This is a genomic window from Acinetobacter sp. A3 (genome assembly GCF_012371415.1).
GTDB lineage: Bacteria > Pseudomonadota > Gammaproteobacteria > Pseudomonadales > Moraxellaceae > Acinetobacter.
Genome location: NZ_JAAZQW010000015.1, coordinates 1 through 57671, shown reverse-complemented (window position 1 = coordinate 57671; position 57671 = coordinate 1). Strand labels below are relative to the sequence as shown.

Sequence of the window (57671 nt, the reverse complement as noted above, 5' to 3'; positions counted from 1 at the left end):
GATCAATACCCTAAATGCCCGCCATCACTTTTTACGCAGTTTGCTGGATGACTGGAATTTTCATACCTTGCAAGCCTTGGCGCATACCGATGAACTGACCCAACTCAATAACCGACGTCAGTTTGTACACATGGCAGAACACAAAATTCATGCATGGCCTAAATCTGAATCGGTCTGCTTGTTGATGTTTGATGTCGACTTTTTTAAACAAATTAACGATACCTATGGGCACGATATTGGAGATCGAGTCTTACAAAATATTGCAGACATTGCCCGTAAAGAAATGCGCCGCAAGGATATTTTGGCACGCTTTGGCGGTGAAGAGTTTATTGCACTGCTTAGTGAAACCAGCTTAGATGAAGCACTGATGATTTCAGAGCGCTTAAGACAAAAAATTGCTCAGCATGAAATGTGCATTGATAAAAAATGTTTTAATTTCACTGTCTCCATTGGCGTGTCGAGTTTAAAACCACAACAAACCGACTTGCAAACCCTGATTAAAGAAGCCGATTTGGCCTTATACCAAGCCAAACAACGTGGACGAAATTGTGTCATCAGCTTTGATGTGGGGATGCCTGAGCCCCCTAAATCTGCGGTAAAAAAAGAAATTAAATCTTGGATTGTTTAGCATACATAAAAAAAGAGCACATGGAGTGCTCTTTTTTATGTGTAAGAGGAAAACCTAGCTGCCGCAAGCATCTTGCACCTATCTTAAAGCTGTGCTTTAAAATGGGCTCATGTCGTAATTTAGGAACGAAGCAGTGCTGCTTGGAACCCCTAGCTGCCGCGCGCATAGCGCTTGGCGTAATTCAGGCACGAAGCAGTGCTTCGTGAAATCCCTGAATTACTCCCATTCAATGGTTGCAGGTGGTTTAGATGATACGTCATACACCACACGTGAAACTTCTGCAATTTCATTCATAATGCGTGTTGAAATACGATCCACCAAGTCATACGGCAAGTGTGCGAAACGTGCGGTCATAAAGTCCACTGTTTCTACGGCACGTAGTGCGATTACCCATGCATAACGACGACCATCACCGACTACACCAACAGATTTTACAGGTTGGAATACTGCAAATGCTTGAGCTGTTTTGTCATACCAGCCACTTGCACGTAATTCCTGCATGAAAATATCATCAGCTAGACGTAAAATGTCTGCATATTCTTTTTTCACTTCACCCAAAATACGCACGCCCAAACCTGGACCTGGGAATGGATGGCGGTAAATCATGCTGTGTGGCAAGCCTAAAGTGGTGCCAAGCTTACGAACTTCATCTTTAAACAAGTCACGTAATGGTTCAACCAATTCAAAAGCTAAATCTTCTGGTAAACCGCCCACGTTGTGGTGTGATTTAATCACATGCGCTTTGCCTTGTTTGCTGGCTGCAGATTCAATCACGTCTGGGTAAATCGTACCTTGTGCCAAGAATTTCACGCCATCCAGCTTACGTGCTTCTTCGGCAAAAACTTCAATAAATTCACGACCAATGATTTTACGTTTTTTCTCTGGATCAACTTCACCAGCCAATGCACCTAAGAAACGCTGTTCAGCGTCGGCACGAATTACGCGAATCCCCATGTTTTCTGCAAACATTTGCATCACTTGATCGCCTTCGTTCAAGCGCAACAAACCGTTGTCTACAAATACACACGTTAATTGATCGCCAATGGCACGGTGCAATAAGGCAGCAACTACAGATGAATCGACACCACCTGATAAGCCAAGTAATACTTTTTCATTGCCAATTTGCTGACGTAATTGTTCTACACGCAAGTCGATGATGTGTTCTGGTGTCCACAAACCACGGCAGCCACAAATTTGATGTACGAAGTTAGACAGTAATTCTGCACCTTTAGCCGTGTGCGTTACTTCTGGGTGGAATTGAATACCATAGAAACGGCGTGTTTCATCAGAAATCATCGCCACAGGGCAGCTTGGTGTGCTTGCCGTAATTTGGAAGCCTTCTGGAATACGTGCCACTTTATCGCCATGGCTCATCCAAACGTGCAATTGGTTTTCACGGTCTTGCAAGTTACCAATCAGTTTGTCACGTACCAAAATATCGACTTCGGCATAACCGAATTCATGCACTGAACCTGCTTCAACCTTACCGCCCAGTTGTTCTGACATGGTTTGTAGGCCATAGCAGATACCCAGTACAGGTACGCCTAAGTTAAATACAATTTCAGGTGCGCGTGGACTACCCTCTTGGTGAACACTTTCAGGTCCACCCGATAAGATAATACCGTTTGGATTAAATGCACGAATGTCTTCTTCCGACATATCGTAGGCATACATTTCAGAATATACACCCGCTTCACGAACACGACGTGCGATCAGCTGGCTATATTGCGAACCGAAATCCAGAATCAGGATACGATCTTCAGTAATTTGAGTATTGGTAGTCATGACAAACAACTATAGAAAGGCAAACGAATTAAGCGCGCTATTCTAGCATTTTTCCGCGCCTTGCGCACACTATTCAGACAATCCTAAAAATGGCTATTTTTCTTCGTGATATTGCAGTGACCACATACTCTAAGTTTTAAAAGACTATGCATTTTCTATGGCATAAAAAAAGCAACCTTCTTGAAGATTGCTTAAATTGTTGAGCTGATGTGGAAATCAATGACTTACTTTTTTGCTTCCAAAAGATGGTCTAGACTTATTTTGCCTGCACCGTAAAGCATGATGTAGAAGAAACTGCCAGCCAAACCAATATTTTTCATAAAGTTCAGCGCATCTTCTGGTGCAGCATGGAATAAAAATGCAGTTAAAAGACTAAAAACACCTAAACTCAGACCCACAACATGTGCTTGTAAACCGAATAGAATTGCCAAACCACCACCAAGTTCTAGCAAAATCACCAAAGGCAGTAGTGAACCTGAAACACCCATAGCTTGCATATAGCCCACTGTTGCATCATAGCCTGCTATTTTGCCCCAACCAGATACAATAAATAAATACGCTAAAAAAGCACGTGCAAATAAACTTACAATGGCTTGCACACTTGCTTTTTCGACCACACTTTTTAGCACAACATTTGGATTAAACATCAGATCACCTATATTTTTGATTCATTCTTGAAGACAAATACATCTTAGTTTTTTCAAAATTCAGGATAAATACGCATTTAAAAGACATGTTGTTGCATCTATGCAATGAAAAAGAACCGATGTGGCTGGTCTGGCATCCCTAAAATTACTGTGAAAATTATTTACCTTTTCATACTGACTTTCCGCTTGTGGACTGCTAGGATTTGAGCACACTTTCGCTTGTTTTTTCCCATGGAACTGATTGATTTTATATTACACGTCGATGAACATTTGCTCGAATTCATCACCCAATATGGGGTATGGATTTACGCCATTTTATTCCTGATTATTTTTGTAGAAACAGGCTTAGTGGTCATGCCGTTTTTACCAGGCGACAGTTTACTTTTTGCAGCAGGTGCACTCGCTGCTTCAACAGGTGTGATGAACCCTTGGTTACTCGGAGTTTTACTATTCATAGCCGCAGTGCTGGGCGATACCCTGAATTATCATATTGGTAAATATATTGGCCCACGGGTTTTCGAGCTTGAATCACGTTTTATTAATAAAAAGCATTTGATCGAAACTCAAAAGTTTTTTGAGCGTCATGGCGGTAAAACTATTATTTTTGCCCGCTTTGTGCCTTTTGCACGTACCTTTGCGCCCTTTGTGGCGGGTGCAGGCAGCATGAATTATAAATACTTTCTGACCTATAACGTGGTTGGGGCATTTTGTTGGATTGCTTCGTTTATTACCCTAGGCTACTTATTTGGAAATATGCCAATTGTGAAAGACAATTTCACCTATTTAATTTTCGGTATTATTATTCTGAGTGTTTTGCCAGGGGTGATTGGTTTTATTCGCCAAAAACTCAAGAAAAAGGCTGCTTAAGTGTACGCATATTGGAAAAATTCAAGCGTTGAATACTCTACCTACAAGGATGCACTACGCATCCTTGGTTTGATGATCTTTACTTCGATTCTATATTTGTGCCTTTAAAAAAACCGTGCTACCACAGGCAACATACATACCACTAAAAGTAAGGCCGAACCTTTATAGAGCAAATCGGCTGTGACTTTTTTAGTTTCTCTGGCCAAAATCACCCGTCCAAATGACATCCAAAATAATGCGGTAGGCAACAACACCAAACTAAATAGCACATAGACCACAGCTACATTGGTCGGGTTATTCCAAGTTTCTACAGGGAAAATACCTGCAGCAAATAACAAAGCCTTTGGATTTTTAAAAGTTGAGAAAAATAATTGCGCAGGGCGAATGGTTGGATGCTTCTGACTGTGCTGCTCTAAATGCGACTGCTTCCATAAATGAAAGGCCATCCAAAATACATAGCCCGCACTCAAAATATGCAAAATATCAATAAAATACGGCCATATCGGGGCGCTTAAATGAATCAGCAGAGCCCATAAGCTAATTGCATAAGCATAGCCAAATAATTCTGCAGGAATCAGCATACTGGTTTTCGCAATGCCCTGTTGATGCGCTGAACTTGCCAATAATGCATTGGTCGGTCCAGGAATCATCAAGACCGCGATCATGGCCAAGACAAACCACCAACTTTCAATCATAAACACCAAAGTACGCCAGTCAAACAGGAGCACACCTTATATGAAAGCCATAAAAAAAGACAAGTTTTTCTAATACGCCAATACTGACCAAAGCGTATAAATATAACGACAATTCAATCTAAGTTTTTGTTTTTATATGTTTCATTTTAGGGAAGCTCTGAAACATTTTGCTAAAAAATTTTCAGCTATGGCTGTGCCATATAGGCACAACCACAGTGTTTTTTCTTAAGATGTCGCAGGTTTAAGCTTCACAATAATCGGGCAGGCTTTAAATTTTGCAGCCTGCACAATCGCTTCTTGTTCACCCAGTAAACGTGCTAATTCGGTATTTTTGGTATTGGAAGACTGTCCCATATTCACCGAAACACTAGGTCCAATGCCCCAACCACCTCGGCTGCCCCAGCCACCACCTAAGCCCACGCCTACACCAACGCCTGTACGTTTTGGTGCCTGCACACCACTTTCAATATATTGTTGAATGCGGTTATATTCACTTTGTAATTGCTGGCAATTCAAGGCCTGATAATGCGTAGGTGACACATAAGTCGGCTTGACTGTAGTCGCACACGCACCTAACAACACACTACTGACCGCCAAAAGACCGATTGCAAATGTTTTCATGTTCACCTCTATGTATCACACTTGCTCAATTTCATTGAACAACGATTGATAGGCCTGCGTCAATTTATGATCTGTTGCCAAATGAATTAATGGCAAATTTTTATGATGTGATTCTTTCATCAACACTGAAGGCGGCAACATGCTGTTCAAGACAGGCAATCCCTCATCTTTAAGTTGCTGAACCACTTCACGCGGCAACTTGGCCTGCGCCTGAAACTGATTCACCACAATCCCTTCAATTTCCAGATGCGGATTATGATCATCCTGAGTTTCCAATACATTTTCAATCAAGCTTTGTAAGGCACGTTTAGAAAACACATCACAGTCAAAAGGAATGAGCACCCGATCTGCAGCAATTAAGGCAGAGAGCGTAAAAAAGTTAAACGCAGGTGGAGTATCAATAAATACACGGTCATATTGATCCGACAATTGCTGTAAGGCATCACGTAGTTTATAAATTTTATGTTTAGATTCTAAGGCATGTGCCAAACCACCCAATTGCGGGCTAGCAGGAATCACATCCAGATTCTTGAACGGTGACTGATGCACATAAGCTTCTAAACCTTTGCTGCGGTTTTTTAAAATAGAGCCTAGCGCATTGCCCAATAAACCTTTGGACTGATTACCCCCCAAAACCTCTTCAAAATAATTTTCAATATTGGGTTCAAGCGCAGGTTTATCGGCAGAATAGGTCGCATCATCGCCCAGTAAATATTGGCTGGAGTTGGCTTGCGGGTCGAGATCAATTACCAGTGTTTTTAGCCCTTGATGAGCACTGATTGCTGCCAAATTCACGGTAATACTGGACTTTCCAACACCACCTTTCTGATTAAACACCACACGTGTGCGCATTGTCGCCCCTCGTTGAATGACTTCAGTTCTTGTTATATGTTCAGTTTAACCGACCCGCTATGATTGTTGGCGCATAGTGTCTAACAATCCTTAAACTTGCCCTAGCCAAAACTTGGTTTAAGCATAACCAAACCTAAAATGGCAATGAAAGCAATCAGGGCCAGTCCCCAGCCAACACGGCGCTGCACCAGCAAAATACGCTCATCTTTTTTATACGCTTTAATCAAAGAAGAAAGCATCACAAAAAATAAAATAATTTTGGCATAAAACCAAGCTTCGACCTGAAAATCCTTCAGAAATAAGGCAATGACTCCTGTCACCACAATCAGCGTGAGTGCCGAATGCTGCAAAGCTACAAAGACTTTCCATGCTTTAGGGTTTGGAGAGTGGTTCAATGTACCTTTAAATAAAGTCATGGCACGCACCACAATCACCAACAGCAACAAAGCCACTGCAGCAACGTGAATATTGTTCAGCATTGATAAATTTTCCATCTATAGCCTTCCCTTACGCATCTTTTGGTGCATGTGCACATTCAGGGCTTGACGTATCTTGGCCTTGCCACTCAGAGGCAACAAAGGCATGAATCGCAAGCGCATGAATTTTATTTGGCGCGAGTAGATCACCCACAGCAGCATAAATTTTTTGATGACGTTGTACCGAACGTAAGCCCTGAAAAACATCACTGACCATCACCACTTTAAAATGGGATTCTTTTCCTGGGAAATAACCGCCATGCCCTGCAGATTCATTCACAACTTCTAAATGACTTGGATTTAAAGCAGCTAAGCGTTGCAACAATTGTTGTTCTAAACTCATGATTGTATTTCCCAAAATGGTTTAAAGGCTGCCTAGCAGTATAACTGCGTTCTATACAATTCTCAGCACTTTGGCAGAATCATTCGTGCTTCGTGCCGTTACAGCGTGTTTTTCTACTTAAATTTGGCGATCTCATCGCCAGTTGTTCTAAAAAATGTCGTTTATTTATGCAATTAAGCTAATTTTTTGCATAAATGGATTGACCCTATTTTTGCATAATGTATTATACACCGCATGCGGGAATAGCTCAGTTGGTAGAGCACAACCTTGCCAAGGTTGGGGTCGCGAGTTCGAGTCTCGTTTCCCGCTCCAGAATTTTAAAAGCCTCAGTCGAATGACTGGGGCTTTTTTGTTGTAAAAAATATTCAACCTCTCCTTCACCAACATCACCCGATAGGGTGAAAATATGTTGATCACGGAGTCTGAGGGCATGGTCTACCGACATAGATATTCCAAGCCCAAGCTTCGCTTTTGTCCAGACCCAAATCTCAGTATGTCTACATCATCACAGCATGCATTTCCCACACATATTGACTGCGCATCAATTGTTTTAATTGTTTAAGGTCTTGATATTTTTCCAGTATCTCTTGTGCTCGAGCTAATTTTTGTTGGGCATGCCGATAGTCTTGCTCATATTTTCGATACAAATCTTGCACTTTAATTTTACGGTTAGAATATAAAAACTGACTCCAATTAAAAGAGTAAATAATGTCATCTACTTGCATTTGTAAAGTTTCTAACTGTTCTTCTAAAAGCAGGTTATACGCTTTTAATTGTTGATTGGCGAAAGATAGATTGTGCTGCTGACCCAACTGAATTTGCAAATTTAGCAAGCTCAATAAATCATTGGCTTCATAAGCTTGATTGGCTTGCTGCATCAATGCGGTTTTTTCTTGTTTTTTCTGCTCATCTTGCTCACGATCTGGGTGAATCCACGCTGTAATTTTTAAGTAAATCGTTTTGATGGACTGATTTGCCAGTTTCTTTGCTTCTTCACGCTGTTGCTGTTTTTTTGCTGCTTTGGCTTTTTCACGGGCAATTTGCTGTTCGGCAAAAGCTTTTTGAGCACCACTCAACTGACTTAAAAAATCTAGCTCCTCTTGATCTTGCATTTTTTGTTCAAATTTTTCTATAAAATCATCTAAATCTAATGGATCATGCTGAAAATCAAAAAAATCTAGATCTAGGTCATATTCTTCACAGAGAAAATGTTTCAAACTGTCCAACTTGAGCTGTGCTAGTCGTTCTTGTTCAGAAGCATCATCTTCAAAGCCACCTTGCTCAAAGTTTTCTTCTGCGAACTCAGCCTCAGTTTTAGCCTCAAACATCTCATCTAGATCATCTAAGTCTGGCCGCTCAAAATCATAGCCATAATGATTCAGCAATTCTGTTAAAAACTGAACTTGTTCGGCAGACATCTGCTGCGATTCTAAAAGCTGCAAACTGAGTTGCTCAATTTTTTGAGCAAGTTTAGTTTGTTGGGCTGCCGTCATTTTTTGTTGTTTTTGCTGAAGCAATTGTTGAATTTGCTGAAATATAATTTCACGCAATTGCGTATAGGTTGGTAAAATTTCTCGGCTGGCCCGTGCCTGAATATCGGCTTGTGCGGTCTGCCATTCATTCAAACGTACTTGTTCCTGCTCAATTTTTTGACATAATTTCTGAAATTTTTTCTGTGGCGCAGAAAGTTTCTGCTCTGGCTCTAAAGTACTTTTCTGTAATTTCATCTTCAATCATATCGAACACATAAGTCTGAGCCGTATTTTAACCAACTTCACTCAATAAAAAACACCCTTGCCATCACAACACCTTTTCTCATCCATGGTCTTTGACCTGCTCCATCTTGCAACAGCCCCACACACGGTTAATGACCTGAAACATCTTCAAGCAATTGATCTTCTATTCTGTACAGCACATTGCACATAGTTCGATTATCATAGGCAGCAATACGACTTTTCCAAATATTCAGGATAATACATGAGCAAACTCACTTGTTTTAAAGCCTATGACATTCGCGGAAAATTGGGCACAGAACTCAATGAAGAGATTGCCTATAAAATTGGTCGTGCTTACGGACAAATTTACCAACCCAAAACCGTTGCAATTGGCTGCGATATCCGTCTCAGCAGCGAAAGCTTAAAGCAAGCCACCATTCGTGGGTTAAATGATGTAGGGGTCAATGTGCTAGATTTAGGCATGACAGGTACAGAAGAAGTCTATTTCGCAGCTTTCCATTTAGACGTGCAAGGTGGAATTGAAGTGACTGCTAGCCATAACCCCATGGACTACAACGGCATGAAACTGGTACGTGAAAATGCACGTCCGATTAGTGCCGATACAGGTTTAAAAGACATTCAGGCTTTGGCAGAATCAGGCGAATTTACCCCAGTTGAGCACAAAGGCAGCACTCAAAGCTACAATATTTTGCCTGAATTTATTGAACATTTAATGACTTATATCGAGCCTAGCAAAATTCGTCCTATGAAACTGGTCATGAATGCAGGCAATGGCGCTGCAGGGCATGTGGTCGATGCAATTGAGCAAAAATTCAAAGCCCTGAATATCCCCGTTGAATTGGTCAAAATTCACAATGATGCTGATGGTACTTTCCCCAATGGCATCCCAAACCCAATTTTAGTGGAAAACCGTGACAGCACCCGTAATGCTGTATTAGAGCATCAAGCGGACATGGGCATTGCATGGGATGGTGACTTTGACCGCTGTTTCTTGTTCGATGAAAAAGGCCAGTTTATTGAAGGTTATTATATTGTTGGCTTATTGGCACAGGCGTTTTTGCTCAAACAAGCAGGCGAAAAAATTGTGCATGACCCGCGTTTGGTCTGGAATACCTTTGATGTAGTCGCGCAATATCAGGGTGAAGCGATTCAATCTAAATCTGGACATGCCTTTATTAAAGATGTAATGCGTGAGCACAATGCCGTTTACGGCGGTGAAATGAGTGCACACCACTATTTCCGTGATTTCGCCTATTGTGACAGCGGCATGATTCCATGGTTATTGGTAGTTTCGGTATTGTCTGAAACAGGACAATCACTATCCAGTCTGGTCGAAGAAATGATTGCCAAGTTCCCATGTTCGGGCGAAATTAACTTTAAAGTGGCCGATACTCAAGCCACCATCCAAAAAATCTTTGAGCATTATGCCAGCCAAAACCCAACAATTGACCAAACCGATGGCGTGAGTCTTGACTTTGGGGCATGGCGTTTTAATGTGCGCGCTTCAAATACTGAGCCTTTATTGCGCTTAAATATTGAAAGCCGTCGTGATCAAAACCCACGTCCGATGCAGGACTATGTGGATGAGTTGACGCAATTGATTCAAGCTTAATCTGAAAAATCAAAGCAATATAAACAATGGGAGTCAAAACTGATTCCCATTGTTTATGCTCTAAACTTTGTGGCTGAGTGTATAGCTGGAATCATTCATCTTAACGATAACCATTCGGATTCTGCTTTTGCCAGTTCCAACTATCGGCCAACATATCTTCTAAGCCATATTGTGGACTCCAACCCAGTTCTTGCACGGCGCGGCTATTATCTGCAAAAGAGGTGGCCACATCGCCTTCACGACGTGGTGTAAACTCAAATGGAATCTGCACACCATTAACCTGTTCAAAAGTATTCTTCACTTGCAGCACCGAAATCCCATTGCCCGTACCAATATTCCAAGCACGGCAACCCTGTGCAGTCAAACGGTTATTCAAGGCACATAAATGCGCATTTGCCAAATCGACTACATGAATATAATCGCGCACCCCTGTACCATCTGGCGTAGCATAATCCTGCCCAAAAATAGACAGTTTTTCACGACGCCCTACTGCTACCTGAGTCACATAAGGCATTAAATTATTTGGAATACCTTGTGGGTCTTCTCCAATACGACCACTTTTATGCGCACCCACAGGGTTAAAATAACGCAATAAGGCAATCGACCAACGAGGATCTGCTGCGGCAGCTTTTTCTAAGAGCTGTTCCACAATCAGTTTGGTATAGCCATAATTATTGCTTGGCATTCCTGTTGGCATATCTTCATTCAGTGGTGAAATATTGGCTTCGTCATATACCGTGGCTGATGAGCTAAATACCAGTTTAAATACATTGGCACGTTGCATGGCCTGAATCAGGCTGATTGAACCTGCAATATTGTTGTCAAAATAATTGAGTGGAATTTGCTGGCTTTCTCCAACTGCTTTCAAACCTGCGAAATGAATCACCGCATCAATTTGATGTTGCGCAAACACAGCATCCAAAGCAGCAGTATCACGAATATCACCTTGAATAAACTGCAAGGTTTTGCCCGTCAGTTGCTGCACCCGCGCCAACGATTCTGCCGAGCTATTAGATAAATTATCTAGCACCACCACACTATGCCCTGCATTCAGCAATTCCACACAGGTATGTGAACCGATATAGCCCGCACCGCCTGTTACTAAAATATTAGCCATCTATTTTTCCTAATAAAATTTTTAATAAACCTTGGGTCGATGCATCGAGTGCAGATAAATCCTGTTGCTGCCCATTTAAAATCGGCAAGAGCTGATTGGCAATTTCCTTGCCTTTTTCTACGCCCCATTGGTCAAAGGGATTGATATTCCACAGCACCGATTGTACAAAGACTTTGTGTTCATACAAAGCAATCAACATGCCCAAGCTATACGGATTGAGTTCTTGCAATAAAATACTGGTACTTGGCTGATTACCACTGTACTGCTTATACGCCGCTAAGCCATCTAACTCCTGCTGATCTAAAGCCTGATTGCCAAAGGCCAAAAGCCGCGACTGCGCCAAGCAGTTGGACAAGGCCAAATGGTGCTGCTCTACTAAAGCCTCAGCATTTTCAGCATAGGTAAATTGATTGGCATTATAACGCTGCACAGGGGCAATAAAATCGCAGCTAACCGCATGCGTCCCTTGATGCAACAATTGATAGAACGCATGCTGTGCATTCGGCCCAACCTCACCCCAAACAATCGGACAGGTATCCAAGTTAACCGCCTCACCATTGCGCTGAATGGATTTACCATTAGATTCCATCTCCAACTGCTGTAAATAAGAGGCGAAGTATTTTAAGCGTCCATCATAAGGCAAGACCGCATGAGTCTGAATATTCAGGAAGTTATTATTCCACACCCCCAGCAAACCCATCAGCACCGGGATGTTCTGATCAAATGCAGCAGTTTGAAAATGCTGATCAACCGCATGTGCACCTGCTAAAAACCGTTGAAAACCCGCAACGCCAATGGTCAGGGCAATCGGTAAGCCAATACACGACCATAGCGAATAGCGACCACCCACCCAATCCCACAGCAAGAGCTGATTTTCAGGACAAATGCCCCAAGCGGTCATTTTATCAGCTTTGGTGGATACCCCAATAAAGTGATGTTTCAGAATTTGCGCATGTGTACCCAAGGCCTTTTCTAGCCATTGTTTCACGGTCTGTGCATTGGATAAGGTATCAATGGTGCCAAAAGACTTGGAGGAAATAATAAATAAAGTGGTTTCAGGACGCAGACGATGCAGCAATTCAGATAGCTGGCTGCCATCCATGGTAGACACAAAATGTACATTCAGTGGTTTTTCAGTTGCCACTTTAAAATCAGATAAGGCTTGGGTCACCATCAACGGGCCTAAATCTGAGCCGCCCACACCAATATTGACCACATCCTGAATCACTTCACCCGTGGCACCACGGTATTGGCCTGCATGGATTTTTCCCACCAAGGCATACATACGCTCAAGCTGGGTATGGACTAGATCAGTCAATGCAGCGTAAGCATCGGTCTGTTCGGAAGCGCATGCTGCTGTACTGGTCGCAGGCAAACGCAAGGCCCAATGCATCGCATCGCGCTGTTCGGTATAGTTGATTTTCTCTGAGCCCGTTGCCGTTGAAAATAAACGTCCAATCCACTCAGCAAGCTGACTCTGTTGTGCAAACTGAACCAGGGTCTGCAACACGTTGGCATCAATCCGATGCTTGCTATAATCAAACAGCACACTATCCAAAGCTACCGAGAAACGCTGAAAACGCTGTGGATCTTGAGCAAACAGCTGATTTAAATGCCGCTGCTGAAACTGTTGCTGCAATTGTTGTAATTGCTGCAAGGCGGTTTGCTGTGGCTGATTATTTGCCTGTGATGTTGTGGTACCCATCATTAGCGACCGACTCCCATATAAGCAAAACCTTGTGCCTTCACAAATTCAGGATCATAAATATTACGACCATCCAAAATCAGCGGATGCTGCATCTGCTGCAACAAAGTTGGATAAGCCAAACTCCAATATTGTTTCCACGCGGTCAGCACACATAATGCCGATGCACCTTCGACGGCTTGGTATTGGTCTGCACATAAAATTAGATCATCGCGCTGACCATACTGTGCCACAATTTCAGGCAAGGCTTGTGGGTCATGCAATTTGACCGTCACACCCTGCGCCCACAACGCAGGCAACATCACATGAATGGGAGAATGTTGCACCCTTGCGGTATTTTCTTTAAAGGCTGCACCCCAAATGGCCACAGTTTTGCCGTTTAAATCGCCCTGATAATAATTCCACAGCTTTCTAAACAAAAGTTCTTTTTGTTGTTCGTTAATATCCCAAACCTGCGCCAACAGCTGACTTTTTACCCCTGTGGTGGATACGGTACTGGCCAGAGTCTGAATATCATGGCTAAAGTTTTCGCCACCAAATCCCGCACCAGGATACATATACGATGCACCAATACGGCTATCTGCCGCCATACCCTGCCGCACATGCTCAATATCAATCCCCAGTTTTTCTGCCACCACCGCCAAGTCATTGATATAACTGATACGGGTTGCCAGCATGCCTGAAATACTCAGTTTGGTAAATTCTGCATCCAACACGGGCATAAACAGGTATTGCTGTGCACGTGGAAATAAAGGGCGGAGTAATTCTTTGAGTTTGACTTGCGCACGTTCATTTTCACAACCCACCGTGAGTTGCTGTGCGCGGGTCATACTTTGAATGGCATTGCCCTCTTGAATCATGTCGGGCAAATATATCCAGTCATCTTGTGGCAAGATTTTTTGCAGGCGCTGTGTGCCATTTAAGCCCAAAGTCGAGGCATTGATCATCAATTTAGGGTGAATGATCGGACGTTGTTGCAACTGCCCCAAAACGGTTAAGGCGTGGGTTTCTTCAGTCGGGTTCAAACTCAGTACATAAACATCTACATCTAAAGGCAAGGCCGCAAAATTGCAATATTGCAAAAAGCCTTTGCTGCGTTGTTGTTGTAATAACAGGCTCAAAGCTTGGTCTTGAAAGCTGAGATGTTGCTGTTCTAGTGGATGAGCAGCATCCTGAAAGATATCGCACCAATAAACTTGATGCCCACATTCTGCCAAGAGTGCAGACATCACGCCTGCATAGAGGGTTTTTCCAAAGACTGCGACTTTCAAAATGTGTTCCTGTGTATTGGTTGATGCTGTTTATTTCACGTGGGTTCCTCCCTTTTTTAAAGGGAGGTTAGGAGGGATTTTTACATTTCATCCTTTCCTACATCATATATGAATAACTTTTCAGGTTTTTTAATCCCCCTCCTTGCGCCATACATGGCTCACCTTTTGCAAAGGGGAAGTTCGCACTAGCAAAAGCTTTATAATGGATGTTCCTCCCTGAGCAAGAGTTTAAGCACTGCTTTAAATTCTTGCGTAAGAAGGGAGGCTAGGAGAGATTTTCTAATCTTCCCCCCCCCTTAATCACCTTTATGACTCAAGCTTTAATTCTTCAATCAAGGCTTTGAAATCATCCCCTAATTTTGGATGATCCACCCCATAATGCAATACCGCTTTTAAATAGCCCAACTTACTGCCACAGTCAAAGGTCTGACCTTGCATACGATAGGCTTCCACCACACTATTTTGTTGCAACATGGCAATGGCATCGGTCAGTTGAATTTCATTGCCTGCACCTTTAGGGGTATTTTCCAGTAGAGTCATAATTTCTGCAGGCAAGACATAACGCCCCACCACCGATAAATTGGAAGGAGCTGTACCCACTGCAGGTTTTTCTACAATGCCCTGCATCACGGTACTTTCACCTTCTGCAGGTGCTGCAGCTACATCCACAATACCGTATTGATCGACCAGATGATCTGGTACAGCTTCGACCATAATCTGTGCAGCCTGAGATTGCTCAAAACGTTGAATCATGCGTGCTAAGTCATTTTTTGTAGCATCATCTTTGACCAATACATCTGGTAGCAATACCGCAAAGGCTTCATCACCCACCACAGATTTTGCGCAGAGTACCGCATGGCCTAAACCCAAAGGCTGTGGCTGACGCACGCTGACCACGCTGACCTGCGGTGGTAAAATTTCGGTAATTTCTTTTAGCAAATCCCACTTTTGCTTCTGCTCTAATGTGGTTTCTAGCTCAAAGTTACGGTCAAAGTAGTTTTCAATTGACGCTTTGGAAGAATGCGTGACCAGAATAATCTGTTCAATACCGGCAGCAACCGCTTCACGCACCACATATTCAATCGCAGGACGATCGACCACAGTCACCATTTCTTTAGGAATAGATTTACTGGCTGGTAAAAAGCGGGTACCTAAACCTGCAACGGGTAAAATGGCTTTTTTAATCATATGTCTTAACCTGATCTCGATATTTTAATTTACTTTGACTTCTTTACCACGGACATAACCATCTACATAGTATTCGAGTTGTGTTAAAGCCCAATCAATATCACTTTGAATTGCGGTTAACTCATTTAAACGCTCAAAGACCAACAACAATTCATCTAACGGATACATTTTCTCAAAAGAACGTAAAATACGGCTGTGTTGGGTAATTTCGGTATTATCGGCATCAATCAACAATTCTTCGTAGAGTTTTTCGCCTGGACGTAAGCCTGAATATTGAATTTCAATATCACCTTCCTGACTGCCCGTTTCTCGTACTTTTAAACCACTCAGTGCAATCATTTGACGGGCTAAATCCTGAATTCGTACAGGTTCACCCATATCCAGCAGGAATACATCGCCCCCCTGACCCAAAGCACCCGCCTGAATCACCAATTGCGAGGCTTCTGGAATGGTCATAAAGTAACGCGTTACTTCAGGATGGGTCACTGTAATTGGCCCACCTTTGGCAATTTGCTGTTTGAACAACGGTACAACTGAACCCGATGAGCCCAAGACATTACCAAACCGTACAATGCTGATTTGGGTCTGATCCTGCACTTCTGCCATCGCTTGACAATACAACTCTGCCATACGTTTAGACGCCCCCATGACATTGGTCGGACGCACGGCTTTATCGGTAGAAATGAGTACAAAGGTTTCCACACCTGTTTTAACCGCTGCATTTAAGCTAAATGCCGTACCAATTGCATTATTTTTCAAGCCTGCCAATGGGTTACACTCCACCAAAGGCACGTGTTTGTAGGCAGCAGCATGGTACACAGTTTGAATCGCATACTGTTCCATCACCCGTTCCAGTTTGGCCTGATCCAACACTGAACCTAAAATTGGTATAATCGTGACATCGTTATTTAAGCGTAATTCTTTGTCAATGCTATACAACGCAAACTCGGTCAATTCATAAATCACCAATGCTTTGGGTTTATTTTTGACAATTTGACGACACAGTTCAGAGCCAATTGAGCCGCCCGCGCCTGTCACCAAAACCATTTTGTCTTGAATATTTTTAGCCAACAGTTCGGGCACAGGCGGCACTGGATCACGCCCCAACAAGTCAATAATATCGACTTCCTGAATATCCGATACGCGAATTTCACCATCGACTAGTTTGGTCAGTCCTGGAATTTCGGTAATTTTAATATGTGCAGGTTCTAAAAATTTGACAATCTCGCTTTTACGCATGCGTCCAACTGAAGGCAACGCAATCAAAATTTCATCAATATGCTTTTTCGGCATGACTTTTAATGCTGTTTCTGCATCATAGACTTTTAAACGGCCCAACTGTTGCCCAGTGAGGGACGGATCATCATCAATAAACAACACCGGTAAGTGTTCATCTGAGCTGTATAACGCTGCAGCAATTTGTTGCCCTGCATTGCCAGCCCCATAAATAGCCACCCGTTTTTTTTGTACATCGGCCTGCAAATAAGAACGCACGATGAAGCGAATAAAACCACGGCTAAACCAGACCCATGCGAACATGAGAAAGCCAAACATGAGTGGAATAGAGGTGGGAATAAAAGCATCGGTAAAATAGGCCAGCGCATACAGCCCTGCTACAGCCAAAGAAGTGCCAAGCCCTAGCTTGACCATAAACAGTTCGCTGTAGGTACGCACAATAAAGCGATACACCCCAAAAATAAACAGCGATGCAACTGCAATCAAGCTTGCCCAAATTGAACCATAGGCCAAATTAGGCACAACTTCTGCACCTAAATCAAACTGGCGAATGGCATAACACATCCACAACAGCACAGGAAGGACACAGAAGTCTAAAACAACCAAAAATGCAAGTTTGACTGAGCGCGGGGATTCTACAGCAGGTTCGATAAAGGATTTCACGGGATGAGGCTTCTCAATATTTTTTTACTGAAAATTGTCTATATATCTTAAATAGACAATTTTCAGTTCACACTATTTTTATCAAAGTAAAATATATCATTTACATATTTTACTCTATTTTCGGTTTAAAGATTAGATGACTCTATCGCATGAATAGTCTAGTGATGTAAATGCACCAACTCATCTGACGCAATCCTTTAAGCCCTATCACAAGATGAAGATCACCACTTGAAGACTGCATCATCAGTATGGCTTAGCCTGCCATCTGTTGTATCACCTGCTGAATCGCCGCAATAGTTTTTGTGATACTGTCATCGCTTAAGTTTGGATGGACCAAGAACATTAAACTGGTTTCGCCCAATTGCTGTGCATTTGCTAAACGCTGTGCAGGTCGCCATGTTGTACCATCAAAGGCGTGTTCCAAATATACTTCTGAGCATGAACCACTAAAACAAGGTACATTCAAAGCATTAATTTCCTGCATGATACGATCACGTGACCAATCTGCAGGTAACTGTTCGCTATTGACCTGCACATAGCACTTGTAGTTGGCATGTACATAGTCGCTGTCTGGATAGTGCACAGTAAAATATGGACTGTCCTGAAAGGCTGCCAAAATACGCTGTGCATGCTCGGTACGTTTTTGTGTCCATTCGGACATCTTCTTCAATTGAATCCGTCCAATCACAGCCTGCATTTCCATCATGCGCCAGTTGGTGCCAAAGGAGTCATGCAGCCAGCGGAAACCCGGTGGATGCTGCTTGTTATAGATGCTGTCGTAATTTTTACCATGATCTTTGTAGGACCACATTTTTTTCCATAAATTTTCATCGTTGGTGGTGACCATACCGCCTTCGCCACCCGTGGTCATGATTTTATCCTGACAGAATGACCAGGCGCCAATATGACCGATTGAACCTGCAGATTTCCCTTTGTACTTGGCACCATGTGCCTGCGCACAATCTTCAATAACATACAGGCCTTTGTCCTGCGCCAGTTGCATAATCGGGTCCATATCACACATCCAACCCGCCAAATGCACACAGATAATCGCTTTGGTATTTGGGGTCAGTACTGCTTCAATGGTTTGAGCTGAGATATTTTGAGAATCCAGTTCAACATCGGCGAAAATAGGATTTGCCCCAGCCGTCACAATCGAACTGGCCGACGCCAGAAAGGTGCGTGAAGTGACAATTACATCATCCCCAGCTCCAATCCCTAAGGCTTTTAAAGCAACATCGAGGGCCACGGTTCCATTGGCTAAAGCCACTGCATACTGGGTTTCAGCGAACTGGGCAAATTCTTTTTCAAACTCACGGCATTCCTGTCCGGTCCAGTAGTTGACTTTATTTGACAATAAAACCTGGGAAACCGCATCCGCTTCTTCCTGGGTAAAACTTGGCCATGGTTCAAATGCAGTGTTTAGCATGATGTTTCCTGAATTTTTAAAATTTAAAAACTTATTTTTTCTCTAAAATCCGTGCCGGATTGCCAACCACCGTTACGCCCGGTGGCACGCTTTTAGTGACGACAGCGCCCATACCCACCACTGCCCCTTTACCTATCACCAAAGGTTGGTCTGGTGTGCCTTGTTTAATCATAGCACCAGTACCAATATAAGCATGGTCTTCTATGTGGATATTGCCGTTACATTTCACTCCGGGAGCAAAGGTGACGTAATTACCAATGATACAGTCATGCTCAACATAACTATATAAATTGGCATGAAAGCATTTGCCAATCTTAATATTAGAAGTGAGCGTTACAAAGGGACTTAAAGCAGCACCTGGGGCAATCTCTATTTTATCCATACGCACGACATTATCTGCCTGAACCATCCAGAGCTCAATTGCATCTTGTTCAAGTTGTAGCGCAATTTTTTCACGAACCTGACTATTGGCAATCGCAATTAAAACTGACTTTCTATCCGCTTTTAATGCTTTAAATGCTGCATAATTTAATGCTATATGACCGTTAACCGTTATTTCTTCAATCAAGCTGTCATCAATAAAATAGATTTCCGCACTTATATTCTGACGCTGTAATTGCTGGCGGGCCACAGGCATCAAGCTTCGGCCACAACCTGAAGCACCATAGACTGCATAGATTTCAGTCATGAATCTTGTCCGTTTTTGTACCGGTAAATTTGCTCATGGTGGCTTCACCCTCGGCACTGATATCATCTTTTGCTAAGACTTTATGTACCGTTTTAAACATGATTTTAAAGTCGAACCAGATAGATTGATTTTCAACATACCAGGTATCTAACTTGAACTTCTCTTCCCAGCTAATTGCATTGCGGCCATTGACCTGCGCATGACCGGTCATACCCGGACGGACATCATGACGTTTGGCTTGTTCGGGGCTATAAAGCGGCAAGTACTCCATCAGTAGTGGACGTGGCCCAACAATACTCATATCGCCTTTAATCACGTTCCAGAGTTCCGGCATTTCATCCAGACTGGTAGAACGCAGCATTTGTCCAAAAGGCGCTAAACGTTCACTGTCCGGCAATGGATTACCTTTCTCGTCCACAGCATCTTTCATAGTGCGGAACTTGATCATTTCAAAAGGCTTGCCATGTAAACCTGGACGCACCTGGCGAAACAAGACCGGAGAACCCAGATTTTTTCGTACTTTATAGGCCACAACGACATAAAGTGGTGAAAGCAAAATCAGGGCAATGGAGGCAATGATCATATCAAGTAAGCGTTTTAGCATTTATAGACCTAAAATTTGTATTAATCTTCGATTAACTTTGTCTGCATCAAACTTTTCGACTGCTATTTTATGGCTTTCATTACCCATAATACAAATCTGTTCAGGGTTTTGAATAAAATAAATCATTTTTTCAGCCAAAACATCAGCATTCCATCTAGGAACCAAAAAACCATTAATACCATCGACTACTGTTTCTCTACAACCCGGTACATCTGTCGTAATAATAGCACGCCCAATTGCCATTGCTTCTTGTGTACTTCGCGGAACTCCTTCACGATATGAGGGCAATACAAATACATGACTATCTGCTATCCAATCCTTAACATTATTCACATGACCTGGGTAGTGAATAATATTAGATGAAATTAAATCATTAAGTTCTGTTTGCTGTAATGCACCTAAATTATAAGGATCAATCGCACCTAAAACAGTAAATAGGGTTTCAGGATATTTTTCTTTTACTATTTTTGCAGCAGTGAGAAAATCGTGAATCCCCTTTTCTTTAAGTAACCGACCAATAAAGAGAAAATTAAGTGGTTGCTGAATATTAGTTAGAGGTTGATAAGGATAATCTTTTAGATTTAAACCAATCCCACCTAAAACTTCTACATTTTTTACTTTTATAAGGTGCTGTTCTAACAAATCTTTTGGATCATCTGAGTTTAGAAAAATTAGTTTATCTAACTGAGGTAAGGCTATTTTATAGAGTAAGACTTGAACTTTTTTTATGAATTTTATTTTCTTGCTTAAACCTTCGGGCTGTTCGGTAAATGTATAACCTAATCCTTCTAACATACCCATGACTTTTGGAACTTTTGCTAATTTTGCAGCAATCGTTCCAAAAATAACGGGTTTGCTAAAATACGAAAAAACTAAATCAGGCTTAATTTTTTGGATTTTTTTTGCAAGCTTATAAGTTGACATAATATCTGCTAGTGGATTTAGTCCACCACGGTTTAAAGTATATGTAACTGGAGTTGCACCAAGATCTTCTATCTTTCTTAGATCTTCTACTGTATATTCACATGTAAAAGCATAGACTTGATAACCTTTTTTTAAGAGCGTACGAATTAAATCCGCACGAAAGCCATAAAAACTTGTAGCAACCGTGCCTATAATTAAAACTTTAATCATATATTTAAATCTTTTTAGTAACAACTTGAGTAAGTATTTGTTGATAATGCTCTAGATCAATATGATTGAATTTTTCATTTCTACGACGCGCTAACTTTTGCAAATTCCCAGTATAATAAAAAAGTTTACTTACTAATATCTTAAAATTTAATCTTAAAATTTCAGCATCTAAATTATTTTTTGAATAATACTGTGAATATATTTTCAAAGTATCCTTATAGGAATTTACTAATTTATCAAGCGATAAATTACCTTCTTCTCTATAATATAAAAGTAGCTCTGGCATCACAGCCATCTTAAAGTCATTATTTACTATTGATCTCGTCCATAATTCAAAATCTTCTGCTCTAGGAAATTTTTCAGAATAACAATTACGCTCATACCAAGATTTCCGAGCCATTACAGAGGGATGCACAATAGGATAACTTAACTTAGGCATTCCAAAATCAGAATATAATTTATCTACTTTTCTATAGCCTTTAACTTGATTATTATTATTAATCGAAATTAACCCAGTTGAAACTAAATCAAACTGTGTATTTTTTTTTAAAAAATCGAGTTGTCGCTCTAACCTCTCAGGATGCATAATATCATCGGCATCCATACGTACAATAAAATCACCATCAGATTCTTTTATTAATTGATTAAGACGGTAAGGTAATTTTCTATTTACACCATCAGAAATCACACGAATTCTTTCATCTTGACTAGCATAATAATTTGCAATAGATAATGAGCCATCTGTAGACCCATCATCAATTAAAATTAACTCCCAGTTTTGATACGATTGATTCAATATAGAGACAATAGTATTAGATAAATATAATTGTGCATTAAATAAAGAAATACCAACACTTAATAACATTTGATTACAAGCCTTTATATATAGATTTCCATTTTTCAATAAAATAATTGGCAGAAAATTTCAACTTAATTTCATCATAATCAGAAATAATTTTCATTTGTAAATTTTCATTAATAAATAAAGCCTTAAGCATAGCTTCAGATAACATTTCTGGAGAACATATAGGCACTAAAAAAGGATAATTATTACTAAATATTTCTTTAACGCCTCCACACTCAGTAGAAACAATTATTTTATTTTTAAATATTGCCTCTAAAATAACCGTTGGCAAGCCTTCAGTTATACTAGACAATACAAATAAATCACATAATTTATAAAAATCATTCACATCATGACGAACACCAAATAATAAAACATTTTCTTCTAAATCATATATATGAACTTTTCTTTTTAGCTCATTAAACAAAGGTCCATCACCAACAAAAAATAAAGCAACGTTTAAATCAGTTTTTTCAACTAAAATCCTATAAGCTTCTAATAAATTAAAGCAATCCTTCTCTTCACATATACGTCCTACAAATAAAATAACCTTATCATAACGATTAAAAATTTCACCTAAGGATATATCATTGAGTAATACTGTAGTTGACGATATATCTTTAATGCCATTATATATAACTGTAGCTTCTTTTTTTGTATAATTATATCTAAAATAAGAATTTGCAGAAAACTTACTAACATTTGTATTTATATTAGACAAAAAATCAGTATATCTATATAAAATTCTATATTTAGTTCTAATTGTGTTTTTATTCAAACTACTATGTTCAGAACTAATAATCTTTAATTTCCAATTAAAAATTTTCATTAATCTTGAAAAAACAATAGCATAAAATGTATGAGCATGTATTATATTAAAATTTCTTGAAAGAAGAATAAACTTGACAAAAAATAAAAACAAAGAAAAAGTAGAAGAAATATAAAACTGATTGATTTTTATATCCTCTCTTTCGAAAAATATTTCATCTTTCTTAAAAAGAAGAATTTCAAAATAAAATTCATTGTCAAAACCATCTATTAGTTGTCGAACTATAGATTCTACACCTCCAATACCAAGTGAAGGCAAAACAATTAAAATTTTTTTCATCTTTTATGACTCAAAATTTTCTTAAAAAATAATAATAAAAAAGTAATTATTAGAGACCATATTAAAATCCTAAATAGAAAATTACTATTCGCTCTCATCCATAACATTAATGCACCAAGAAAAGCATAATATAAAGAAAAATAGTAGAGAGAAGAGTTAAATCTAAAATTATTATATAACTTAGCAGTAAAGCCACCTAAGATAAAGAAGAAAAAAGAACCAAAAATAGGACCAAAGCTACCATATGCTTCCATTGCAATAGATCCTCCACGGCCATAGGTGTCATCTCCAAACAATTGATAAGTAACCCAGCTATCCATATTCTCATTAGATGTCCTAATATTATCACTGAGATTTGGCAATGACAACATTAGAGAATTTAAATATGACTTAAAATACCAATAATTACCATCTTCAGTCAAATACATAATAAATGGAATGGTTTTAAAAGTTAGTCCAAACTCATGCAATGCTGATATGATAAAACCATTTTCCTTATTACTTAAATATAAATTTAATGCATCTATAGGATTATATACAGATTCTACGCGCGACACAGCAATAACAGCTGAAAAAGAAAATACAATAATAGAAGATAAAAATAATTTGAAAAAATTAATATTTCTATAAAAGTTATGATATATAGAAACTAATACAATAGCATAGAATAAGAAATATGTACGTTGTCCCAACAAGAAACTAGCAAAGACTATGCTCAAGGGTAATATATCAAATAAACTATTAAAAAATTTCTGTCCATTGGATAACTTATTATAAAAATATAAACTTACTATTGTAATACCAACAATTTGACCAAACCAATAGAATTTCCCCCCTAGACCTTTTTCTCCTACACTTCTCATTAAAGAAAAATCATAAAAAATTTCTGGAGCTAAAGAAAGAATTGGCACCCAAAAACTTAGAAATAAAAGTATTAATAAAATTTTCAAAAAATATATTGTATTATTATTTAATCCAGCACTAGCTTTCAAAAAATCAGCATTGAAATCTTTATAATTATAGAAAATATAATAACTCAACAAAAATCCACTACAACAAATAAGCAAATAAAAGATAGCCTCACCCAAGTAATATGGAAATAAAAAAATCTCACTATCATAATCAGCTAAATTTAAATAATACAAATAAAAGTAACCAAAATGAAATATATAAAAGAATACAACAAAAACAATATCAGGAGAAACTTTATCCCCCCCCGCTACAAAACTTCTTAATACAATAAATATTATTACCAATAAAACTGAGAATAACAAATTAATATCTATTGAACTTATAAATAAATTAGTAGCTACCACTAACAGTATAAAAGCCAAATATATCAATGGAAATATAAGTTTATTCATTTTTTAAAATCTTAAAAATTACGTAAAATATTTGGTTAAAAAAAATCTTTTTTGGTCTCATTAAAAATTTTAAAATATATACCAAAATATTTCCTGCTTTTGGTACATATCCAATAATATAAGTTTTAATCAATAACTTTTGAATAAAATTAAGCTTATGTTTTTCAGATATATAATTTAAAGCCTGAATTACTCTTTCATTATTAAATTTACTAATTCTTTCATGAGGATGACTTTTATCTATAAAATAAGAATAACTTTCTATTCCTATAGCTCTTATATTTTTGTTTTTCAAAATATTTAGCCAAGCCTCTAAGTCTTGTAAGATATTTAACTTATAGTCATATAGCAAAACTTCTTTTAAATCTTTATGAAAAAATATCTGATTTCCAATATAATTATAAAATAGTAAATCTTTCCACATTATTGATGTTTTTAAAGATTTTATTTTTCTATATTTATTAAATTTATCTATTTCAATATAATGAGAAAATAAAATTTTATTTATTTTTGCATATTTTAAAAAATCAGATATCCGACTATTCAAAAAATAATCATCATCATCTAATCCTGTAATAAACTCTCCTTTCGCATTTTCGATTGCAATATTACGACTTACACATGCCCCACTATTCTTTTCTTTAATAAAATAGCCAATACGTGAATCTTGCTTAGTTATTTTTTCTAAATATTCATGTGTACCATCATTAGAGCAGTCATCAACAATAATAATTTCTAAATTTTGGTACGTTTGCTGCTGCACAGATTCAACAGCACGCTTTAATAACTCCACACGGTTAAAAGTAGGAATATAAACTGTTACTAATGGGTTAGACTGCTCTAGACTCATGATTAATTCTCCCCAAACAGATCACGCGTATACAACTTGAATTGATACTCTTTCAGATCACTATGCATACGATTTGCAAGAATTACATCTGAACTTGACAAAAACTCATTCAAATCATTTTTTACAATATAAGTTTCAAATGTCTCTTGCTGCAAAGTTGGTTCATAAATCTGAACTTGAACATTATACTCTTCTAACTCTCTAATAATATCTTGAATAGCAGAATCTCTAAAATTATCAGAACCTGCCTTCATGGTTAAACGGTAGACACCTACCACATTTGGACGTTTTTTTAAAATTTCTTTTACTATAAATTGCTTACGCGTTTTATTTGAGTGAATAATTGCCTGAATTAGATTTTGTGGCACATCTTTATAATTTGCTAATAGCTGCTTAGTGTCTTTTGGCAAACAGTAACCACCATAACCAAAAGATGGATTGTTATAATGCTGACCAATACGAGGGTCTAAACTTACACCTTGTATGATATCCAAACTACTGAGTCCATGCTTAGCACAATACGTATCCAATTCATTAAAGTAAGCTACACGCATGGCCAAATATGTATTTGAGAACAGTTTAACTGCTTCTGCTTCCGTAGCATCCATACATAAAGTCGGTGCTGTTTTTTCTATAGTGGCATCTAAATAAAGCTGGGCAACTTTCTCTGCACGTTTCGATTTTTCACCCACAATGATCCGTGAAGGATATAAATTATCATAGAGAGCTTTACCCTCTCGTAAAAACTCTGGCACAAATATAATTTGTTCAGTTTTAAATTTAGATTTAATTTGAGCTGTATAGCCTACAGGAATAGTAGATTTTATAATAATTGTCGCAGTATTATTCAGTAGCAGAATCTCTGATATTACACTTTCTATAGAAGACGTATCAAAATAATTGGTTTCAGAATCATAATTCGTTGGGGTAGCAATAATAATATAGTCAGCCTGTTTATAAGCTTCTGTTTTATCAAGTGTTGCTTTTAGGCTTAATTCTTCTTCTACAAACGATTTTTCAATACAATCATCTGCAATAGGAGATATCTTCCTATTAATCAAGGTGATACGTTTTTCATCAATATCTAAACTTGTTACATTGTGCTGACGTGCAAACAACACCGCATTAGAAAATCCAACATAGCCCGTACCTACAACAGTAATATTTAACACTGACTTCTTCCTAATACTTGGATTTTAATGAATTTTTAAAAAATGGGAAAAAATGTATCTTAAATATAAGACCATTTTTATAAAAGTAATTAAAAACCGTTAATGATAGCAATTCAATTATCATTACACTATATGCAGCACCTTTTAATTCAAATAAATAAATCATAATGTAAGATATGGGTAGTGCACTGATTGCAACAAATATCATTTTCCTTGAAATATAACGATAACTCTCTTCTTTTACCAATAGACGGGCAGCGACCGTTCCCAACCCACTGCACAAAGTAGCTAAGCCCAATATCAAAATCAACTCATATGCGTCTTGATAGGCATTTCCATAAAGAAAATTCACAGCCCATTGACCAAAAATAGCTAACATTATCACCATCAATAGTGAAATAATTATTATCACTAAATTCAATTTAGCAATCATCATATATGATTGATATCTGCTTTTTTCTCTATATATTTTGCTTAAAACTGAAGTAATGATAGAAGTATTAATAAAAGCCCATGACATTCCTAATGTCACAGCTACAGCATAAACCCCTAATTCACGTGTAGATGTTAATGCGGCAAGCATTAAACTTGTAACCTGAGTGTATAAAGTAACTGCCAATGTAGACAATACCAAAGCACTACCTGCACCAAAATAATATTTCCTATAGTGTGCAAGGCTAATAGGCTTTAACTGCTGAGATTTATTGAAAATATATTTCTTTAGTAAAAAAGGAATAAGTGCTGTGATAACAATGGGAATTGCTAAAAAAGTATAATTCATTTCAAATAGCACAATCAGGTAACGACTCAATAAAGCAGCACCTAATCCAATCATATTTACAATTGCATTAATATAGGAATGTAATATTGCATTATTATAAATTGTATAAACATCTTGGGTGATAAAATATGCTGCAAATGCAGTTGCTATTCCGAAAATCAATGTTAAAAAATCAGAATAAAGATACAATCCAAATAAGATAGGAAGCGCACATACTAAAAATAAAATCTTTCTTAGGTTTTGAGTTCCAATAAGATATTTCAAACCTGACTTTGGATTTCGACTCACTCGCTTAAATAGAATTTCCTGGTTACCAAACCAAGTTAATGTTTGTACAAAACCAAATAAGGTGGCTGCTAATGCTATTTTACCAAAGTTAGAAGGGCCAATATATTTTGCTACATAGGAAGTGACAAAGATAAGACCAAAAATACTGATGCACTTTTCTATCATCATCCAAAGTGAATTAGAGATAATTTTCTTAGATAAAATACTCATATGCTTAATCAAGTATTACTTATGTTTTTAATAAAACTAAATTTAAAAAATTACGATCTAACTTTGAAAGTAGAAGGTTTTTTTCACCATTCTTACCCAAGCCCGAAAGCACATAGTTCAACCTAATCACCGCAATTTTGAGATCTATAATAGATAGCATTTTAACGCCTTAAATTTACCATACTTAGGAAGATTAAGTCTTTCGGCATGCATACTAGCAGAAAATTATAAAAATTCTATTATGATTTGTGCTCAAACCACCTTAAAAATAGCACTGTGTGTATTTTTTGTAAAAATTGAAATAATTTACACTTTTACTATCATTCAGTTTTTATCATAAACTCAGAAAGATAGTTACAAATTGCTATGTATATAGTCAATAACTTGGGTAGAATAGCTTCAATTTTAAAATTTAAAAATAATCTCTGGGAAAACGTGTGCGACACTTTCAACTAGCTGCTTTATTGGCATGTGGCATTGCCACCACTGGGTGCGCTGTCACCTCTGGTTTACAAACTTATGACTTACCAAATGAAGGGGTCTATACCACCGACTTGGGCACAGCGGTCAATGTGATTAAACTCACACAAGACTCAATGCTTGCGGTGCAGCCTGCAGTTCATAATATTCAACAAGACTATGCGCATTTATTTCATACACCACAGCGTCAATACACCTTAAGTTCAGGCGATATTCTCTCTATCTATTTATGGGCATATCCTGAAATTACCCCGCCAACCAATACCATTAGTAGTGAAAAAGCTGTCGAGTCCAATGGTTATCAAATTGACTCACAGGGTTATATTCAGTTTCCGATTATCGGGCGTTATAAAGCGGCAGGTAAATCTTTAGCGCAAGTGAATCGTGAGTTGCGCGGTCAATTGGCACGTTATTTAAAAACCCCAGACGTGATTGTACGAGTCTTGTCTTACCAAGGGCAGCGATACTCGGTACAAGGCAATGTCATGAAAGGCGGGCAATTCTATTTAAGTGACCAGCCAACCAGTGTCTATACCGCCTTAGGTATGGCAGGCGGGGTCAATGCCCAACAAGGTGACAATGCTTCTATGACTTTAGTGCGTCAGGGGCGTAGCTATCAACTCAATACCTTAGAGTTGGAAAAAGCAGGCTTGTCATTGCACAACTTAATCATCCAGCCGAATGATACCTTGTATGTCAACAACCGTGAAAACCAGAAAATTTATGTGATGGGTGAGTCGGGTAAAAACCAGTCCTTACCCATGCGTGATCAGGGCATGAGCTTAAGCGATGTATTAGGTGAAAGCCTAGGCTTAAACCCACTGTCTGCCAGCCGCAGTAAAATTTATGTGGTTCGTAGTCAGCCCAATGCAGCACATACCGAAGTCTATCACATGGATTTAACCAGCATTGCCGACTTTGGTCTGGCCAATCAGTTTAAAATGCGCAGTAATGATATTGTCTATGTCGATGCATCGGGCCTTGCGCGCTGGCAACGTGTCGTGAACCAGATTATTCCATTCTCAAATGCTTTATATAATTTAGACCGTTTGGGGAACTAATGAAAATTAATCACATTTTGGTGGTGTGTATTGGCAATATTTGCCGTAGCCCCATGGCAGAATACTTTTTAAAACAGCAGTACCCACACTTACAGATTGAATCTGCGGGTATTTCAGGTTTGGTGGGTCATGCAGCCGATGACAAAGCCCGTTTATGTATGCAACGTCACGGTATTGACATGAGTCCACACGTAGCCAAAAAACTGAATGCAGACTTAATTAAAAAAGCCGATTTAATTTTGGTCATGAGCCAAAATCAGCAAAAGCATGTGGAACAAACCTGGCCATTTGCTAAGGGCAAAACCTTTAGATTGGGGCACTGGCAAAGTAAAAACGTCGCTGACCCATATCAGCACGATCAGGCCGTATTTGATGAAACCTGCACATTAATTCAAGCCTGCATTGCCGACTGGAAAAAATATATCTAGTTTCTTGATATTCTAGATTTTTTTGATATTCTACTTTTTTGATATTTAAACTATGAGCCAAACCGCCAACACCGAAGACACCATTGATTTAAAGGAATTATTTTTTTCCTTAATCGCACAATGGAAACTGATTATTCTTTGCGTTCTACTCAGTGTAGTCTGCGCTTTACTGTATTTAAGAACCACACCAGACACCTATGCAGTAGATGCCTTGGTACAGGTCGAAGACAGTAAAGGAGCCTCTGCAGCGTTACTGGGTGATCTGTCCAATATGATTGAGCAGAAATCGCCTGCACAAGCTGAAATTGAAATTTTAAAATCACGTTTAGTGTTGGGTAACGTGATTGATCATCTGAATTTAAATATTCGCGTTTCGGGTACAGAAGACAGTTTCTGGAATCGTTTAATTGCCAAGCATGAATATGACAGTGAATATTCATCTCAGTCAGTGCTATTTAAAGACAATCAAAAAAGTTTTGATATTCGCCAGTTCGATATTCCGCAATATTTTCAAGATAAAAACTTAATTTTAAAATTTGCACAAGGCAAATACAGCCTCACCGATGAAGAAACCGAACAAGTGGTTTTTTCTGCACCTTTAAACCAAGTCAGTCAATTACAGTCTGAATTTGGGGTGTGGAAAGTAGCTATTTTTAGTCAAGACAGCTTTAACGCTGCCTATAACATCCAAAAACAAAGCTTACCTGCTGCCATGAAAAGCTTAACCGCTGACTATTCTGTAGCAGAAAGAGGTAAGTTAACAGGCGTGTTGGGGCTGAATTACCAAGGGTCAGACAAACAACACATTACCCAAGTACTGAATGCCATTTTAGCAGCGTATAGCCAACAAAATATTGAGCGTCGTACTGCAGAAACAGCACAGACCTTAAAGTTTTTGGAAGACCAACTCCCAGAACTGAAACAACAATTAGATGTGGCAGAACGTGAATTTAACCGTTTCCGCCAACAGTTTAATACAGTCGATGTGACCAAAGAATCTGAGTTATATTTAACCCAAAGTATTACTTTGGAAACCCAAAAAGCGCAGTTAGAGCAACAAGTGGCTGAAGCTGCGGCCAAGTACACCAACGAACACCCTGTCATGCAGCAAATGAATGCGCAATTGGGGGCAATTAATAAACGTATTGCAGAGTTAGACGGCACGCTCAAACGCTTGCCAGAATTACAACGCCAATATTTACAATTATTCCGTGAAGTTGAGGTGAAACAGCAGCTGTATACAGGCTTGCTTAACTCTTACCAACAACTGCGGATTGCTAAAGCAGGTGAAATTGGTAACGTCCGTATTGTAGATACTGCTGTAGAACCGATTGAGCCAATTAAACCAAAGAAATTACAAATTCTGATTTTGTCCGTTTTCTTGGGTGGCTTTCTGGGTACATTGTTGGCCTTACTGCGTAATATGTTGCGCTCAGGTATTAAAGACTCAAATCAGATTGAAAATGAACTGGATTTACCTGTTTATGCCACTGTACCACGCTCACCAGTGCAAGAAAGCCGTATTAACATTCTGAAAAAGAAAAAGAATATTCCAATTCTTGCGGTTAAACATAGTGATGATATTGCGATTGAAAGCCTGCGCAGCATGCGTACTGCGATTCACTTTGCCTTAAGCAGTGCCAAAAACAATATCATTATGATTTCTGGCCCTGCACCAGAGTTGGGTAAATCATTTATTTCAACCAACCTAGCGACTATTTTGGCGCAAAGTGATAAGCGTGTATTATTGATTGATGCCGATTTACGTCGTGGTTATATGCACAAATACTTTAACTATGATGTGCAACCTGGTTTGGCTGACTATTTAAATGGTCAACACGAGTTAGGCAGTATTGTACGCAGTACTGAAGTTGAAAATTTAAGCGTCATCAGCCGTGGTAAAAGCCCATCTAACCCTTCAGAGCTGTTAAGTACGCAAAAATTTGCAGACATGCTCACGCACTTGTCTAGTCAGTTTGACCACATTTTAATTGATACCCCACCAATTCTTGCTGTAACCGATGGAACTATCATTTCGCAATATGCGGGGGTGAATTTGGTGGTGGCACGTTTTGCCAAGACGCAAATGAAAGAGCTTGAACTGACTATCAATCGCTTTGAACAGGCTGGCGTGAAAGTCAATGGCTTTATTTTAAATGATATCCAACGTGAGGCAGGTGGTTATGGCTATGGTTATAACTATGCTTATGCCTATAAAGCCAATAAGGATGATGATTAATTTTAAGTACTCGATGGGCTGAAATCAGTCCACCACCCCAATATTCCCCACCTTTGAAAGGTGAGCCGTATATGCTTGTGCGACTTCCCCCTTTGAAAAAGGGGGATTGAGGGGGATTTAAAGAACCTGAAAAGGTGAACCATGCATGGCGTAAGGAGGGTAACTCAAAAAACAAACCACTTCATTTAAGAAATTATGAATAAAAAACATGCAACCTTATAATAAAAATTTAAAACATAACGCACGACAGTTAAGAAACAATATGACCGAAGCCGAGCAGAAACTCTGGTTACGACTGCGCCAAAAACAAATCTTAGGCTTACAGTTTTATCGGCAAAAGCCTATTTTGAATTTTATTGTAGATTTTTACTGTCCTGCGGCAAATTTAATTATTGAATGTGATGGCAGCCAACATTTAAACGAAAAAGGCTTAAAGTACGATCTATTGCGTGATCAGGTTTTGGCACAATTAAATTTAACTATTTTAAGATTCAATAATTTACAAATTTTACATGAACTCGATGCAGTCATCCAAACCATTGAAAATGTGATTTTAAGTCGACACGCTGATAATCCCTCCTAGCCTCCCTTTAAAAAGGGAGGAACTCCACCATTTACAGAAGAATTTTCTTTTGAAATTTACAACACTACTCAACAATTCACATTGCAAAAAACCACGTAAAAACCTATGTTGGTTACATTATATAAACCCTGAGAATGTATAAGAATGATTGCACCTAAAGCACTGCTGGTAACACTGGCATTAAGCTCATCCTTAAGCTTTGCCCAAGGCATTGTCTTAAACGACCAAAACTTACGTACCGATTTAAACTGGCTAAATCAGCAAGGTGTGATTCAAATCAGTACTTCAACTTGGCCTATGAGTGGTGATGAAATTCAACGTGCACTTTCTCAGGCCAAAGTCAGCAATACCAATCAGCAAAAAGTTATAGATGCAGTGGTGGCACATTTAAATGCCAATAACCAACTGCTCAAAGCCTCTCTTTTTGCAGAAACAGATCAAAAGCATATTCCTCAGGCTTTTGGCGACCAACAAAAAGCACAATATCAAGCGGGTTTAGATCTCAATGCTGGGAATCAGAACTGGGATGCTAAAATTCGGGTCAATGCAGAAAAAGACCCACAAATTGACCATGACCAAGATGTCAATATTGAAGGTTCGTACATTGCAGCCAAACTTTGGAATCAATGGCTCATCGCAGGGCAAATTCCAACCTATTGGGGGCCTGCGCATGACGGTAGTTTAATTCGTGGCGATGCCAGTCGCCCTGTCTATGGCGTGACCATGCAACGTGCTGAACAACCGGCGTTTAACAATAAATGGCTGTCTTGGATTGGCCCATGGCAATACCAAGCTTTTGCAGGTCAATTACATGATTACGATGCTGTGCCCGATGCAAAACTGATAGGTTTACGCGTTACAGCACAACCACTGCCTTATTTGGAATTGGGTGCTTCACGTGCCTTTCAATGGGGCGGGGAAGATCGTCCAGAAAGCTTGAACTCACTTTGGGATGCTTTTATTGGCAATAAAGACAATGGTGGTACTGGTGAACCTGACCCATCTAACCAGATTGCTGGCTTTGATGCACGCTTAAACTTACAGCCATTGGTACAAGTGCCAATGGGTGTCTATGCACAATATGCAGGTGAAGATGAAGCGGGTGGCTTACCCGCTAAAAAAATGTATCTAGCTGGGGTAGATTACTCATCAAGCTATCAAAATATGCCGTTCCAACTCTATACTGAATGGGCAGATACCCGTACTAACGGTAAAGCACAAGGTATTACTTACAACCACACCAATTATACTGATGGTTTCTATCAACATGGCTACCCTTTAGCGCATGCCATGGGTGGTGATGGACAAATGATTTCAGTGGGTGGTGATATACGTTTTGATCGGCTGAACCGTGTTAATGCACGCGTAATGTTTGCTAAATTGAATGAATCAAACCGCACAACCAACCAAGCTTTCCCTGAAAAAGATCAGTTAAAGGCTTTAGATTTAACTTGGACACATTATTTAGGCCCAGATATTCCACTAAAATTGAATGGCTGGATCAGTGATTCAGATATCCATGGCAATGATGGTGGTGCATCTATTGGTATCGAGTTTCCTTTAGAAAAAGGGCTGTTTTCTTACTAAGTCTAGTAAATTACCGCACACACTTTAGCAGTCTGTAAAATAAACCATGGATGAAATCGGCACAGATTTCATCCATTTTATTTTGCATCATGCTCTAAAGCCCACACAGGCTAAACTTAACGTAAAATTTCAGGCAATCCCTTATAATTACGGTTTTTACCCAATTCAATTTTCATCTTTTGCAGCATTTGATACGGTTGTTGCTGCACAAACATATTCACAAAGCTTAAAGGAATCGCGCCTTCAGGGTTAGCATAGCCATACGTGCTGACTTTGACTTTCTGATTGCTCAATTTCTGAAATGTCCAATCTCCCTCATACTGCCGAATACGCACATAGTCAGGATTTAGCGGATAGCCGCCTTCAATGGCTGTGTTTTGAATGCTGATGACTCCCTGCGCATCTTTGCTCATTTTGCCTTTAACCACTAAATCTCGGTCTTTCAAGGGAAATGGAAAGTCCAGCACCATATACAGTAAGAACTCACCTTTCTGATCATCTCGTGACAAGACTTTAACGCTGCCCACATAAGGCACCCATTTCACAGCATGATCAACATCTAAAATTAAAGCAGCTGCTTTTTCTAAAGGTACATTAAAGGTGGTTTCTGCCTTGTATAAAAATACAGGACTAGACTGCTGTTGATAGGTCCAGACTTTAATATTGTTTTTATGAATACTGAGTTTGGCATGTTCAAGGCTTTGTGCATGCGTGATACAGCTACAGGCGATCATGCCAAGAATTGGCAGAATTTTTTTCATTATCTTGTGCATCTTATTTTAGTTTTGTGTGGGGTCTGATGCTTTATCATCCATGACATCAGACCCTAGTTTTAACTGCAGATCACGATTTGTTCAAGCAGTTTTTATTATTTTATCGTCAGTGGCGATTTAAACTTGAATATCGTTAAAGCCTAGTACATCTTTCATGTCGTATTTACGGGCTTCACGTCCAACCACCCAAGCAGCTGCACGAACAGCACCTGCAGCAAAGTTCATACGGTTGGTGGCTTTATGGGTAATTTCCACGCGCTCACCATCGGCAATAAACATTGCGGTATGTTCACCAACAATGTCGCCACCACGAATAGTTTGAAAGCCGATGCTCTTGCGTTCACGCGCACCGGTATGTCCTTCACGACAATAAACAGCATCTTGTTTAAGATCACGACCAAGTGTGGCCGCAATCGCCTCACCCATCATTAATGCCGTGCCTGATGGTGCATCAACTTTGTGACGATGGTGTGCTTCAATCACTTCAATATCAACAGTATCGCCAAAAACTTTGGCTGCTAATTCTAACAGTTTGATTGATACGTTTACCCCAACTGAATAATTGGCTGCGTATACTACTGGGGTTTGTTGTGCCGATTCTTCCAAGATAGCTTTTTGTTCATCGTTCATGCCGGTGGTGCCAATCACAATCGCCACGCCTGCTTCACGGCAAAGTTTTAAGTGCTGTGCAGTCGCCGCAGGTGCAGTAAAGTCGATTACGACATCACAATCACCCAATACTTGCTCTAGGCTACCCACTACTTTTACACCCAATGTGCCAACACCTGCTAACTCCCCTGCATCTGCACCCAACAGGCTGCTTTCTGGGCGTTCAACTGCTGCAGCCAATTGATAGCCTGCTTCCTGAACGGCCTGAATTAAGATGCGTCCCATACGACCGCCTGCGCCTAATACACCAATGCGTGGAGTTGCTGACATAGCATATTCCTAAAATAGATTCTAAATTGTGCTTACTATATCAAAACTCGCTGCTCAGACTAAGTTTGCTGCGCAAGTTTCTGGGTTTATTTTTATTCAAAAGTAAGCCGAGCTGTACTGCTGATGGTCACTTTACACACCTCAGGCAAACTTTTAACGAAGCGATGCTAAAAATTTATCTGAAAATGCTCATTTTTTGTTTTTATTTCACAAATTTGCAAACTTGTATGCGCAGACTAGCCTGCACGAATGATAACAACTGCACAAATTAAAGGGGACTTACATGCATTCGAAGAACATGGTATTGGCATTATTGTTAGGCATCAGCACAGCATCCGTATTTGCAGAGCCTGCACTTCAAGAAGGTGATACGCTTGAAAGCCTGTCTAAAGTCCGTATTAGCGTGACGCTACAAGAGCCTCTTGCTGTTGAAGTCGATGCACCTGAACTAGAAGAAACAGCAGCAGAACATGAGGTTGTTGCAAGCGCTCAACCACAAACTACCGTTGAAACAGCAACGACTGAAATGGTTGATGTTTTAGAGATAGATATACCTGAAGTCGAATAAGCGTGCAGCAGATACAACAAAGGCGATCCTCAAGATCGCCTTTATTTTTGAGTTTAGATGAGATGCTGCTTTGGCAGACCTCATCCAAATTTTTTAATCAAACAAACGATCAAAGAACGACTTCTTCTTTGGTGATGACTGGCTGCCCTCACCTTCCATCGTCGCCTGTAACTCTTTTAACAATTCACGCTGACGTGCAGTCAAGTTCACTGGTGTTTCTACCACGATACGGCATAACAAATCGCCCTGCATGCTGGTGCGTACAGGTTTTACCCCTTTACCACGCAAACGGAACAATTTTCCTGTTTGTGTTCCCTCAGGTACTTTCAGGCTGACACGACCATCAAGTGTTGGAATTTCAATTTCCTTGCCTAGGGCTGCATCGGCAATGCTGACCGGCACATCCATATACAGATCAGCACCATCACGCTGGAAGATTTCATGCTCACGCACCACCACTTCTACGTATAAGTCACCCGATTGACCATCACGAATCGCTTCACCTTTACCGGTTAAGCGAACGCGGTCGCCATTGTCCACCCCTGCAGGAATGGTCACTTCAAGAGTTTGTTGACGGTCTGATACCCCCGAACCATGACATTGGTTACATGGGTTTTTGATGATTTTGCCTTGACCACGACAGGTGCTACAAGTTTGTTGTACCGAGAAGAAACCTTGCTGCATGCGTACCTGACCTGCACCATGACAGGTTGGACAGGTTTCGACATCGTTTGGATTTTTTGAGCCTTTGCCATCACACGCTTCACACGGTGCTGGTGCAGTAAAGGTAATGGTTTTTTTCACCCCTTTTACCGCTTCTTCAAGGGTCAGTTCCATCACATAGCGTAAGTCTGAACCACGGCGTGCACGTTGCTGGCCACGACCACCGCCACCGAATGCACCACCGAAAATATCACCAAACTGGCTAAAAATGTCTTCTGCGCTAAAACCACCGCCGAAGCCACCACCACCGCCCATGCCACCTTCAAAGGCATTGTGCCCCATGCGGTCATACATGCTGCGTTTTTCAGCATCCGATAAAATTTCATAGGCTTCTGCAGCTTCTTTAAATTTTTCTTCAGCTTCTGGGTTGTCTGGGTTACGGTCTGGATGATATTTCATCGCCAACTTACGGTAGGCTTTTTTAATTTCATCATCACTAGCGGTTTTGGCTACACCCAAAACCTCATAATAATCACGTTTAGCCATGTCTGGCGATGCTCCTCACGGAATTCTATTTAAAACTGAACTGATGTGTGAAATTGGGGTAAAACTGAGTTTTACAAGGGAAGACTGCTAAAAAATTTTAGCTGAAGTGCTTTAGATGAAGTTCAAGCCATTAGAACACAGCTTTATTTTTCAAAAATTTGGATAGCCCTTTAATCCAAGCATTGATTAAAAATAAGAAGGCAATCACGGCAAAGACCACACCTGCTACGGTGCAGGCTTTGACCCATAAAAAGGCATCCCAAGGAAAGAAGGCCAATGGAATAAACCACAATGCAGCAAACAATGCCAATACACTGTAAATCACCACATTACGCATGATCCATAAAGCCTGTGCCTGTAACCAGACTTCAGTGCTATCGACCACAATCACTTTTCGTGCATACCAATACGCCAATGCACCACTCACCACAGTAAATAAAGCAAAAAACATAAACACGTAAGAGATCGCGACAGACCGGCGAAACTTTACCAAGTTATCTTGCTTCATAATGTGATTTAACCCCATCTGTGCCATGCTTTATTTTTTAATCTGGCGCATGCTGTAACGTATGCAAAGGCTGAAAAATATAAGGTGCTACTATATTGAAATTTTCCAAGTTTCGCACCCGTTATTATGTCACTTTTACAGATTATGTGGATTTTTTTTCACTTTAAACCACTGTGCATATAATGCAGGTAAAAAGAACAGGGTTAATAGGGTCGCGACAATTAATCCCCCCATAATCGCCACGGCCATCGGGCCAAAGAAAATACTGCGAGAAAGTGGAATCATGGCCAAAACAGCCGCTAATGCTGTGAGTACAATCGGACGGCAACGGCGTACCGTGGCGTTAATGATTGCATCCCACTGCGACTCTCCTGCAAGAATGTCTTGTTCAATCTGATCAATTAAAATCAGGGAGTTGCGCATGATCATACCCGACAAGGCAATTGTGCCGAGCATCGCCACAAAGCCAAAGGGTTTGTTAAACAACAGCAAGAATAAAACCACACCAATGATGCCTAGTGGAGCAGTCAAAAATACAATAAATGCACGTGACATGCTGCGCAGCTGAATCATCAATAAGGTCATCACCACAGCCAAGAAAAACGGCATACCCGCATTAACTGACTTCTGCCCCCGTGCTGACTCTTCAACCGTACCGCCAACTTCAATTAAATAGCCACTTGGCAAAGTGCCTTTATAGCTTTCAAGCTCAGGTTGGATCTGATTCACCACCGTTGCAGGCTGCAAGCCTGTACTAATATCCGCACGTACAGTAATGGTTGGCAAACGATTACGATGCCAAATTAAACCTTCCTCAAAACGGTATTCAATTTGCGCAATTTGTGCCAACGGCACCGATGTTCCACGTGAAGTCGGTACAGCCAAACTGCTTAAGGATGCAACATCTAGGCGCTCATTTTGATCGCCACGTAATCGAATTTCAATTAGCTCACGTTTTTCACGATATTGATTAATTGCCGCCCCGCTAATAGAGCTATTCAGGAAGTTAGCCAAATCCAGACTGGATACTCCCATTTGACGGGCACGGTCTTGATCAATTTGCAATTGAATCACCTTGCTCGGCTCACCCCAATCTAAATGCACATTGGTGGTATTCGGGTTGGCACTGACTGTGGCAGCCACTTGCTGCGCCCACTGTCGTACTTGAGCAAGGTCTTCTCCTGAAACACGGAATTGTAATGGATAACCTACAGGTGGGCCATTTTCAAGCAAAGAAACGCGGGTACGTACTTCAGGCAACAATAAACGGATTTGCTCCGATAAATTACGGCGAATTTCATTGCGGTCTTCTAAAGACGATGCCAATACCACAAATTGGGCAAAACTGGCCTGCGGTAATTGCTGATCTAAAGGCAAATAGAAACGCGGCGAACCTGTGCCTACATAGGCCACATAATTGTCAATGCCTTCCTGTCGTGCCAAAAAGTCTTCCACTTTTTTGACTGCGGCCTCGGTGGCTTTGAGTGATGCACCTTCTTCAAGTTTTAAATCGACTAAAATTTCTGCCCGATTGGAAGGTGGGAAAAATTGCTGTGGTACCAATTTAAACATCGCAATTGACAGTACAAATATGCCAACTGTGATTGCAATGACGGTTTTTCGATAGCGCACACAAGTATTAACCCATCCACGAAACACTTGATAAAAGCGGGTTTGATATGGGTCGTGTAATTCACCTGCGTGCTGTAGCACAGGCTGCGGTTCAGCTTGTTTGCGTACACGCGCCCAAAGACGTTGATACCACGGCGCTCGCTGTGCATGGCGCTGAAAATCTGGCAATAATTTATCGCCCAGATAGGGTACAAACAGCACGGCAGCAAACCATGACACCACCAAAGCAATGGTCACCACTTGGAAAATTGAACGGGTATATTCCCCTGTACTTGAGGCTGCCGTGGCAATCGGTAAAAAACCTGCTGCGGTAATCAATGTCCCAGTCAGCATAGGGAAAGCAGTCGTTCGCCACGCATGACCTGCGGCTTGCAAGCGGCTATAGCCCTGCTCCATCTTAATTGCCATCATTTCAATGGCGATAATGGCATCATCCACCAACAATCCGAGGGCTAGAATAAGCGCACCGAGTGAAATCTTATGCAGTCCGACATCAAACAAATGCATACCTGCAAAAGTCATCGCCAAGACCAGTGGAATGGAAAATGCCACCACCAAACCTGTGCGAAAACCCAGTGAAAAGAAGCTGACCAAGAGCACAATAATCACCGCCTCAGCCAATACTTTCATAAATTCATTGACGCTGTGTTTTACCGCAACAGGTTGATCAGAAACCTTTTGCAGTTGCATGCCCAAAGGCAAAGTTTTTTGCAAACGGGCAAATTCTGTTTCCAGATTTTCACCCAAAGCCAGAATATCACCGCCTTTACGCATCGACACCGCAATGCCAATGCCATTTTCGCCCATAAAGCGCATACGCGGTTGAGCAGGTTCGCTAAACCCACGATAGACCTCGGCAACATCGCCCAGTTGAATGGTGGTGCCATTCACCAACAGCGGCATTTGTTTCAACTCATCGACACTGTGCAACGCACCGCTGACACGCACCTGAATACGGTCTGAATGGGTTTCAAAAAAACCTGCGCTTGCCATGCTGTTTTGTTGTTGTAAGGCTTGCTGAATCGCGGTAACAGGAATACCAAGTTGTGCGGCTTTGGTGTTAGATAACTCAATCCAAATTTTTTGATCTTGCAAACCGACCAAATTAACTTTGGCAACATCTTTGACTCGCTGTAATTGTAGCTGCAAACGGTCGGCATATTCTTTGAGGGTGGCGTAGTCATAGTCTGCGCCTGTCAGCACATAAATATTGCCAAAAGTGTCGCCAAATTCATCATTAAAAAATGGGCCTTGTACCCCTTGCGGCAATTCATGACGAATATCATTGACCTTTTTACGCACCTTGTACCAAACATCTGGAATTTGGCTAGAACGCATGGAATCTTTGGCAATAAAAGTCACCATGGACTCGCCCGGACGCGAATAAGCCATGATGCGTTCATAGTCGCCCGTGCTCATCAATTCTTTTTCGATGCGGTCGGTGACTTGTAACGAGACCTCTTTGGCGCTCGCTCCCGGCCAATAGGTTTGAATCACCATCACTTTAAAAGTAAACGGTGGATCTTCACTTTGTGCCAGTTTGGAATAGGAAAAAATCCCGACAATGCCCAACAGCAGCATCAAGTAGACCACTAGACCTTTATTTTTCAGCGCCCATTCGGATAAGTTAAAATTCATATTTTAACGCTCCGTCTGTGTGGCCGCAGAAGCTGCCTGAGCTGTTGGATTGACTGCCTGTACAGCTTGATTGTCACGGTTAATCGGGCGAATTTTTTGTCGATCACGCAGTAAATGCACCCCACCCATCACCACATAATCTTGCGGCTGTAAGCCACTCAGTACAGGCACGCTGTCACGTCCATAAGCGCCCAATGTAACAGGAATTTGGCGCACGGTTGAGTCTGGCTGTAAGACCAAAACAAAAGCTTGTTGCCCTGTTGCCGACACGCTAGATAAAGGCACATATAAACCCTGATTGGCTTGGCGAGTCAGAAATACCCGCGCACTTTGCCCCAATTGAATCTGTGCATTGCCTTCACGTAAAGCCACTTTGACTTTAAAAGTACGCGACTGATCTGCCGCAGGGGAAATTTCTCGAACCGTACCTGCAAAACGGGTATCGGGTTGTGACCATAAACTTACCGTTGCCTCTTGCCCGACTCGAATTTCACCCACCGCTTGTTCAGGCACGCCAATCACGACTTCACGCTCCCCATCAATCGCCAATTGATAAGCGACCTGCCCTGCCGCTAAAACCTGCCCAACTTCAATATTGCGTTCAGTAATCACACCATTTTTTGTGGCACGTAACTGGTTATAGTCGGTTTGATTACTGCTGACTGCATAATTGGACTGTGCCTGTTTCAACTGTGCCATAGCATGTTGATATTGGTTTTTGACTGCATCATATTGCGAGCGACTGACGGCATTCATGGGTAATAATTGCTGAAAACGCTGTAACTCATCGCTAGCAATTTTTGCAGCAGATTGCGCACTTTCCAGTTGCGCACGCGCGGCATTGAGCTGCAATGCGGCATCTTGCACATCCAGTTTTGCTAAGACTTGCCCAACTTTGACCTGATCTCCCACATCGGCAAAACGCTGTGTAACTTGCCCTGCAACCCGAAATGCCAAAGCCGTTTGCTGACGTGCTTGCACCTCGCCTGCATAGCTTTTTTGCTCAAGATGTAAACTGCTGGGCTGGGTCACCATCACCAAAGGGACTTCCTGTTCAACCTCGGTTTTTTGCTTACTGCATCCAATTAGGGTGATACAGCACAGCAGCATCAGACTGGCAATGAGATTCTGAGTCGTGTTCATCAGGTTTGCTCTTATTTAAACGTTTTTTTTAGGGCAGAATACGGTAGGGTTTGCTGACACTTCGTCTATGTTTGCGACAGCGCATATTTTTAGCTGATATAAGGCATGAGGCAGGAAACTTAGTCATTCTAAGTAACTGACTCATAACGTAATAGCAGTAAAAAATATGCTTGTTCCAAAGGACTGTGGCTAAAACTTTCTCAGATTGCGTTATGAAACTTGGTAATAGTCTCGCTATTCCCTGCGTTTCATGCCTGATCTGCTCAGTTTTAGCCTACAGCGCAAGCCATTTATGAAGTGCGTGCAAACCCCTATATTAAATTGATTATTTTTTAATTAATATACCACTGGGTACATTAATTAAAACTGAAGCGTCATTTTCCAGTTGTACTGATGCAAATTAGGATGAGCGTGTGCAGATTCATGTCGGACGACCAAAAGATTTAGAAAAACGCCAACGCATTTTAATGTCGGCAAAACACTTGTTTTTAAAGCTGGGCTTTCATGGTTCAAGTATGAATCAGATTGCGCGTGAAGCAGGTGTGACCAAATTAACGGTCTATAATCACTTTCAAGACAAAGCCACGCTGTTTTCCTGTGCCATTGAAGAAACCTGTGAAAGCCTGCTTAATGCCCAACCTCTACACTTAAGCGCAAATAGCGATTTTCGGCAGGCTTTATACCAAGCCTGTGAACTGTCCTTAACTTTGGTGAATATGCCTGAGGCAATTAAGCTGGAACATCTATTGATGGAACTGGCCTCAGAGCAAAATCCGTTGGCATTACAGTTTTACAATGCCTCACATGCCAAACTCAGAGCCATGTGGGAAAACTTCTTCCGCCAAGCCGTTGCATTGCAGTTTATTGAAGCAGATGCGCCTAAAACCCAAACTGAACTGATTGTGTCGCTCCTGCATGGTTTACGCCACCATGAAGTCCTACTTGGTGTAAGAGCCGTACCCAACCCAACAGAATGTCAGCACATTATTAATCACGCCATTGAAATTTTTATGCTGCGTTATGGCTGAACAGGCTAATTTTGCTGCCTCTTCTTACGTGATTTACAAATTCAAATCACGCAGTTTTAAGAAAATAAACAAACTCAACACTAATCACCATTCGATACGCAGGAATGTCATCCACAACCTGCGTGGTATTCATTTTATTACTGTTTCTGCGAAACAATGAATAAGAGATAAACTGTAAGCAGGTTTTGTGGATGACAATGGTTTTGCCTACTTTTCCCGAAAGAAAAGTAGGTCGAACCGAAGGTTAATCCAGCTGTTTTCGTAACTTAGCAAAACGCTGCTCCCCCCTCATCACTACATATTGGTAGCAACTATGCATAAAAAATACTCTCAATGAGCATGAAAATTCACTTGGGACTCTAATACATTGATTATCTTAGAACCCATTACAAAAAAGGTTTATCTAAAGCGGGGGTTCTTTTACCAAATAGCATTCCACTCCACCCTGTATTTCTCTCCTAAATACTGCTGCTTGGTACTATAAGCTCAGATGCGCAAAATCCATGCAACTTTTGTAGATAGCCCGCTTGGATTGTAGATAAATCGGGGTATAGTCTTTTTAGAGTAGAAAAACACAAAACATGGAGAACAACGAATGATTCAACAAATTGATGCTCCTCTACGCGATGACGTACGCTTACTTGGCAACTTATTGGGTGAAACCCTCAAGTTACACGCAGGACAAGATTTGTTTAATCAGGTCGAACAAATTCGTGCTTTATCTAAAGGCGCGCGCGATGGACAAGCCGAAGCTGAAAAACAACTCGAACAACTGTTTTTAAGTCTGGAAGATGACGAAATCTTACCGCTCACCCGTGCCTTTACCCACTTTTTAAATTTTGCCAACATCGCTGAGCAATATCATGTGGTGCGCAGCCGTCGCCAAAGCGAATTTGATGAAAATGGCGTTTCTCCAAACCCGCTAGATCACTTATTTATCAAGTTTAAAGACAACCAAATTTCTGCAGAAACACTCTTTCAACAAGTCTGCGAGCTAAAAATTGAGTTGGTTTTAACTGCGCATCCGACTGAAGTCAGCCGTCGTACCCTCATTCAAAAATATGACGATATTAATGACTGCTTGTTTAAAATGGATCAGCAAAAACTGACACCACGTGAACGTCAGGCAGTTTTGGCAGATTTAAAACAGCTGATCAGCTCGGCTTGGCAAACCGATGAAATTCGCCAACATCGCCCAACCCCTGTCGATGAAGCCAAATGGGGCTTTACCACCATCGAACAAACCCTGTGGAATGCGGTGCCTAAATTCATGCGTGAATTAGACAGCATTGTGCAGGAACATTGTGGACAAAGCCTACCGCTGAGCGTTGCACCTGTACGTTTCGCCTCTTGGATGGGCGGTGACCGCGATGGTAACCCGAATGTCACTCATAAAGTTACTCAAGAAGTGCTGTGGCTGTCACGCTGGAAAGCAGCAGAACTGTATTTACGTGATATTGAAAACCTGCGTTGGGAACTCTCCATTCAGCAATGCAGCCCAGAATTGGCAGATGCTTTGGGACATTTCCATGCCGAGCCGTACCGTGAATATTTACGCGACACCCGAGAACGCCTAAAAGCCACCCGCGACTGGTTAGCAGCGAAACTGCAAGGCAAAGAGGCTGATGACAGTTTGGTCATCAAAAGCAAAGACGAACTGTTACAGCCTTTATTGCTGTGTTATCGCTCGCTGACGGCTTGCCAATTATCAGACATTGCGAACGGCAAATTGTTGGATTTAATTCATCGTGTGAATTGTTTCGGCATTGAATTACTAAAACTGGATATTCGCCAAGAATCGGGACGTCATCGTCAAGCCATTTCTGCCATTACCGAATATTTAGGTTTGGGCAATTTTGAAACTTGGACTGAACAAGCGCGTCAGAACTTCTTGCTTCAAGAGCTACAAAGTAAACGTCCGTTATTGCCAAAATTCATGCAAGAACCTGCACAAAGCCTGATTCAACATCCCGATGTGCAAGAAGTGTTTGCCACCATGCGCACTTTGGCTGCACAGCCGCAGGAAAGTTTGGGCGCTTATATTATTTCCATGGCGGAATATCCAAGTGATGTATTGGCAGTGTTATTGCTGCAAAAAGAAGCGGGCATTCAGCATCCTTTGCGTGTGGTGCCGCTGTTTGAAACCCTGAAAGACTTGGATGGGGCTGCCCAAACCATGAATACCCTATTTAATATGCATTGGTACAAACAGCATATTCAGGGCAAACATGAGGTGATGATTGGCTACTCAGACTCCGCCAAAGATGCAGGGTTCATGTCTGCCAACTGGGCGCAGTACCGCGCGCAGGAAGAACTGACTGCGGTAGCGCAGCAACATGCTGTGCAGCTGACTTTATTCCATGGTCGCGGTGGTTCCATCAGCCGTGGCGGTGCACCAACACAACAAGCATTGTTCTCACAACCACCGGGTTCTATTTCAGGTGCAATCCGCGTCACCGAACAAGGTGAAATGATTCGTTTTAAATTTGGACTTGAAGGGGTTGCCTTACAAAATCTGGAAGTCTACACCGCTGCAACCTTAGAAGCGACGCTGATGCCACCACCTGTGCCGAAAGCAGAATGGCGCGAGTTGATGGATAACATGACCGAACTTTCGGTGCAGGTCTATCGCCAAACCGTGCGTGAAAATCCACATTTTGTGAAATATTTACGCACCGTTACGCCAGAGCTGGAATTGCAGATGTTGCCACTCGGTTCACGTCCTGCGAAGCGTAAAGTGAGCGGTGGAATTGAATCCTTACGTGCCATTCCGTGGGTATTTGCATGGACACAAATCCGTTTAATGCTGCCTGCTTGGTTAGGGACAGGCGCAGCAATTAACCAAACGCTCGATCAGGGACAAAAAGCCACTTTGGATGAAATGCTCAGCGATTGGCCGTATTTCCAGACTTTAATTGATATGCTAGAAATGGTGCTATCTAAAGCCGACAGTAATATTGCCCTGTACTACGAATCTAACCTGACCGATGACGAAGACTTAAAACAACTCGGTGAGCAACTCCGTCAACGTCTGCGTGATGCTGTGACGACCCTACTGACCCTTAAAGGTGAATCGCAATTGCTCAGCAGCAATGATGTGCTAGATCAATCGATGCGGGTGCGTAAACCTTATTTATTGCCACTGCATTTGCTACAGGCAGAATTGATGAAACGTCGTCGTTTGTATTTGGCAGAACAGCATGCCGAACATACCCCTGTCGATCATGCCCTCATGGTGAGTATTGCAGGGATTGCAGCAGGCTTACGCAATACAGGTTAAGACCTAACGAATAGCACAACAAGCAGAGTCATGTACTCTGCTTGTGGCTTATTCACTCACTTAGAAATGGCTTGGGCTCATGCTTCATAAAGCCAAACACAGTGGACATAATAACGTGAAAGCAGACATGGACTAAGACATGCGTTACGAGGCAAAAAAACCAGCCTAAATTATGTGCAATTAAATTTATTCTTAGTCTGTTTTCATCCCACTAATGCCGCAATACATTCTTTAAATTTATAAATAAAATTACTTATTTATATTAAATGTAATTTTTAACAAATAGTAAAATTTAATTCTAAAAATAAGCAACTGGTCAGTTTCCTCGCAAAATTTTTAAAAAATTTATGCAATACAAGGGTATGATGTGCTCAATTTAGCTTTTGAGTGCTCACTTTATGTCCAACTGGTTTCCCAAATGGCGCCCTTATGAAGGCAACATTGATGCGCGTCCTGTAGGGACCAATGAGTATCTACCGCCTGCACAAACCGTTGTATTGGGGATACAACACGCGTTTGCCATGTTTGGTGCTACGGTACTTGCACCTTTCTTAATGGGCTTTGACCCGAACCTTGCCATTTTAATGTCAGGGATTTGTACCATCCTGTTCTTTTTCATGACAGGTGGGCGCGTTCCAAGTTATTTAGGTTCGAGCTTTGCCTTTATTGGGGTAGTGATTGCTGCCACAGGCTATGCAGGTGCATCAGGTGGTTTAAATGCCAATATTGGGGTCGCGGCAGGCGGGATTATTGCCTGCGGTATTTTATATGCCCTGATTGGCTTTTTGGTGATGGCCACAGGCACCCGCTGGATTGAAAAATTGATGCCACCTGTAGTGACAGGTGCAGTGGTGATGATCATTGGTTTAAACCTTGCCCCAGTCACGGTCAAAGCCGTTGCAGGCAATCCATTTAATATGTGGATGGCATTGGTAACTGTACTATGTATGGGCATGATTGCCGTGTTTACCAAAGGTTTACTGCAACGCCTCTTGCTTTTAATTGGCTTACTCATGTCGTATCTGATCTATTTTATGGTCACCAATGTCATGGGTTGGGGGACGCCAATTAACTTCACACCAATTCAGCAAGCCGCGTGGTTTGGTGTTCCAGACTTTCATGCGCCTGTATTTGATGTGAATGCCATGCTGATTATTGCCCCAATTGCCTTCATTTTGGTGGCAGAGAACTTGGGACACATTAAAGCAGTCGGAGCAATGACAGGTGAAAACCTCGATCCGCACATTGGTAAAGCCTTTGTAGCCGATGGTGTTGCCACAACACTCGCAGGTGGTGTCGGTGCACCAGGTATGACCACTTATGGTGAAAATATTGGCGTGATGGCTGTTACCCGCGTGTATTCCACGATTATTTTTGTGGTGGCGGGGGTCTTTGCAATTTTCCTTGGGCTTTCACCCAAATTTGGCGCGATTATTCACACCATACCTACCGCTATTTTAACAGGTGCTTCAATTGTGGTCTTTGGTTTGATTACCATTGCTGGCGCGAAAATCTGGATTGAAAACAAGGTCGATTTTTCTAAAAACAAAAATCTGATGGTGGCTGCCGTGACCATTATTTTAGGAACGGGTGACTTTGCGCTGCAATTGGGCAGCTTTAATTTGGGTGGGATTGGTACAGCAACTTTTGCGGCCTTGTTCCTAAACTGGTTCTTTAGCTTGGGCGATAAATCATAAGCCTGAACTGACTGTTTAGGATTTCCATGAATACAACTCCCATCAAAAAAGACCGAGCATAATATGCTCGGTCTTTTTTTACCCCAAACGGTCTGTCTAGAATAAACCGTTTTAAGAGATCATGCTTTTGCTGTGGCTTATTTCTGTTTTTTAAGCTCTTGCTTAAGTTGCTTCAATTTGCCTTTATGTTTTGAAATCTTTTTCAAACGTGCTTTGATTTTTTGCTTCAAAGATTTAACTTGCTTAGCCATGGTATTACTCCTTAGTAAGGCTATTCGTTGCCATTGTGTTGTTTCACAAAACTACGAATAAATTTTCTTAATTCACGAGCAGCACTAGTATCAAGTTCTTCACATAAACGAATAAATTCATCACGTTCAGTACTATTAATACGAATTAAAAGTTGTCCATCTTTCTTGCCTGTCTTTATTTTTTTGATTTGCTCGTTCATTGCTGATCTCTCCAAAATAAAGACTGCTTTGCAAAAGATGTATATACAATATATATACTTTTCAGAATAATGCAAACTTACAATGTTAAAAAATGTAATAAAATCATAATCTTTTTTTTACCATAGCTTTCAAAAGCAACAGCAAAGCCAAGACAGGCAAGGCTTTGCGCTAAAAGCTGTCTACAGAAAAAATAAACATATTATTTTTAAAAAATGCTGTTTTGAGGCTAAAAATAAATACAGACACCGCAATTTTGCAGCGTAAAGGAAAGGATTGGCTGAGTTTGAAATATCACACCAAACTCATAAAAAACTTTTTAAGGGCGGAATTCTTTCAGTTCACGTTGAATAAAGTGCTGAATCATATCGTGGTACAAACGCTCAGCCATATCAGGATCAACATCATGTTGCAGCGCAAGCGCACGCACTTTTTCAATGACTTCTTTCACTCGCTGTGGTGATTGCACATCTTCCACCGTCTGTTTATGGCGCATGGCTTGATCGACATAAAACTGACGTGATGCAATCAGTTCAATTAAAGCCACATCTATCTGATCAATCTTTTCACGTGCTTGTTGTAATGAGTTTACTTTTTCATTGTTCATGGGCTGGGGCTACACTTTCAGTTTCGTTTTCAATTTCACTCTTATACTTTTCTTCTAACACATTACTGAAAATACTTTCAATCATCCACACCCGATATAAGCTGTTAAATACATAACTTTGTCCATCAATGCGCAATTCCAGCACAGGAAAATCGGGTTGAGATTTCATCTCGCACAACATGTCATTTTCTTTGAGTAATTCGGCAACATCGGCTGTACTCAGTTGTTCTAGCTCTAATTCACGCTGCATTCGATCAAAATGCGCCTTAAAGGACATATCCTGCCCTTTCGTCCACACCGCCTGCAAAATACGATACATGGCATCGACACGCTGTTCTTCAGGCACGCTGTAATACAGCTGCGCCATGTAAGTAGTGGCAGCTTCGGTTGGACGGCAAAATGGTGTAAACGCAACATCGGTACGTTTAGACAATCGGGTGGCTAGTCCCCAGTCAAAGCCATCTCGCCCGTGGTACGACAACGGGTAGACATTTAAATGAATGTTGTAATAGGCTGCCAATTCTTCCTTGATATACGCCAATAACAACCAAGAAATCGGGTCTTCCAAGGCAATATATAAATCCAGCTCTGGATCCAGTGCCTGAATTTCGTTCAGTTCCGCAGCATCACTAATTAAATGTTCACGCCATTCAATGTGATTAATCAAAAAAATAGGATTATCAGTGAGTAGTTTTTGTTGTTTTAAACGGCGGGTTAAACGCAATAAATCATCGACCGCATGGTATTTACGTCCGCCAAATTCAAAATAACTGGCCAATACAGGTGCGTCATCAAATACCCGTTCGGAAAAATCCTGTACCTGATGATGACGGCTGGCCATAGCATATAAGGTGCGTAATTTACCCGACTGTTTTTGCCACAGCATGTGGAACACATCTTCAAGTAAATACAAAAAGTCCTGCCCACGTAGTGGGGTATGCCGCAAAATAGCTTCGGCCTGCATCAAGGCTTCTGCAGTCGGTGGTTCAGGTGTATCGTGAAAACTAAAACGATGTTGCTTGGCCAAAATCTGCGCATCATTGATGCAATAGTTTTGCCATTCCGCTGCTGACATTTGATTTGGAGCATCACCACTTTGGCTAGAAATTACCACCTTTAACGGCTTTAATTCCTCTGCCAAAATATCTTCTAACTGCGGCAGTTGCTGCACCGCCAAATAGCTGTAAACATCGTCTAAACGCAGATGCACACTCAGTCCGTGTTCCGTGGGCAACACCGCTTGCCGAGAAGGTTTTTGATAAAACCAACTCGATCGAATCGGATCGAACCAACGGCGCAACAGTGACATGAGATCAACCTCTACAATTAAAATCCTTGTGGTCTAGGGTCTATGGACAAAAACAACCATGGCGCTAGTCCCTAAATACTACACAAGGATTTATATCAATTCACATCTAATTGATCAATTAGACCTCTAGACCTCTAAATTCAGATCGGTAACCGCACCCTTCTCTGCCCCCGATGCCAGTTTGGCAAATTTTGCCAAAGCACCATGGGTATAGTTTGGTTTTGGTTTGACCCATGCAGCTTTACGTGCGGCCATTTCCTCTTCCGACACATGCCAAGTCATTTCACGGGTTTCAGCATTGATCGAAATTTTATCGCCATTTTTAACCAGACCAATTGGCCCACCTTCATAGGCTTCTGGGGTGACATGTCCAATCACAAAACCATGACTGCCGCCTGAGAATCGCCCATCGGTAATTAAAGCCACTGAGTTTCCTAAGCCTTTACCAATAATGGCAGAAGTTGGTTTTAGCATTTCAGGCATACCAGGGCCACCTTTAGGGCCTTCACCACGAATCACCACCACTTCGCCTTCTTGGACTTCACCATCCAAAATACCGCGCATTGCACCAATTTCGCCTTCAAAAACACGTGCAGGGCCTTCAAAATACAAACCTTCTTTGCCTGTAATTTTGGCCACCGCCCCTGTTGGCGATAAATTGCCTTTTAACACCACCAAATGTGAATCTTTCTTAATTGGGGCATCAAACGGTAAAATAATCTGCTGGTCGGCTGGGTAGTCTGCAACATCGGCCAAGTTTTCTGCCAAAGTTTTACCAGTAACGGTTAAGCACGAACCATCTAACATTCCTGCATCGAGCATACGTTTCATTAGCGGTTGAATTCCGCCAATCGCAATCAGCTCAGACATTAAATATTTACCCGATGGGCGTACATCTGCCACCACAGGTGTTTCCTGACCAATTCGTACAAAGTCATCTAGCGTGAGTTCAACCCCTGCTGAGTGGGCCATAGCAATTAAATGCAGTACGCCATTGGTTGAACCACCCAAAGCAATCAGCACTTTAATGGCATTTTCAAAAGCAGACTTGGTCATAATGTCACGCGGTTTAATGTCCAAACGCAACAGATTCATAACGGCTTCGCCTGCACGTTGGCAATCCTGCAATTTGTCTTGAGATACTGCTTCCTGTGCCGAAGAACCCGGCAAACTCATGCCCAAGGCTTCGATAGCCGATGCCATTGAGTTGGCGGTGTACATCCCACCACAAGAGCCTGCACCGGGCAAAGCCACTTCTTCAATTTGCTTGACCTGAATTTCGTTAATTTCACCTTTGGCATGCTGCCCCACAGCTTCAAATACCGAAATAATATCGGTATGTCCTGCACCTGGTTTGATGGTGCCGCCATACACAAACAAGCCTGGACGGTTTAAACGTGCCAGTCCCATAATGCAGCCTGGCATGTTTTTGTCACAGCCACCAATGGCAATTACGCCATCATAAGCCTGACACCCCACCACCGCTTCAATTGAGTCGGCAATAATTTCACGTGAAACCAGTGAATATTTCATGCCTTCGGTGCCGTTAGAAATACCGTCTGAAATGGTGATGGTATTGAAAATAATACCTTTACCACCCGCCTGATTCACGCCTGTTTCTGCTTCTCGTGCCAAGCCGTCAATGTGCATATTACACGGTGTGACATTGGCCCAAGTCGATGCAATACCAATGAATGGACGGCTAAAATCTTCATCCTTAAAACCGACCGCGCGCATCATGGAACGTGCAGGTGCATTTTCAATGCCTTCATAAACTTCGGCTGAATGTTCGCGAATATTCTGTTTGCTCATAGCGGATTCCTTGCAAGATCGGTCAAGTCATACGGATCTAATTTATTCTGTATTTCATTGTATAGAAAGCAGGCACGATATAAAACCAAATACCCAAGAAAAACCACGTGTGATTTGGATGCTTCATCCGGCACAAGTATGCACATGAAAAAAAGCACCCCAATATTTGGAGTGCTCTTTTATTTAATATTTATGCGCTAGTGGGTGCTTAGATTTCGCGTACCGCACCTTTTGCCGCACTGGTAGTGTGCATCGCATAAGCTTTCAAGGCTTTTGAAATTTTACGTGGACGCTCTTCTACAGGATGCCAGCCTTTGGCTTCCTGTGCTTCACGACGTGCCGCCATGGTTGCATCATCGACTGCCAAATGAATGCTGCGGTTTGGAATATCAATTTCGATACGGTCGCCATCTTCAACCAAACCAATCGCACCACCTTCTGCCGCTTCTGGAGAAACATGACCAATTGAAAGACCTGAAGAACCGCCAGAGAAACGACCATCGGTGAGTAAGGCACATTCTTTGCCCAAACCTTTCGATTTCAAATAGCTGGTCGGATACAACATTTCTTGCATACCTGGGCCACCACGTGGGCCTTCGTAGCGAATTACCACCACATCACCCGCTGTAATTTTACCGCCTAAGATCGCATCCACTGCAGCATCCTGACTTTCAAAAACACGTGCCGTACCGTTGAATTTTAGAATGGAATCATCTACCCCTGCAGTTTTCACAATACAGCCATCTAAAGCGATGTTGCCGTAAAGTACCGCCAAACCACCATCTTTAGAGAACGCATTTTCTGCATTACGGATGACACCACTATCACGGTCACCATCTAAACGTGAATAGTAACGGTCTTGTGAGAATGCAGTTTGAGTTGGTACGCCGCCCGGTGCAGAACGGTAGAAGCTATACACTTCTTCATTTTCAGTACGGATAATATCCCATTTGTCTAAAGCATCTTTTAATGTTGCTTCGTGGACTGTACCCACTGAAGTATCTAATAAGCCCGCACGGTCTAGCTCACCTAAAATAGACATGATGCCGCCTGCACGGTGTACATCTTCCATGTGAACGTCTTGTTTTGCAGGTGCAACTTTACACAAAACAGGTACTTTGCGTGATAAACGGTCAATATCATCCATGGTGAAATCAACACCTGCTTCATTGGCAGCTGCCAATAAGTGCAATACGGTGTTGGTTGAACCGCCCATGGCAATGTCTAGTGTCATGGCATTTTCATACGATGCCTTAGTAACCATTGAACGTGGCAATACGCTGTAGTCGTCTTGTTCATAATGGCGTTTTGCCAATTCCACAATTAACTGACCTGCTTGATCGAACAGTTTTTTACGATTAGCATGGGTGGCAACAATTGAACCATTGCCCGGTAAAGATAAACCTAAAGCTTCAGTTAAGCAGTTCATTGAGTTTGCAGTGAACATGCCTGAACATGAACCACAAGTTGGACATGCAGAACGCTCGTACTCAGCCACTTCTTCGTCGCTGTAGTTGTCATCTGCTGCCACAATCATTGCATCAATCAAGTCAATCGCATGCTCATTACCGCGAATTTTAACTTTACCTGCTTCCATTGGACCGCCAGACACAAAGACCACTGGAATGTTCAGACGCATCGCTGCCATCAACATCCCTGGGGTAATTTTGTCACAGTTGGAGATACATACCATGGCATCAGCACAGTGTGCGCTCACCATGTACTCAACAGAGTCGGCAATCAAGTCACGCGATGGCAATGAATACAACATGCCGTCATGGCCCATGGCAATCCCGTCATCTACCGCAATGGTGTTAAATTCTTTAGCCACACCACCTGCAGCCTGAATTTGCTCTGCCACCATTTGCCCAAGGTCTTTTAAATGCACATGGCCAGGTACAAATTGGGTAAATGAGTTGACCACCGCAATAATCGGCTTACCGAAATCTTCGTCTTTCATACCTGTTGCACGCCATAAGCCACGTGCACCAGCCATATTTCTTCCGTGTGTCGATGTTTTTGAACGATAGTCAGGCATTGTAAAGTTCCAACTTGGTTGTGCTGAAATGAATCTGAAATTCATTCTGGCGAAATAATACTGTTTGCAAGATCTGTATCACTGCAAAATAGTTTAAGAGTCTTTCTATTTTACTACAGCTTGAGGTAGTAAGGCTGCTGCTTTACCAACTTTATGATGGATAAAAAGTGACGAGAACCCACAGCACCTTGTTGATCATACTGAATGCAATACAAAACTTTCATGAATAATTTTTAAATTTTGCATTACTAATTTTTATCATAATAATTTATAGCACAGCGACAAGGTGGATTTGTTACAACCCGTTCCGACCTTTGAGCCGCAATTTGTTATAATTGCCGCGTCATCTAAAACTATGGGTTGATTTCCATTGAAAATCGTTTTTGCAGGTACGCCTGAATTTGCTGCAAGCGCTTTGGCAGCACTCCTGAACACCGAACATGAGATTGTCGCGGTTTACACCCAGCCTGACCGTAAAGCAGGACGCGGACAAAAACTCACAGCATCTGCGGTGAAGCAATTGGCACTACAACACGATCTTCCTGTCTATCAACCTTTACATTTTAAATCATCTACTGAAGAAGGTCTGGCGGCTCAACAAGAATTGGCTGCATTGAATGCCGATGTGATGGTGGTTGCGGCCTATGGTTTAATCTTGCCACAAGTAGTTTTAGATACGCCTAAATATGGCTGCTTGAATATTCACGGTTCTTTATTGCCACGTTGGCGTGGTGCAGCGCCGATTCAGCGCGCCATCGCCACAGGGGATACCGAAACAGGCATCACCATTATGAAAATGGCCGCCGGCTTAGATACGGGCGATATGATGTATAAAACCCGATGCCCAATTACTGAAACAGACACCTCTGCCACTTTACATGACAAACTGGCGCAGCAAGGCGCCGAAGCAATTGTTGAAGTATTGGCTTCCGAGCAAAAATTACAAGACTATTTGGCTGCGCGTGAAGTGCAAGATGAAGCCTTAACGGTCTATGCACACAAATTGACCAAAGCCGAAGCGCAAATTAACTGGTCACAAACTGCAGCTGAAATTGACCGTAATATCCGTGCCTTTAACCCGTGGCCGGTGGCATTTATCCCTTTAGATGACACTCAAAACTTACGCGTGTGGAGTTCAGCATTATCAGATGAACCTGCCCAAGGTCAGGTGCCTGGCACAATATTAAAACTGGACAAACAAGGTGTACACGTCGCTTGTGGTGATCAACAAGCAGTATGCTTAAGCTCGTTGCAATGGCCAGGTGCTAAACCGCTGAATCCTGTGCAAATCATTCAAACTCAAAAACTTCAATCAGGACAAGTTCTCGCATGAGCCCATCTGAATCTGGCAGCTCGCATTTGAACTTGCGTGCCCAAGTGATCCGTACTTTATTGGCTGTCCAGCAAGGACAATCTTTAAGCAGTGTTTTGCCTTTACACTTAAATAAAGTGTCAGAACGTGACCGTGCCTTATTTCACGAGCTAGTTTTGGGAACTTTAAGACAGTGGTATGCCCTAAAAAGCATTACCTTGCCGTTGTTGGTCAAACCTTTAAACAATGAAACCGTGGAAACTTGCTTATACGTCGGGCTGTATCAAGTACTCTGCACTCGTGTGGCTAGTCATGCCGCTATTTCGGAAACCGTGACTGCGACCAAGCAATTGGGCTATCAAGCCTTAAGTGGTGTGGTCAATGCCATTCTGCGTCGTGTTTCACGTGAAACCTCAGACTTTCAAACCGCTTTGACTCAGGCACATGGTTTACCAAGTTGGTTATACAAGCGTCTGAAAAAAGACTGGCCAGAACAACTGGAGCAATTAACCCAAAGCCTAAAACAAATTGCACCACTGACTTTAAGAGTCAATACACGCCAAATTAGCCGTGATGACTATCTAGAAATTTTGCAGGAACAAGAGATTGCAGCCGAAGCTTGCAGCCTGTCTGAAGTCGGTATTGTGATGCAGCAAAATGTGCACATTCCAGACTTACCCGGCTTTGATGAGGGCGTGTTTTCGGTTCAAGATGAACACGCCCAGTTGTGTGCTTCTCTCTTGCCAAATTTAGATGGCAAAGTCGTGGTCGATGCCTGCGCAGCACCTGGTGGCAAAACAGCACATCTTTTGGAAAAGTTTCAGCCTAAAAAACTGATTGCATTAGATCACGATGCCAAACGTCTGTTACGTGTCAGCGAAAACCTAGAACGTCTACAGCTGAATCAAGACACACAGGTCGATATTGTCGCTGCTGATGCCACCACATGGACGACCAATGAAACCGTAGACTGTATTGTATTAGATGCCCCATGTTCAGCAATTGGAGTCTTGCGTCGTCATCCAGATATTCGCTTGCTGCGTCAATCTGGCGACATTCAACAAACCGCAGCCTTACAACAACAGATTTTGAAACACATGTGGCAGCAACTTAAAGTGGGTGGCACATTGCTTTACATTACCTGCTCGATTTTAAAAGCCGAAAATGAACAGCAAATGCAGCTGTTTTTTGCCGAACATGACAATGCCAAAGAAGTAAAAATTGAAGCAGACTGGGGCATTGCACAGCAATATGGACGCCAATTGCTACCAAAGCAAGGTCGTGGCGATGGTTTTTATTATTGTCGTATCAAAAAAACAGCATAAATTTATTGCTACTTTTTCTGTTCCTTAAAATGTAGTCAAACATACTCAAGGACTAATTCGCACTCTGTTAATGTCTTGTTGCCAAGCGTGTAACTAGAGCCTGAGTCGGTCA

General features: G+C 41.3%; 48 protein-coding genes and 1 tRNA gene (1 of these 49 running past the window's edge). 15 read left to right on the top strand and 34 right to left on the bottom strand.

Annotated features, from left to right (window positions below; genetic code table 11):
• On the top strand, positions 1-628 hold the 3' end of the coding sequence (locus tag HHA42_RS06975; RefSeq protein WP_171525576.1) for a GGDEF domain-containing protein. Its footprint begins 665 nt before the window's first position; the window shows 628 of its 1293 coding nt (coding positions 666-1293); its start codon lies beyond the left edge, outside the window; its stop codon occupies positions 626-628.
• Between the two features lie 216 nt (positions 629-844).
• Here HHA42_RS06975 and guaA read toward each other — a convergent pair whose 3' ends face one another.
• Together guaA and HHA42_RS06965 are read right to left on the bottom strand one after the other, a co-directional pair.
• Positions 845-2413: a glutamine-hydrolyzing GMP synthase gene (gene guaA, locus HHA42_RS06970; protein WP_168525963.1), complete on the bottom strand. Its 1569-nt coding sequence runs from the start codon at positions 2411-2413 to the stop codon at positions 845-847.
• 224 nt (positions 2414-2637) lie between these two features.
• Positions 2638-3060: a DoxX family protein gene (locus HHA42_RS06965; protein WP_168525961.1), complete on the bottom strand. Its 423-nt coding sequence runs from the start codon at positions 3058-3060 to the stop codon at positions 2638-2640.
• A 231-nt stretch (positions 3061-3291) separates the two neighbouring features.
• Between HHA42_RS06965 and HHA42_RS06960 the strand changes: the two genes are divergently transcribed.
• Entirely contained in the window at positions 3292-3927 is a 636-nt protein-coding gene (locus tag HHA42_RS06960) for a DedA family protein (protein WP_168525959.1), read from the top strand.
• A gap of 104 nt (positions 3928-4031) precedes the next feature.
• Here the strand turns inward: HHA42_RS06960 and HHA42_RS06955 are convergent, their stop codons facing one another.
• The 5 genes from HHA42_RS06955 to HHA42_RS06935 all read right to left on the bottom strand — a co-directional run bounded on the left by HHA42_RS06955 (position 4032) and on the right by HHA42_RS06935 (position 6914).
• Positions 4032-4622: a LysE family transporter gene (locus tag HHA42_RS06955; protein ID WP_168418964.1), complete on the bottom strand. Its 591-nt coding sequence runs from the start codon at positions 4620-4622 to the stop codon at positions 4032-4034.
• Positions 4623-4847: 225 nt separating this feature from the next.
• The gene (locus HHA42_RS06950; protein WP_168418965.1) at positions 4848-5243 is read right to left on the bottom strand and encodes a hypothetical protein; all 396 of its coding nucleotides are present in this window, start codon (positions 5241-5243) and stop codon (positions 4848-4850) included.
• Positions 5244-5258: 15 nt separating this feature from the next.
• Entirely contained in the window at positions 5259-6095 is an 837-nt protein-coding gene (locus HHA42_RS06945; protein WP_104852856.1) for a ParA family protein, read from the bottom strand.
• A 101-nt stretch (positions 6096-6196) separates the two neighbouring features.
• Positions 6197-6589, bottom strand: a complete 393-nt coding sequence (locus HHA42_RS06940; protein WP_104852855.1) for a SirB2 family protein — start codon at positions 6587-6589, stop codon at positions 6197-6199.
• Positions 6590-6602: 13 nt separating this feature from the next.
• On the bottom strand, positions 6603-6914 hold the full coding sequence (locus HHA42_RS06935; protein WP_104852854.1) for a BolA family protein: 312 nt from the start codon (positions 6912-6914) through the stop codon (positions 6603-6605).
• A gap of 236 nt (positions 6915-7150) precedes the next feature.
• Here HHA42_RS06935 and HHA42_RS06930 point away from each other — a divergent pair.
• Positions 7151-7226: transfer RNA gene (locus HHA42_RS06930), tRNA-Gly, on the top strand.
• A 185-nt stretch (positions 7227-7411) separates the two neighbouring features.
• On the opposite strand, the gene HHA42_RS06925 is transcribed toward HHA42_RS06930, so the two are convergent.
• Positions 7412-8641, bottom strand: a complete 1230-nt coding sequence (locus HHA42_RS06925) for a hypothetical protein (protein WP_168525957.1) — start codon at positions 8639-8641, stop codon at positions 7412-7414.
• 250 nt (positions 8642-8891) lie between these two features.
• On the opposite strand from HHA42_RS06925, the gene HHA42_RS06920 reads away from it, so the two are divergent.
• A complete protein-coding gene (locus HHA42_RS06920; protein ID WP_168525955.1) occupies positions 8892-10262 on the top strand; it encodes a phosphomannomutase CpsG in 1371 nt (456 codons plus the stop codon).
• Positions 10263-10362: 100 nt separating this feature from the next.
• Here the strand turns inward: HHA42_RS06920 and galE are convergent, their stop codons facing one another.
• The 15 genes from galE to HHA42_RS06845 all read right to left on the bottom strand — a co-directional run bounded on the left by galE (position 10363) and on the right by HHA42_RS06845 (position 27914).
• Entirely contained in the window at positions 10363-11379 is a 1017-nt protein-coding gene (gene galE, locus HHA42_RS06915) for a UDP-glucose 4-epimerase GalE (RefSeq protein ID WP_168525953.1), read from the bottom strand.
• A complete protein-coding gene (gene pgi / locus HHA42_RS06910) occupies positions 11372-13087 on the bottom strand; it encodes a glucose-6-phosphate isomerase (RefSeq protein WP_168525951.1) in 1716 nt (571 codons plus the stop codon). The genes galE and pgi overlap by 8 nt, the downstream gene beginning before the upstream one ends.
• Positions 13087-14355, bottom strand: a complete 1269-nt coding sequence (locus tag HHA42_RS06905) for a nucleotide sugar dehydrogenase (protein ID WP_168525949.1) — start codon at positions 14353-14355, stop codon at positions 13087-13089. The genes pgi and HHA42_RS06905 overlap by 1 nt, the downstream gene beginning before the upstream one ends.
• A 306-nt stretch (positions 14356-14661) precedes the next feature.
• Positions 14662-15543: a UTP--glucose-1-phosphate uridylyltransferase GalU gene (galU, locus tag HHA42_RS06900; RefSeq protein ID WP_168525947.1), complete on the bottom strand. Its 882-nt coding sequence runs from the start codon at positions 15541-15543 to the stop codon at positions 14662-14664.
• A gap of 24 nt (positions 15544-15567) precedes the next feature.
• Complete coding sequence (locus HHA42_RS06895) at positions 15568-17442, bottom strand: nucleoside-diphosphate sugar epimerase/dehydratase (RefSeq protein ID WP_168525945.1); 1875 nt, start codon at positions 17440-17442, stop codon at positions 15568-15570.
• A gap of 253 nt (positions 17443-17695) precedes the next feature.
• Positions 17696-18871, bottom strand: a complete 1176-nt coding sequence (locus HHA42_RS06890; RefSeq protein ID WP_168525943.1) for a DegT/DnrJ/EryC1/StrS aminotransferase family protein — start codon at positions 18869-18871, stop codon at positions 17696-17698.
• Positions 18872-18902: 31 nt separating this feature from the next.
• The gene (locus tag HHA42_RS06885; RefSeq protein ID WP_168525941.1) at positions 18903-19559 is read right to left on the bottom strand and encodes an acetyltransferase; all 657 of its coding nucleotides are present in this window, start codon (positions 19557-19559) and stop codon (positions 18903-18905) included.
• Entirely contained in the window at positions 19552-20163 is a 612-nt protein-coding gene (locus tag HHA42_RS06880; RefSeq protein ID WP_168525939.1) for a sugar transferase, read from the bottom strand. The genes HHA42_RS06885 and HHA42_RS06880 overlap by 8 nt, the downstream gene beginning before the upstream one ends.
• Complete coding sequence (locus HHA42_RS06875) at positions 20164-21297, bottom strand: glycosyltransferase family 4 protein (protein ID WP_171525575.1); 1134 nt, start codon at positions 21295-21297, stop codon at positions 20164-20166.
• 4 nt (positions 21298-21301) lie between these two features.
• The gene (locus HHA42_RS06870) at positions 21302-22162 is read right to left on the bottom strand and encodes a glycosyltransferase (protein WP_168525937.1); all 861 of its coding nucleotides are present in this window, start codon (positions 22160-22162) and stop codon (positions 21302-21304) included.
• A gap of 4 nt (positions 22163-22166) precedes the next feature.
• Positions 22167-23249 (bottom strand): glycosyltransferase, encoded by a 1083-nt coding sequence (locus HHA42_RS06865; RefSeq protein ID WP_168525935.1) that lies wholly within the window; start codon positions 23247-23249, stop codon positions 22167-22169.
• Positions 23246-24613: an O-antigen polymerase gene (locus HHA42_RS06860; RefSeq protein WP_168525933.1), complete on the bottom strand. Its 1368-nt coding sequence runs from the start codon at positions 24611-24613 to the stop codon at positions 23246-23248. Before HHA42_RS06860 ends, HHA42_RS06865 begins: the two co-directional genes overlap by 4 nt.
• Positions 24606-25463, bottom strand: a complete 858-nt coding sequence (locus HHA42_RS06855) for a glycosyltransferase (RefSeq protein ID WP_168525931.1) — start codon at positions 25461-25463, stop codon at positions 24606-24608. Before HHA42_RS06855 ends, HHA42_RS06860 begins: the two co-directional genes overlap by 8 nt.
• A gap of 2 nt (positions 25464-25465) precedes the next feature.
• The gene (locus tag HHA42_RS06850; protein ID WP_168525929.1) at positions 25466-26635 is read right to left on the bottom strand and encodes a nucleotide sugar dehydrogenase; all 1170 of its coding nucleotides are present in this window, start codon (positions 26633-26635) and stop codon (positions 25466-25468) included.
• 10 nt (positions 26636-26645) lie between these two features.
• Entirely contained in the window at positions 26646-27914 is a 1269-nt protein-coding gene (locus tag HHA42_RS06845) for an oligosaccharide flippase family protein (RefSeq protein ID WP_252726307.1), read from the bottom strand.
• 437 nt (positions 27915-28351) lie between these two features.
• Between HHA42_RS06845 and HHA42_RS06840 the strand changes: the two genes are divergently transcribed.
• From HHA42_RS06840 to HHA42_RS06820, 5 genes are all read left to right on the top strand, one after another.
• Positions 28352-29455 (top strand): polysaccharide biosynthesis/export family protein, encoded by a 1104-nt coding sequence (locus HHA42_RS06840; RefSeq protein ID WP_168525927.1) that lies wholly within the window; start codon positions 28352-28354, stop codon positions 29453-29455.
• Positions 29455-29883, top strand: a complete 429-nt coding sequence (locus HHA42_RS06835) for a low molecular weight protein-tyrosine-phosphatase (RefSeq protein WP_168525925.1) — start codon at positions 29455-29457, stop codon at positions 29881-29883. The genes HHA42_RS06840 and HHA42_RS06835 overlap by 1 nt, the downstream gene beginning before the upstream one ends.
• Before the next feature lie 52 nt (positions 29884-29935).
• Positions 29936-32122 (top strand): polysaccharide biosynthesis tyrosine autokinase, encoded by a 2187-nt coding sequence (locus tag HHA42_RS06830; RefSeq protein ID WP_168525923.1) that lies wholly within the window; start codon positions 29936-29938, stop codon positions 32120-32122.
• A 208-nt stretch (positions 32123-32330) separates the two neighbouring features.
• Positions 32331-32705, top strand: coding sequence for an endonuclease domain-containing protein (locus HHA42_RS06825; RefSeq protein WP_166135360.1), 375 nt, complete (start codon positions 32331-32333; stop codon positions 32703-32705).
• 144 nt (positions 32706-32849) lie between these two features.
• Entirely contained in the window at positions 32850-34292 is a 1443-nt protein-coding gene (locus tag HHA42_RS06820; protein WP_168525921.1) for a capsule assembly Wzi family protein, read from the top strand.
• Positions 34293-34408: 116 nt separating this feature from the next.
• On the opposite strand, the gene HHA42_RS06815 is transcribed toward HHA42_RS06820, so the two are convergent.
• Positions 34409-35053: an START domain-containing protein gene (locus tag HHA42_RS06815; protein WP_168525919.1), complete on the bottom strand. Its 645-nt coding sequence runs from the start codon at positions 35051-35053 to the stop codon at positions 34409-34411.
• Positions 35054-35182: 129 nt separating this feature from the next.
• Positions 35183-36004, bottom strand: coding sequence for a 4-hydroxy-tetrahydrodipicolinate reductase (gene dapB, locus HHA42_RS06810; RefSeq protein ID WP_168525917.1), 822 nt, complete (start codon positions 36002-36004; stop codon positions 35183-35185).
• A gap of 283 nt (positions 36005-36287) precedes the next feature.
• Here dapB and HHA42_RS06805 point away from each other — a divergent pair, with 283 nt between their 5' ends.
• A complete protein-coding gene (locus HHA42_RS06805) occupies positions 36288-36572 on the top strand; it encodes a hypothetical protein (RefSeq protein WP_168525915.1) in 285 nt (94 codons plus the stop codon).
• Positions 36573-36665: 93 nt separating this feature from the next.
• On the opposite strand, the gene dnaJ is transcribed toward HHA42_RS06805, so the two are convergent.
• The 4 genes from dnaJ to HHA42_RS06785 form a co-directional block, all read right to left on the bottom strand.
• Complete coding sequence (dnaJ, locus tag HHA42_RS06800) at positions 36666-37781, bottom strand: molecular chaperone DnaJ (protein WP_168525913.1); 1116 nt, start codon at positions 37779-37781, stop codon at positions 36666-36668.
• A gap of 130 nt (positions 37782-37911) precedes the next feature.
• Positions 37912-38289, bottom strand: a complete 378-nt coding sequence (locus HHA42_RS06795; RefSeq protein WP_026438412.1) for a hypothetical protein — start codon at positions 38287-38289, stop codon at positions 37912-37914.
• A 135-nt stretch (positions 38290-38424) separates the two neighbouring features.
• The gene (locus HHA42_RS06790) at positions 38425-41559 is read right to left on the bottom strand and encodes an efflux RND transporter permease subunit (protein WP_168525911.1); all 3135 of its coding nucleotides are present in this window, start codon (positions 41557-41559) and stop codon (positions 38425-38427) included.
• Between the two features lie 3 nt (positions 41560-41562).
• Positions 41563-42702, bottom strand: a complete 1140-nt coding sequence (locus tag HHA42_RS06785; protein ID WP_168525909.1) for an efflux RND transporter periplasmic adaptor subunit — start codon at positions 42700-42702, stop codon at positions 41563-41565.
• A 413-nt stretch (positions 42703-43115) separates the two neighbouring features.
• On the opposite strand from HHA42_RS06785, the gene HHA42_RS06780 reads away from it, so the two are divergent.
• The 3 genes from HHA42_RS06780 (at position 43116) to HHA42_RS06770 (ending at position 48707) form a co-directional block, all read left to right on the top strand.
• A complete protein-coding gene (locus HHA42_RS06780; RefSeq protein ID WP_168525907.1) occupies positions 43116-43730 on the top strand; it encodes a TetR/AcrR family transcriptional regulator in 615 nt (204 codons plus the stop codon).
• Positions 43731-44325: 595 nt separating this feature from the next.
• On the top strand, positions 44326-47010 hold the full coding sequence (ppc, locus tag HHA42_RS06775) for a phosphoenolpyruvate carboxylase (protein WP_131261313.1): 2685 nt from the start codon (positions 44326-44328) through the stop codon (positions 47008-47010).
• Between the two features lie 398 nt (positions 47011-47408).
• Entirely contained in the window at positions 47409-48707 is a 1299-nt protein-coding gene (locus HHA42_RS06770) for a solute carrier family 23 protein (RefSeq protein ID WP_168525905.1), read from the top strand.
• 271 nt (positions 48708-48978) lie between these two features.
• On the opposite strand, the gene HHA42_RS06765 is transcribed toward HHA42_RS06770, so the two are convergent.
• The 5 genes from HHA42_RS06765 to ilvD (HHA42_RS06745) form a co-directional block, all read right to left on the bottom strand.
• The gene (locus HHA42_RS06765) at positions 48979-49158 is read right to left on the bottom strand and encodes a hypothetical protein (RefSeq protein ID WP_004970356.1); all 180 of its coding nucleotides are present in this window, start codon (positions 49156-49158) and stop codon (positions 48979-48981) included.
• Between the two features lie 317 nt (positions 49159-49475).
• A complete protein-coding gene (locus HHA42_RS06760) occupies positions 49476-49763 on the bottom strand; it encodes a chorismate mutase (protein ID WP_168525903.1) in 288 nt (95 codons plus the stop codon).
• Positions 49753-51072, bottom strand: a complete 1320-nt coding sequence (locus HHA42_RS06755) for a hypothetical protein (RefSeq protein WP_168525900.1) — start codon at positions 51070-51072, stop codon at positions 49753-49755. The genes HHA42_RS06760 and HHA42_RS06755 overlap by 11 nt, the downstream gene beginning before the upstream one ends.
• 126 nt (positions 51073-51198) lie before the next feature.
• Positions 51199-52884 carry a dihydroxy-acid dehydratase gene (gene ilvD, locus HHA42_RS06750; RefSeq protein ID WP_168461037.1) on the bottom strand — a complete coding sequence of 562 codons (1686 nt, stop codon included), beginning with the start codon at positions 52882-52884 and terminating at the stop codon, positions 51199-51201.
• Between the two features lie 208 nt (positions 52885-53092).
• Positions 53093-54922 carry a dihydroxy-acid dehydratase gene (gene ilvD / locus HHA42_RS06745; RefSeq protein WP_168418350.1) on the bottom strand — a complete coding sequence of 610 codons (1830 nt, stop codon included), beginning with the start codon at positions 54920-54922 and terminating at the stop codon, positions 53093-53095.
• 370 nt (positions 54923-55292) lie between these two features.
• Between ilvD (HHA42_RS06745) and fmt the strand changes: the two genes are divergently transcribed.
• Positions 55293-56255, top strand: a complete 963-nt coding sequence (gene fmt / locus HHA42_RS06740; RefSeq protein WP_168525898.1) for a methionyl-tRNA formyltransferase — start codon at positions 55293-55295, stop codon at positions 56253-56255.
• Entirely contained in the window at positions 56252-57559 is a 1308-nt protein-coding gene (gene rsmB / locus HHA42_RS06735) for a 16S rRNA (cytosine(967)-C(5))-methyltransferase RsmB (protein WP_168525896.1), read from the top strand. Before fmt ends, rsmB begins: the two co-directional genes overlap by 4 nt.
• The last annotated feature ends 112 nt before the right edge of the window (positions 57560-57671 follow it).

Coding starts and splice junctions, on each gene's coding strand:
- HHA42_RS06830 (WP_168525923.1), top strand. CDS start 29,936: ATGAGCCAAACCGCCAACACCGAAGACACCATTGATTTAAAGGAATTA.
- ppc (WP_131261313.1), top strand. CDS start 44,326: ATGATTCAACAAATTGATGCTCCTCTACGCGATGACGTACGCTTACTT.
- pgi (WP_168525951.1), bottom strand. CDS start 13,087: ATGATGGGTACCACAACATCACAGGCAAATAATCAGCCACAGCAAACC.
- HHA42_RS06940 (WP_104852855.1), bottom strand. CDS start 6,589: ATGGAAAATTTATCAATGCTGAACAATATTCACGTTGCTGCAGTGGCT.
- HHA42_RS06815 (WP_168525919.1), bottom strand. CDS start 35,053: ATGAAAAAAATTCTGCCAATTCTTGGCATGATCGCCTGTAGCTGTATC.
- HHA42_RS06965 (WP_168525961.1), bottom strand. CDS start 3,060: ATGTTTAATCCAAATGTTGTGCTAAAAAGTGTGGTCGAAAAAGCAAGT.
- dapB (WP_168525917.1), bottom strand. CDS start 36,004: ATGTCAGCAACTCCACGCATTGGTGTATTAGGCGCAGGCGGTCGTATG.
- HHA42_RS06955 (WP_168418964.1), bottom strand. CDS start 4,622: ATGATTGAAAGTTGGTGGTTTGTCTTGGCCATGATCGCGGTCTTGATG.
- HHA42_RS06760 (WP_168525903.1), bottom strand. CDS start 49,763: ATGAACAATGAAAAAGTAAACTCATTACAACAAGCACGTGAAAAGATT.
- HHA42_RS06935 (WP_104852854.1), bottom strand. CDS start 6,914: ATGAGTTTAGAACAACAATTGTTGCAACGCTTAGCTGCTTTAAATCCA.
- guaA (WP_168525963.1), bottom strand. CDS start 2,413: ATGACTACCAATACTCAAATTACTGAAGATCGTATCCTGATTCTGGAT.
- dnaJ (WP_168525913.1), bottom strand. CDS start 37,781: ATGGCTAAACGTGATTATTATGAGGTTTTGGGTGTAGCCAAAACCGCT.
- galU (WP_168525947.1), bottom strand. CDS start 15,543: ATGATTAAAAAAGCCATTTTACCCGTTGCAGGTTTAGGTACCCGCTTT.
- HHA42_RS06885 (WP_168525941.1), bottom strand. CDS start 19,559: ATGACTGAAATCTATGCAGTCTATGGTGCTTCAGGTTGTGGCCGAAGC.
- HHA42_RS06920 (WP_168525955.1), top strand. CDS start 8,892: ATGAGCAAACTCACTTGTTTTAAAGCCTATGACATTCGCGGAAAATTG.
- HHA42_RS06860 (WP_168525933.1), bottom strand. CDS start 24,613: ATGAATAAACTTATATTTCCATTGATATATTTGGCTTTTATACTGTTA.
- rsmB (WP_168525896.1), top strand. CDS start 56,252: ATGAGCCCATCTGAATCTGGCAGCTCGCATTTGAACTTGCGTGCCCAA.
- HHA42_RS06875 (WP_171525575.1), bottom strand. CDS start 21,297: ATGATTAAAGTTTTAATTATAGGCACGGTTGCTACAAGTTTTTATGGC.
- HHA42_RS06865 (WP_168525935.1), bottom strand. CDS start 23,249: ATGAAAAAAATTTTAATTGTTTTGCCTTCACTTGGTATTGGAGGTGTA.
- ilvD (WP_168461037.1), bottom strand. CDS start 52,884: ATGAGCAAACAGAATATTCGCGAACATTCAGCCGAAGTTTATGAAGGC.
- HHA42_RS06870 (WP_168525937.1), bottom strand. CDS start 22,162: ATGTTATTAAGTGTTGGTATTTCTTTATTTAATGCACAATTATATTTA.
- HHA42_RS06890 (WP_168525943.1), bottom strand. CDS start 18,871: ATGCTAAACACTGCATTTGAACCATGGCCAAGTTTTACCCAGGAAGAA.
- galE (WP_168525953.1), bottom strand. CDS start 11,379: ATGGCTAATATTTTAGTAACAGGCGGTGCGGGCTATATCGGTTCACAT.
- HHA42_RS06880 (WP_168525939.1), bottom strand. CDS start 20,163: ATGCTAAAACGCTTACTTGATATGATCATTGCCTCCATTGCCCTGATT.
- HHA42_RS06770 (WP_168525905.1), top strand. CDS start 47,409: ATGTCCAACTGGTTTCCCAAATGGCGCCCTTATGAAGGCAACATTGAT.
- HHA42_RS06805 (WP_168525915.1), top strand. CDS start 36,288: ATGCATTCGAAGAACATGGTATTGGCATTATTGTTAGGCATCAGCACA.
- HHA42_RS06825 (WP_166135360.1), top strand. CDS start 32,331: ATGCAACCTTATAATAAAAATTTAAAACATAACGCACGACAGTTAAGA.
- HHA42_RS06820 (WP_168525921.1), top strand. CDS start 32,850: ATGATTGCACCTAAAGCACTGCTGGTAACACTGGCATTAAGCTCATCC.
- ilvD (WP_168418350.1), bottom strand. CDS start 54,922: ATGCCTGACTATCGTTCAAAAACATCGACACACGGAAGAAATATGGCT.
- HHA42_RS06855 (WP_168525931.1), bottom strand. CDS start 25,463: ATGAGTCTAGAGCAGTCTAACCCATTAGTAACAGTTTATATTCCTACT.
- HHA42_RS06925 (WP_168525957.1), bottom strand. CDS start 8,641: ATGAAATTACAGAAAAGTACTTTAGAGCCAGAGCAGAAACTTTCTGCG.
- HHA42_RS06945 (WP_104852856.1), bottom strand. CDS start 6,095: ATGCGCACACGTGTGGTGTTTAATCAGAAAGGTGGTGTTGGAAAGTCC.
- HHA42_RS06785 (WP_168525909.1), bottom strand. CDS start 42,702: ATGAACACGACTCAGAATCTCATTGCCAGTCTGATGCTGCTGTGCTGT.
- HHA42_RS06790 (WP_168525911.1), bottom strand. CDS start 41,559: ATGAATTTTAACTTATCCGAATGGGCGCTGAAAAATAAAGGTCTAGTG.
- HHA42_RS06845 (WP_252726307.1), bottom strand. CDS start 27,914: ATGAGTATTTTATCTAAGAAAATTATCTCTAATTCACTTTGGATGATG.
- HHA42_RS06755 (WP_168525900.1), bottom strand. CDS start 51,072: ATGTCACTGTTGCGCCGTTGGTTCGATCCGATTCGATCGAGTTGGTTT.
- HHA42_RS06835 (WP_168525925.1), top strand. CDS start 29,455: ATGAAAATTAATCACATTTTGGTGGTGTGTATTGGCAATATTTGCCGT.
- HHA42_RS06950 (WP_168418965.1), bottom strand. CDS start 5,243: ATGAAAACATTTGCAATCGGTCTTTTGGCGGTCAGTAGTGTGTTGTTA.
- HHA42_RS06765 (WP_004970356.1), bottom strand. CDS start 49,158: ATGAACGAGCAAATCAAAAAAATAAAGACAGGCAAGAAAGATGGACAA.
- HHA42_RS06795 (WP_026438412.1), bottom strand. CDS start 38,289: ATGAAGCAAGATAACTTGGTAAAGTTTCGCCGGTCTGTCGCGATCTCT.
- HHA42_RS06960 (WP_168525959.1), top strand. CDS start 3,292: ATGGAACTGATTGATTTTATATTACACGTCGATGAACATTTGCTCGAA.